This is a genomic window from Amycolatopsis sp. cmx-4-83, assembly GCF_046548815.1.
GTDB lineage: Bacteria > Actinomycetota > Actinomycetes > Mycobacteriales > Pseudonocardiaceae > Amycolatopsis > Amycolatopsis pretoriensis_A.
Genome location: NZ_JAEBEF010000006.1, coordinates 56312 through 111700, shown reverse-complemented (window position 1 = coordinate 111700; position 55389 = coordinate 56312). Strand labels below are relative to the sequence as shown.

At 72.8% G+C, this 55389-nt stretch carries 54 protein-coding genes (2 of these 54 only partly in view); 24 read left to right on the top strand and 30 right to left on the bottom strand.

Translation table 11 applies throughout. From position 1 onward, the window contains the following. On the bottom strand, nt 1-495 hold the 5' portion of the coding sequence (locus ACLJQM_RS19480; protein ID WP_410632265.1) for a TetR/AcrR family transcriptional regulator. The gene continues 150 nt to the left of window position 1, outside the view; only the first 495 of its 645 coding nucleotides appear in the window; it begins with the start codon at nt 493-495; its stop codon lies off the left edge, out of view. Between the two features lie 122 nt (nt 496-617). On the opposite strand from ACLJQM_RS19480, the gene ACLJQM_RS19475 reads away from it, so the two are divergent. From ACLJQM_RS19475 to ACLJQM_RS19465, 3 genes are all read left to right on the top strand, one after another. Further along, nucleotides 618-1025 (top strand): DUF6010 family protein, encoded by a 408-nt coding sequence (locus ACLJQM_RS19475; RefSeq protein ID WP_360780570.1) that lies wholly within the window; start codon nt 618-620, stop codon nt 1023-1025. Continuing rightward, nucleotides 1022-1222 carry a hypothetical protein gene (locus ACLJQM_RS19470; protein ID WP_247023784.1) on the top strand — a complete coding sequence of 67 codons (201 nt, stop codon included), beginning with the start codon at nt 1022-1024 and terminating at the stop codon, nt 1220-1222. The genes ACLJQM_RS19475 and ACLJQM_RS19470 overlap by 4 nt, the downstream gene beginning before the upstream one ends. Nucleotides 1223-1309: 87 nt before the next feature. Further along, nucleotides 1310-2812: a hypothetical protein gene (locus ACLJQM_RS19465; protein WP_410632264.1), complete on the top strand. Its 1503-nt coding sequence runs from the start codon at nt 1310-1312 to the stop codon at nt 2810-2812. Here the strand turns inward: ACLJQM_RS19465 and ACLJQM_RS19460 are convergent. Then, entirely contained in the window at nt 2805-3983 is a 1179-nt protein-coding gene (locus tag ACLJQM_RS19460) for an MFS transporter (RefSeq protein WP_410632263.1), read from the bottom strand. The two genes, ACLJQM_RS19465 and ACLJQM_RS19460, sit on opposite strands and share 8 nt — an antisense overlap. A 66-nt stretch (nt 3984-4049) precedes the next feature. On the opposite strand from ACLJQM_RS19460, the gene ACLJQM_RS19455 reads away from it, so the two are divergent. Next, nucleotides 4050-5021: a DUF5937 family protein gene (locus tag ACLJQM_RS19455; RefSeq protein ID WP_410632262.1), complete on the top strand. Its 972-nt coding sequence runs from the start codon at nt 4050-4052 to the stop codon at nt 5019-5021. A gap of 243 nt (nt 5022-5264) precedes the next feature. On the opposite strand, the gene ACLJQM_RS19450 is transcribed toward ACLJQM_RS19455, so the two are convergent. From ACLJQM_RS19450 to ACLJQM_RS19375, 16 genes are all read right to left on the bottom strand, one after another. Beyond that, nucleotides 5265-6491: a hypothetical protein gene (locus ACLJQM_RS19450; RefSeq protein WP_410632261.1), complete on the bottom strand. Its 1227-nt coding sequence runs from the start codon at nt 6489-6491 to the stop codon at nt 5265-5267. Between the two features lie 49 nt (nt 6492-6540). Beyond that, the gene (locus ACLJQM_RS19445; protein WP_410632260.1) at nt 6541-7350 is read right to left on the bottom strand and encodes an HpcH/HpaI aldolase/citrate lyase family protein; all 810 of its coding nucleotides are present in this window, start codon (nt 7348-7350) and stop codon (nt 6541-6543) included. Further along, nucleotides 7347-8555, bottom strand: a complete 1209-nt coding sequence (locus ACLJQM_RS19440) for a CaiB/BaiF CoA transferase family protein (RefSeq protein WP_360780552.1) — start codon at nt 8553-8555, stop codon at nt 7347-7349. The genes ACLJQM_RS19445 and ACLJQM_RS19440 overlap by 4 nt, the downstream gene beginning before the upstream one ends. Then, the gene (locus tag ACLJQM_RS19435; protein ID WP_410632259.1) at nt 8552-10420 is read right to left on the bottom strand and encodes a formylglycine-generating enzyme family protein; all 1869 of its coding nucleotides are present in this window, start codon (nt 10418-10420) and stop codon (nt 8552-8554) included. Before ACLJQM_RS19435 ends, ACLJQM_RS19440 begins: the two co-directional genes overlap by 4 nt. After that, on the bottom strand, nt 10417-11301 hold the full coding sequence (locus ACLJQM_RS19430; RefSeq protein WP_410632258.1) for a ribokinase: 885 nt from the start codon (nt 11299-11301) through the stop codon (nt 10417-10419). Before ACLJQM_RS19430 ends, ACLJQM_RS19435 begins: the two co-directional genes overlap by 4 nt. Beyond that, on the bottom strand, nt 11298-12587 hold the full coding sequence (locus ACLJQM_RS19425) for an ADP-ribosylglycohydrolase family protein (protein ID WP_410632257.1): 1290 nt from the start codon (nt 12585-12587) through the stop codon (nt 11298-11300). Before ACLJQM_RS19425 ends, ACLJQM_RS19430 begins: the two co-directional genes overlap by 4 nt. Beyond that, nucleotides 12584-13738 carry an ADP-ribosylglycohydrolase family protein gene (locus tag ACLJQM_RS19420; RefSeq protein ID WP_410632256.1) on the bottom strand — a complete coding sequence of 385 codons (1155 nt, stop codon included), beginning with the start codon at nt 13736-13738 and terminating at the stop codon, nt 12584-12586. The genes ACLJQM_RS19425 and ACLJQM_RS19420 overlap by 4 nt, the downstream gene beginning before the upstream one ends. A 13-nt stretch (nt 13739-13751) precedes the next feature. Beyond that, nucleotides 13752-15032, bottom strand: coding sequence for an ABC transporter substrate-binding protein (locus tag ACLJQM_RS19415; RefSeq protein ID WP_360780538.1), 1281 nt, complete (start codon nt 15030-15032; stop codon nt 13752-13754). A 55-nt stretch (nt 15033-15087) separates the two neighbouring features. Further along, nucleotides 15088-15915, bottom strand: coding sequence for a carbohydrate ABC transporter permease (locus tag ACLJQM_RS19410; RefSeq protein WP_360780535.1), 828 nt, complete (start codon nt 15913-15915; stop codon nt 15088-15090). 2 nt (nt 15916-15917) lie between these two features. Continuing rightward, nucleotides 15918-16859: a carbohydrate ABC transporter permease gene (locus ACLJQM_RS19405; protein ID WP_410632255.1), complete on the bottom strand. Its 942-nt coding sequence runs from the start codon at nt 16857-16859 to the stop codon at nt 15918-15920. Then, nucleotides 16856-17860: a LacI family DNA-binding transcriptional regulator gene (locus tag ACLJQM_RS19400; protein WP_410632254.1), complete on the bottom strand. Its 1005-nt coding sequence runs from the start codon at nt 17858-17860 to the stop codon at nt 16856-16858. The genes ACLJQM_RS19405 and ACLJQM_RS19400 overlap by 4 nt, the downstream gene beginning before the upstream one ends. 163 nt (nt 17861-18023) lie before the next feature. Then, nucleotides 18024-18848, bottom strand: coding sequence for a hypothetical protein (locus tag ACLJQM_RS19395; RefSeq protein ID WP_410632253.1), 825 nt, complete (start codon nt 18846-18848; stop codon nt 18024-18026). Nucleotides 18849-19002: 154 nt separating this feature from the next. Then, nucleotides 19003-21201 carry an FtsX-like permease family protein gene (locus tag ACLJQM_RS19390; protein WP_410632252.1) on the bottom strand — a complete coding sequence of 733 codons (2199 nt, stop codon included), beginning with the start codon at nt 21199-21201 and terminating at the stop codon, nt 19003-19005. Nucleotides 21202-21862: 661 nt separating this feature from the next. Beyond that, nucleotides 21863-22543, bottom strand: coding sequence for an ABC transporter ATP-binding protein (locus tag ACLJQM_RS19385; RefSeq protein WP_247023801.1), 681 nt, complete (start codon nt 22541-22543; stop codon nt 21863-21865). Continuing rightward, nucleotides 22540-23061, bottom strand: a complete 522-nt coding sequence (locus ACLJQM_RS19380) for a PadR family transcriptional regulator (protein WP_360780521.1) — start codon at nt 23059-23061, stop codon at nt 22540-22542. Before ACLJQM_RS19380 ends, ACLJQM_RS19385 begins: the two co-directional genes overlap by 4 nt. 47 nt (nt 23062-23108) lie before the next feature. Further along, on the bottom strand, nt 23109-23969 hold the full coding sequence (locus ACLJQM_RS19375; RefSeq protein ID WP_247023803.1) for an NAD(P)H-binding protein: 861 nt from the start codon (nt 23967-23969) through the stop codon (nt 23109-23111). Between the two features lie 75 nt (nt 23970-24044). Here ACLJQM_RS19375 and ACLJQM_RS19370 point away from each other — a divergent pair, with 75 nt between their 5' ends. Then, nucleotides 24045-24674: a TetR/AcrR family transcriptional regulator gene (locus ACLJQM_RS19370; RefSeq protein WP_410632250.1), complete on the top strand. Its 630-nt coding sequence runs from the start codon at nt 24045-24047 to the stop codon at nt 24672-24674. A gap of 130 nt (nt 24675-24804) precedes the next feature. Beyond that, nucleotides 24805-27102 carry a PQQ-dependent sugar dehydrogenase gene (locus tag ACLJQM_RS19365; protein ID WP_410632249.1) on the top strand — a complete coding sequence of 766 codons (2298 nt, stop codon included), beginning with the start codon at nt 24805-24807 and terminating at the stop codon, nt 27100-27102. Between the two features lie 32 nt (nt 27103-27134). Here the strand turns inward: ACLJQM_RS19365 and ACLJQM_RS19360 are convergent, their stop codons facing one another. Continuing rightward, nucleotides 27135-28421, bottom strand: a complete 1287-nt coding sequence (locus ACLJQM_RS19360; RefSeq protein WP_410632248.1) for a sigma-70 family RNA polymerase sigma factor — start codon at nt 28419-28421, stop codon at nt 27135-27137. A 320-nt stretch (nt 28422-28741) separates the two neighbouring features. Here ACLJQM_RS19360 and ACLJQM_RS19355 point away from each other — a divergent pair, with 320 nt between their 5' ends. After that, nucleotides 28742-30127 (top strand): alpha/beta hydrolase domain-containing protein, encoded by a 1386-nt coding sequence (locus ACLJQM_RS19355; RefSeq protein ID WP_410632247.1) that lies wholly within the window; start codon nt 28742-28744, stop codon nt 30125-30127. A gap of 127 nt (nt 30128-30254) precedes the next feature. Then, nucleotides 30255-31859, top strand: a complete 1605-nt coding sequence (fadD8, locus tag ACLJQM_RS19350) for a fatty-acid--CoA ligase FadD8 (protein WP_360780504.1) — start codon at nt 30255-30257, stop codon at nt 31857-31859. A 4-nt stretch (nt 31860-31863) separates the two neighbouring features. On the opposite strand, the gene ACLJQM_RS19345 is transcribed toward fadD8, so the two are convergent. Next, nucleotides 31864-32724, bottom strand: a complete 861-nt coding sequence (locus ACLJQM_RS19345) for an RNA polymerase sigma-70 factor (protein ID WP_410632246.1) — start codon at nt 32722-32724, stop codon at nt 31864-31866. Between the two features lie 99 nt (nt 32725-32823). Between ACLJQM_RS19345 and ACLJQM_RS19340 the strand changes: the two genes are divergently transcribed. The 3 genes from ACLJQM_RS19340 (at nt 32824) to ACLJQM_RS19330 (ending at nt 34767) form a co-directional block, all read left to right on the top strand. Then, nucleotides 32824-33567 (top strand): SDR family oxidoreductase, encoded by a 744-nt coding sequence (locus ACLJQM_RS19340; protein WP_410632245.1) that lies wholly within the window; start codon nt 32824-32826, stop codon nt 33565-33567. Between the two features lie 243 nt (nt 33568-33810). After that, the gene (locus tag ACLJQM_RS19335; RefSeq protein ID WP_360780495.1) at nt 33811-34200 is read left to right on the top strand and encodes a nuclear transport factor 2 family protein; all 390 of its coding nucleotides are present in this window, start codon (nt 33811-33813) and stop codon (nt 34198-34200) included. A gap of 6 nt (nt 34201-34206) precedes the next feature. Next, entirely contained in the window at nt 34207-34767 is a 561-nt protein-coding gene (locus tag ACLJQM_RS19330; RefSeq protein ID WP_360780492.1) for a PadR family transcriptional regulator, read from the top strand. Between the two features lie 4 nt (nt 34768-34771). On the opposite strand, the gene ACLJQM_RS19325 is transcribed toward ACLJQM_RS19330, so the two are convergent. The 5 genes from ACLJQM_RS19325 to ACLJQM_RS19305 all read right to left on the bottom strand — a co-directional run bounded on the left by ACLJQM_RS19325 (nt 34772) and on the right by ACLJQM_RS19305 (nt 38389). Continuing rightward, the gene (locus ACLJQM_RS19325) at nt 34772-35416 is read right to left on the bottom strand and encodes a response regulator (protein WP_247023814.1); all 645 of its coding nucleotides are present in this window, start codon (nt 35414-35416) and stop codon (nt 34772-34774) included. Then, nucleotides 35416-36534: a sensor histidine kinase gene (locus ACLJQM_RS19320; protein WP_410632244.1), complete on the bottom strand. Its 1119-nt coding sequence runs from the start codon at nt 36532-36534 to the stop codon at nt 35416-35418. The genes ACLJQM_RS19325 and ACLJQM_RS19320 overlap by 1 nt, the downstream gene beginning before the upstream one ends. A gap of 25 nt (nt 36535-36559) precedes the next feature. Next, on the bottom strand, nt 36560-37072 hold the full coding sequence (locus ACLJQM_RS19315; RefSeq protein WP_410632243.1) for a hypothetical protein: 513 nt from the start codon (nt 37070-37072) through the stop codon (nt 36560-36562). Nucleotides 37073-37238: 166 nt separating this feature from the next. Next, nucleotides 37239-38144 (bottom strand): ABC transporter ATP-binding protein, encoded by a 906-nt coding sequence (locus ACLJQM_RS19310; RefSeq protein ID WP_410632242.1) that lies wholly within the window; start codon nt 38142-38144, stop codon nt 37239-37241. After that, nucleotides 38141-38389, bottom strand: coding sequence for a PLD nuclease N-terminal domain-containing protein (locus ACLJQM_RS19305; RefSeq protein ID WP_247023818.1), 249 nt, complete (start codon nt 38387-38389; stop codon nt 38141-38143). Before ACLJQM_RS19305 ends, ACLJQM_RS19310 begins: the two co-directional genes overlap by 4 nt. Nucleotides 38390-38569: 180 nt before the next feature. Between ACLJQM_RS19305 and ACLJQM_RS19300 the strand changes: the two genes are divergently transcribed. The 6 genes from ACLJQM_RS19300 to ACLJQM_RS19275 all read left to right on the top strand — a co-directional run bounded on the left by ACLJQM_RS19300 (nt 38570) and on the right by ACLJQM_RS19275 (nt 41853). Next, the gene (locus ACLJQM_RS19300; RefSeq protein WP_410632241.1) at nt 38570-39520 is read left to right on the top strand and encodes a hypothetical protein; all 951 of its coding nucleotides are present in this window, start codon (nt 38570-38572) and stop codon (nt 39518-39520) included. A 90-nt stretch (nt 39521-39610) separates the two neighbouring features. Next, nucleotides 39611-39769: a hypothetical protein gene (locus tag ACLJQM_RS19295; RefSeq protein ID WP_410632240.1), complete on the top strand. Its 159-nt coding sequence runs from the start codon at nt 39611-39613 to the stop codon at nt 39767-39769. Beyond that, a complete protein-coding gene (locus ACLJQM_RS19290) occupies nt 39766-40806 on the top strand; it encodes a hypothetical protein (RefSeq protein WP_410632239.1) in 1041 nt (346 codons plus the stop codon). The genes ACLJQM_RS19295 and ACLJQM_RS19290 overlap by 4 nt, the downstream gene beginning before the upstream one ends. A gap of 143 nt (nt 40807-40949) precedes the next feature. Next, nucleotides 40950-41165, top strand: a complete 216-nt coding sequence (locus tag ACLJQM_RS19285; protein ID WP_410632238.1) for a hypothetical protein — start codon at nt 40950-40952, stop codon at nt 41163-41165. Nucleotides 41166-41222: 57 nt separating this feature from the next. Beyond that, complete coding sequence (locus ACLJQM_RS19280; RefSeq protein WP_247023822.1) at nt 41223-41390, top strand: hypothetical protein; 168 nt, start codon at nt 41223-41225, stop codon at nt 41388-41390. An 88-nt stretch (nt 41391-41478) separates the two neighbouring features. Next, nucleotides 41479-41853 carry a hypothetical protein gene (locus ACLJQM_RS19275; protein WP_410632237.1) on the top strand — a complete coding sequence of 125 codons (375 nt, stop codon included), beginning with the start codon at nt 41479-41481 and terminating at the stop codon, nt 41851-41853. Nucleotides 41854-42086: 233 nt separating this feature from the next. On the opposite strand, the gene ACLJQM_RS19270 is transcribed toward ACLJQM_RS19275, so the two are convergent. The 3 genes from ACLJQM_RS19270 to ACLJQM_RS19260 are packed head-to-tail and all read right to left on the bottom strand — an operon-like array spanning nt 42087 to nt 47584. Beyond that, a complete protein-coding gene (locus ACLJQM_RS19270) occupies nt 42087-43904 on the bottom strand; it encodes a glycoside hydrolase family 35 protein (protein WP_410632236.1) in 1818 nt (605 codons plus the stop codon). A 5-nt stretch (nt 43905-43909) separates the two neighbouring features. After that, entirely contained in the window at nt 43910-45763 is a 1854-nt protein-coding gene (locus ACLJQM_RS19265) for a beta-N-acetylglucosaminidase domain-containing protein (RefSeq protein WP_410632235.1), read from the bottom strand. 9 nt (nt 45764-45772) lie between these two features. Next, on the bottom strand, nt 45773-47584 hold the full coding sequence (locus ACLJQM_RS19260) for an alpha-L-fucosidase (RefSeq protein ID WP_410632234.1): 1812 nt from the start codon (nt 47582-47584) through the stop codon (nt 45773-45775). A gap of 202 nt (nt 47585-47786) precedes the next feature. Between ACLJQM_RS19260 and ACLJQM_RS19255 the strand changes: the two genes are divergently transcribed. Further along, the gene (locus ACLJQM_RS19255) at nt 47787-48578 is read left to right on the top strand and encodes an IclR family transcriptional regulator (protein ID WP_410632233.1); all 792 of its coding nucleotides are present in this window, start codon (nt 47787-47789) and stop codon (nt 48576-48578) included. Here the strand turns inward: ACLJQM_RS19255 and ACLJQM_RS19250 are convergent. Together ACLJQM_RS19250 and ACLJQM_RS19245 are read right to left on the bottom strand one after the other, a co-directional pair. Continuing rightward, nucleotides 48545-49552, bottom strand: a complete 1008-nt coding sequence (locus ACLJQM_RS19250) for a hypothetical protein (RefSeq protein ID WP_410632232.1) — start codon at nt 49550-49552, stop codon at nt 48545-48547. The genes ACLJQM_RS19255 and ACLJQM_RS19250 overlap by 34 nt on opposite strands. Beyond that, a complete protein-coding gene (locus ACLJQM_RS19245; protein ID WP_410632231.1) occupies nt 49553-50914 on the bottom strand; it encodes an MFS transporter in 1362 nt (453 codons plus the stop codon). 148 nt (nt 50915-51062) lie between these two features. Here ACLJQM_RS19245 and ACLJQM_RS19240 point away from each other — a divergent pair, with 148 nt between their 5' ends. The 6 genes in view from ACLJQM_RS19240 to ACLJQM_RS19215 are tightly spaced (at most 12 nt apart) and all read left to right on the top strand, a layout consistent with a single transcriptional unit that may run on beyond the window. After that, nucleotides 51063-51947 (top strand): DUF6282 family protein, encoded by an 885-nt coding sequence (locus ACLJQM_RS19240; protein ID WP_410632230.1) that lies wholly within the window; start codon nt 51063-51065, stop codon nt 51945-51947. A 12-nt stretch (nt 51948-51959) separates the two neighbouring features. Beyond that, nucleotides 51960-52823, top strand: coding sequence for a hypothetical protein (locus ACLJQM_RS19235; RefSeq protein ID WP_410632229.1), 864 nt, complete (start codon nt 51960-51962; stop codon nt 52821-52823). Further along, nucleotides 52820-53590 (top strand): HpcH/HpaI aldolase family protein, encoded by a 771-nt coding sequence (locus ACLJQM_RS19230; RefSeq protein WP_410632228.1) that lies wholly within the window; start codon nt 52820-52822, stop codon nt 53588-53590. Before ACLJQM_RS19235 ends, ACLJQM_RS19230 begins: the two co-directional genes overlap by 4 nt. Continuing rightward, nucleotides 53587-54426: an LLM class flavin-dependent oxidoreductase gene (locus ACLJQM_RS19225; RefSeq protein ID WP_247023833.1), complete on the top strand. Its 840-nt coding sequence runs from the start codon at nt 53587-53589 to the stop codon at nt 54424-54426. Before ACLJQM_RS19230 ends, ACLJQM_RS19225 begins: the two co-directional genes overlap by 4 nt. Further along, nucleotides 54426-55346, top strand: coding sequence for a 3-keto-5-aminohexanoate cleavage protein (locus ACLJQM_RS19220; RefSeq protein WP_410632227.1), 921 nt, complete (start codon nt 54426-54428; stop codon nt 55344-55346). Before ACLJQM_RS19225 ends, ACLJQM_RS19220 begins: the two co-directional genes overlap by 1 nt. Next, nucleotides 55343-55389 carry the start of an SDR family NAD(P)-dependent oxidoreductase gene (locus tag ACLJQM_RS19215; protein ID WP_360780446.1) on the top strand. 694 nt of this gene lie beyond the right edge of the window, so only the first 47 of its 741 coding nucleotides appear in the window; the start codon lies at nt 55343-55345; its stop codon lies beyond the right edge, outside the window. Before ACLJQM_RS19220 ends, ACLJQM_RS19215 begins: the two co-directional genes overlap by 4 nt.

The following is a 55389-nucleotide window of genomic DNA, read 5'->3' as shown; positions in this document are numbered from 1 at the left end:
GCGGGCCATGTCGCCGCGCTCGGCGCGGACCTCCGCGGGCAGGCCGTCCAGGCAGCGGTTCAGGCCCTCGACCGCGCGGGCCAGCGCCGGTGAGGACAGGGATTCCTCGGCGATGATCGCCCGCAGCGCCGGGTCGGTCATCACCTGGGCGCTGAACCGCGCGAACCACGTCGGCGAACCCAGTTCCCGCAGGTGGCTCGTGCTCGGGCGGACCAGGCAGGCCACCCAGTCGCGGAGGTCGCCATCGCCGCCGACGGCCTCGACCAGCTCCTCGCGCAGCCGCTCCATGGGTTCCGCGTGCTTGCGGACGATCGCGCGGACCAGGTCGACCTTCGTGCCGAAGTGGTAGTTCACCGCCGCGTTGTTGCCCTGCCCGGCCGCCTCGCTGATGTGCCGGTTGGACACCACATGCACCCCGTGCTCGGCGAAGAGCCGCTCCGCCGTGACGAGGATGCTTTCCCGCGTCGCACTCGCGCGGTCCGCCTTCACGTTCATCCAGCCCACCCTGATCGTTCCCGGTCCCCACCTTACGGAGCCGCCTCCGCTGGCGAGAACCCGGCGGAGGGTGGCCGGACAGCCACTGGCCCGCGACGACGGCGGTTCCTAGCGTTTCCGGCGTGATCCAGTTCCTCGCGCCGATCGTGATCGGCCTCCTCTACGTCGTGCTCAACTCGTTCGTCCCCGACGCGCACCGGCGGCGGCTCAACGCCGTCGTGGTCGGCGGGGCGGGCGCCGCGTACCTCTCCGGCGGCGCGCTCGGGCCGTGGGAACTGGTGTTCTGCACCGTCATGACCTACGTCGCCTTCCGCGGGCTCGACTCGTGGACGTTCATCGGCGTCGGCTGGCTGCTGCACACCGGCTGGGACGTCGTGCACCACCTCAAGGGGCAGCCGATCCTGCCGTTCGCGCACGATTCGTCGTTCGGCTGCGCGCTCTGCGACCCGGTCATCGCGATCTGGTGCTTCACCGGCGGCCGCGCGGTCCTGGGTTCGCGCACCGCGACCACGGGTACTCCGGTGCCATGAGCACCGACGTCGAACGCGCAGCGCACGCCTTCTGCCCCCGGTGCCACCCGGAGCCCCGGCCCGGGGACGTGCTCACGGCGCTGTGCGGTGCCCGCCACCCCTACTACGGCCGCCGCGACCGGCCGGTGAACACCTGCCCCGCCTGCGTGGCGCTCGCCTCGGCGAACGTCTACGCGTGCGGCCACCCGGGCGCCTGAGCACAGGCACCCGGGGACGGCGGGCGCGAAAGGGGAAATCGGGAGTTCCGGAACCACCGGGCGAACCGACCACCTACGCTGACCGGCATGAAGAGGGTGGGGATCGCCACGGCGACCGCGGCGATCGCCGCGCTCGTGCTGGCGCTCGTCCTCGGTCTGCTGGGCGGTACACCGACCGGCGCCGGGGACAACGGGGACGGTTACCGGTTGTTCTGCGGGCCCGGACTGACGCCGGCCACGCCGGACCACAAGGCGAGCTGGCTCGGCGGCGTGGTGCTCGACTTCGGCCGCGGTACGCCGTGCCCGGATCCGCAGCCCTCGAGCGCCGCGGTGCTCTTCGAGTCCGTCGCCGGCGGGGACGGCGCGTTCAGCCTGGTCAAGCTGGGCTGGCTCTACGTGCTCCTGGTCTTCCTGGTCACGCTGCCGGCGGCCTGGGCGGTGCAGGCCCGCGGCACCCGGCGCCTGCTCTTCCTGCTTCCGCCGTTGCTGCCCCTGCTCGAGCCGTCCTTCGCGCGGCTGTTCATCTCGACCTTCGCCGAGCCCGCCGGGTTGTTCGGCGCGTACACGCTGCTCTGCGGGCTGGCGGTGATCGCCGCGACCAAGGCCGAGGACGGCTTCGCGCGGCTGGCGGCGCTCGGCCTCGTCGCCGTCGGCGGGGTCGTGGGCGGGCTGGCGAAGATCGGCTTCCTGCCGCTGTTCGTGCTGGCCGTGCTGGTGTGCGCGGTGACCGCGGCCCGGCCGGGCCGGGGCCGCTGGTGGTCCGGCCGGATCGTCGGGCCGGTGCTCGCCGTCCTGCTCGTGCTGGAGCTCATCGCCCCGATCCGGGCCAACCTCGCCTGGCAGGACCGCAACTACGCCGACGTCAACGCGGTCAACGTGGTCTACACCCTCGGCCTGGTCGAGTTCCCGGGCTCGGCGGCCGGGCTCGGGCTGCCGGCGGAGGCGCAGCGGAGCGCGGGCCACGCGTACTACCCGGACGGCCCGGAAGCGCTGGCCGGCGCGGACGTGCTGCTGGAGAACCCGGCGCCGGTCAAGCACAAGGTCTGGGACCTGCTGCTGACGCACCCCGGCGCGCTGGCGTCCGCGATCGGCACCGGCCTGCAGGCCACCCTCGGGCGCAGCCTCCCGTACCTACCGGACGAGCCGTGGACGGCGGCGACCCGGCCCCCGGACAACTCGGCCCCGGTCAGCGGCGACATGGGCGGCGACGCGACGACGTTCCAGGCGTGGCTCGACAGCATGGGCCTGTGGTGGTGGCCGGTCCTGCTCGTCCTGCTGGGCCTGGCCGCGACGGTGTTCGCGCTGCTGCGCCGCCGTCCTGCGACGACCCGCTACGGCGTCGTCGCGGGAGTGGCCGTGACGAGCGCGCTCGGCATCGTGACGATGTCGGTGGTCGGCGACGGCTACTTCGAGATCGCCAAGCACGTGTGGCTGGCGGCGTACCTGCTCGACGTCGCGGCGCTCGCGCTGTGCGTCGTGGCGGGGCCGGTGCTGGTCCGGCGAGGGAAGGCGTGGTGGGGGCGCCGCCGGGCCGCGGCCACCCCGCCACCGCCGTCGGCGCACGAACCGGAGCCGGCGCCGGTCAGCTGACGTCGTCCCGGAGTTCGCGCACCAGCACCGGCAGCGCCACCAGCAGCGCGATCCCGCGCACGGCGGCCGCCAGGAGGTAGGGCGCCCGCAGGCCCAGCGCGTGTGCGACCAGCCCGCCGGTCAGCGTGCCGGCGGGGATCAGGCCCCAGCCGAGCAGGCGGTACGCGCCGGTGACGCGGCCGAGCAGCGCGGGCGGCACGAGCCGCTGGCGGAGGCCGACGGCGACGATGTTCCAGAGCGTCGTGGCGAAGCCGTTCACGGCCAGGAACGCCCCCATCGGCACGGCGGCGGGGCTCAGGCCGATGCCGGCGAACGCGCCGACGTTGACGGTCAGCGCCGTCAGCAGCGCCGCCCGGGTTCCGATCGCGGCCACGACCCGCGCGTTGACCAGGCCCCCGGCGACGCTGCCGAGCGCCGCGGCGGCGAGCAGCACGCCGTAGCCGCGCGCGCCGACGTGCACCACCTGCGTGGCGAGCAGCACCAGGACCGCGTTGGCGAGCTGGCCGCCGAAGGTGTTGATCCCCAGCAGGACGGCGAGGGTCCGCAGCAGCCGGTGCCGGCGGAGCCAGGTCAGCCCCTCGTGGAGGCCGGAACCCCGTGCCTCGCCGCGGGCGCGCCGGGGCAGCGTCGCCACGACCGCGGCGGACACCGCGAACGAAACGGCGTCGAGCCCGAACGGCAGGGCCGCCGCGACGCCGAACAACGCGCTGCCCAGCGGTGGCCCGGCGAACTGCTGGGTGACGGTCGTGATCGCCTGCTGGCGGCCGTTCGCCCGCGGCAGCAATGGGCGGGCGATCAGGTCCGGCAGGATCGCCTGCGCGGCGGTGCCGAACACGACGTCGCCGGCGCCGAGGCCGAACGCGAGGACGGCGAGCACCGGGACGCCGACGCGGCCGCCCGCCGCGAGCACGGCGATCGCTGCGGCCAGCGCGGCTTGAACCGCCTGCGCCCGCCACATCAGCGTCGCCCGGTCGCAGCGGTCGGCCAGCACACCCGCGGGCAGGGCCAGCAGCAGCCACGGGAGGTAGGCCGCGGTCGCGACGAGGGACACGAGCCGGGGGTCGCGCGTCACGGTGACGGTCAGGAGGGGCACTGCCGCGGTGAACGCGCCGGTGCCGAGGTTGTCGACGCCGGTCGCCCACCACAGGCGCCGGTGGGGCAGCCGGGTCATCCCGCGATCCTCCGGCCCTCCGGCGGCGCCGGACACCGTTTAGCGCGGTGCTACATACTCGGGACCGTGGCGCTCACGGTGGAACTCGACGTCGCCGAGCTGGCGGCGACCCGCCTCGCCGTCTCCCCGCTGTCGGAAACGGTGGCGTGCCTGCAGCAGCTCGGCGGCCGCGAACGGCAGGCGGAAGCCCTGCCGTGGCTGCGCTGGGCGACCGGCGAGCTGGCCCGCGAGCCCCTCGACCTCGCGTGGACGTGGCCGCTGCTGGTCAACGACCGGCCCAGCTGGCCGGAGTTCCTGGTGCCCGCGCCGCGGGGGTCGGGTCCGTCCATCGAGGACGACCTCGCCGCCCTGCGGCGCACGACCGCCCGCCAGGTCCGGGCCAGCCTCACCCGCGTGTTCGGCGCGGAGCTCCCCGGGCCGGCCGCCGACCTCGCCACCCACCCGGCGGCCGGGCTGAAGGCGATCACCGCGGAGCTGCGTGCGGCGCACGAGCGCCTGGTGGCCCCGCACTGGCCGCGGATCCGGGCCGTCCTCGACACCGACGTCGCCCACCGCGCCCGGGAGCTGGCCACGGGCGGCGCGCAGCGGCTGTTCACCGGCCTGCACCCGGACCTGCGCTGGCACGAGGGGAAGCTGCTCCTCGACGGCGCCCGCCCGGTCAACCGCGGTCCCGGCGGGCTCGTGCTGATCCCGGTCGTGCTCGGCTCACCGCACGTCCTGATCAAGCGGAACACGTCCACGCAGACGACGGTCCGCTACCCGGCCCGCGGCCGCGGCGCCCTGTGGACGGCGGGCACCCGGCCCCCGGCTCAGGGCACGGTCCGCCTCCTCGGCCGCGCGCGGGCCGGGCTCCTCGAAGCCCTCCGCTCCCCCGCGACGACGACCGACCTGGCCCGAGCCCTCGGCGTCACGCCCAGCGCGGTCTCGCAGCACTTGGCTGTCCTGCGCGGAACGGGACTGGTGGACCGGGAACGTTCCGGGCGCCAGGTCCGGTACCTGATCACGGCGCTCGGAACGTCCCTTTTGGACGGCAGGTGACGCGCGGCCGAGGTTCGGTGAGCGTGGCCCGCAATGCGCCCCAATGAGGTTTTCCCAGTAGGGACGGGTGGGGGTGCGTGTTGCCCTGTGGCGCACCCTCACCCGCTTCACCCTCTGCCCCCATCGCATCGGCGCCATCACCCAGGCCACCCTCGTGCTCACCCACCATGAACACCAACACCGCTACTGAGAAAACCACATTGGGGCGCTTGGCCCGAGCGTCAGCCGACTTCTCGCGTGCCGTTAGCCCAGCGACGTCAGCGGCACCGCGAACACCGCACGGCCGCACGTCTGGTTCTGCGCCTTGCAGTCCGCCGTCGACCACTCCGACTGGGACCAGACCAGGCCCGTCGCCCAGTCGTACGTCAGCGCTTCCGGGTGGACCGCCCAGCAAGCCGTCGTCGTGCCGCAGGTCGCCGACGTGCTCGCCGTCGTCGTCTGGGTCCACAGCTGGCCGTTGAGGGTGGCCGAGCTGTGGGCGACGTACCACTTGCCGTTGTGGGACAACACTCCCTGCATGTTCCCGACGGAACTGCGGTACGCCTCGGACGCGGTGCCGGTCAGCAGGTAGTCCGTGCCCATCGGGAAGCGGTAAAGGCGGCCGTGGAGGGTCTGGTCGGAGAAGTACTCCGTCGTCACCACCGAAGCCGGGCTGGTGCTGCGGTCCAGCGACAGCGACGAGAAGCACGGCACGCCCGTGTTCGAGGACATGCTGCACGTGCCGCCCGCGTACGAGTAGTACCCGACCTGCATCATCGCGTACTTGTACGTGTAGGCCGCGTACTCGCCGGAGGTCTTGCCGATCGCGTTCGACGTCGTGTCGCTCAGCTGCAGGATGTGCTTGGTGCTGAAGACGCGGATCGCGGTCGAGGTGTTGCCCACCGCGGTGACGTAGATCTTGTCGCCGTACCAGGCCATCCCGCCCATGTGCGCCTGCGCCGAGGAGAAGCTGCTCCCAGTGCTGTTCGGCACGGCCAGGTACATCATCCGGTGCGCGGCCGCGGCCGGGTCGTCGTAGTTGACAGCCTGGATCCGCGCGTCGTTGTAGCGGCCGAGCTCGGTGGTGCCGTGCCAGCCGGACAGGATGATCTTGTCCGCGCCCCACAAGCCGTCGTCGTCGGCGTCGCCGGAGGTCGTGATGCCCTGGGGCACCCACGTCGTGCTGCCCGCCCGTTCGCTGTCCCAGCACAGCGACTTCGTCGCCACGGGCGCCTTCGGCAGCGCCGCCTTTTCCGCGCTCGTGCAGCCGGTCATCGCGTAGCTGGTGTCGTTGACGACCGTGTTGAGGCTGACGTTCGGCAGCGCGTTGTCCAGCGCGGTCAGCGCCGCCGCCGGGGTCGCGTGCCAGACCAGGTTCTGCTTCGTGGTGGTCGTCAGCGGGTCGCTGTAGGCGGCGCTCGCCGTCCCGGGCAGCGCCAGTGCGCCGGCCACCACGGCCAGCGCGAGGACGATCGCTTTCGAAATTCGCATGGCGCCAGTGCGCCACACGAGGGTCCAAATTCCGTACAACGCGCTTGTACTAGTCGGCCAGGGACAGCACCGTGCGCGCCTGCTCCACCATGGCGACGTCGAGGAACGTCCCGTCCGGCAACGCGATCGCGCCCACGCCGGCGGCCGTCGCGCCCGCCACCCGCGCGATGACCTCACGCGCCCGCGAAACCTCCTCGCGCGTCGGCAGGAACGCGGTCCGGATCGTTTCCAGCTGCACCGGGTGGATCGCCGTCCGGCCGCGGAACCCCAGCGCCCGGCCCGCGCGGCACGACGCCGCGAGCCCATCGAGGTCGCGGACGTTCACGTACGCCGACATCGCCGGCGGGGCGAGCCGCGCGGCCCGCGCCGCGACGATCACCCGGCTGCGTGCCCACGTCAGCCCGGCGTCGTCGGCCACGCCGAGGTCCGAGCGCAGGTCCGCCTCGCCCAGCCCGATCGACGCCACCCCCGGCGACGCAGTCGCGATGTCCAGGGCGCGTTCCACGCCCAGCGCGGACTCGATCAGCGGGTGCAGGTCCCGGCCCGGGAGCACCGCGGCCACGGCCCGGACCTCCTCCGGTGCCTCGACCTTCGGCAGCCGCACCCCCACCGGGAGGTCCTCGACCGCCGCGAGGTCGGCCTCGTGCCACGGCGTGCTCGGGTGGTTGACGCGCACCTGCACCGGCCGGGACACCGAAGCGAGCAGCCGCACGGCGTTTTCCCGGGCCTCGTGCTTGCGGGCCGGGGCGACGGCGTCCTCGAGGTCGACGAGGACGACGTCCGCGCCCGACTCCAGGGCCTTGCGCACCCGGTCCGGCCGGTCCGCCGGCGCGTAGAGGAACGTGAGCGGCGGGCTCACACCGCACCCCGGTCCCGCAGCTCGGCCACCCGCTCCGGGGCGAACCCGAGTTCGTCCAGGACCGCGTCGGTGTCGGCGCCGTGCGGCCGCCCGGTGAACCCGATGACGCCGTCGTGGCCCGAGAGCCGGAACAGCGGGCCCTGCATGAGCATCGGCCCCAGCTCGGCGTCGTCGATCTCGTGGATCGTGCCGAGCGCCCGGAACTGCGGGTCGGCGACGATGTCGGCGGCGTCGTAGATCGGCGCCACCGCCGCCTGGGCCCCTTCGAACGCCGCGACGACCTCGTCGCGCGTGCGCTGCCCGATCCACTTGCCGACGGCTTCGTCGAGTTCGTCGGCGTGCCGGGCGCGCTCGGCACCGCCGGCGAACCACGGCTCGTCGGCCAGGTCCGGCCGGCCGACCAGCCGGACCACGCGCTCGGCGATCGACTGGGCCGAGGTGGACACCGCGACCCACTGGCCGTCGGCGGTGCGGTAGGTGTTGCGCGGCGCGTTGTTGATCGACCGGTTGCCGGTGCGCGGCTGGACGGTGCGCAGCTGGTCCCAGCGCGTGATCTGCGGGCCGAGCATGGCCAGCATCGGCTCGATGATCGCGGTGTCGACGACCTGCCCGCGCCCGGTGGTCGCGCGCGCCGCCAGCGCGACCATGATCGCGTACGCCGTGGCCAGGGACGCGACCCCGTCGGCGAGCCCGAACGGCGGGAGCGTCGGCGGGCCGTCCGGCTCCCCGGTGGTCGCCGCGAACCCGCTCATCGCCTCAGCGAGGGTGCCGAAGCCGGGCCGGCTCCGGTACGGGCCGGTCTGCCCGAAGCCGGTGACCCGGGCGAGGACGAGCTCCGGGTTCCAGCTCGCGAGCTCCTCGTACCCGAGGTTCCAGCGCTCGAGGGTGCCCGGGCGGAAGTTCTCGATCACGACGTCGGCGGTGGTGACGAGGGCGAGGAAGACCTCGCGGCCGCCTTCGCTGCCGAGGTCGGCGGTGATCGTGCGCTTGTTCCGGCCGAGCGTCTTCCACCAGAGGTTGACGCCGTCCTTCGCGGCGCCGTGGGTCCGCGAGGGATCCGGCTTGCGCGGGTGCTCGACCTTGATCACCTCGGCCCCCATGTCGCCGAGGTGCATCGCGGCCATCGGCCCGGCGAAGAGCGTGGACGCGTCGACGACGCGCAGCCCGGCCAGTGCCCCGGCGGCGGGGTCGCGGGAGACGCTCACGACGGCACCTCCCAGGCGCACCGGAAGCCCACCGTCGCGCCGCGCGCGAGACCGAGCCCGGGGAGCAGCAGCTTCACGGCGTACCCGGGGTCTTTGCGGCCGCCTTCGACGTACCACTCGGAGCCCTCGGCCGCGTAGTCGCTGCCGCCCTTGAGCATCACGAACCGCGTGCGGCCGTCGGAGTGCTCGCTCTCGGTCCAGTTCCAGACGGCCGGGGTGCCGCGGCGCAGCTGCTCCCCCGCCAGCTGCCATTCGTCCTCGGTCGGCAGGCGCCCGCCGCGCCAGGCGCAGTACGCGCGGGCGTCGCCGAGGTCGACGTAGGTGACCGGCTCGTCCGGTTTTCCCCGCCGGGCGAGAAAACGGTGCTTCTGCCGGGGTTCGTACCCGGTGGCGGCCACGAACTCCGCGAACTGCGCGACGGTCACCTCCGTGACGCCGACCGCGACGGCCGTGGCCAGCTCGCCCTCGCGCTGCAGCGTCCGGGCGTCGTGCAGGCGCGGCGGGAGCGGCTTCCATTCGTCGACGTAGGGCGCGCCCTGGTACATCCCGGTCTCGCGGGCGCGGTACCGGACGGTGAGCACGTACGGGCCCGCCGGGACGACGACGGCGTCTTCGTCCGGCGTTCCTCCGGTCCGTTGTGGACGGACGCGGGCCGCGACCCGGTGCGGGAACCGGGCGTCCGGGTCGTGCGGCAGGGTGGGCAGCTCCGGGCGCCAGCCCTCCGCCGTCGCGCCGATGCCGCGGGCCGGGACCCCGCCGAGGAGGTCGGTGCCGGGCAGCGGGCCGTGGTAGTCGGTGTCGCCGCGGTTGACGAGGGTCCACAGTGTCCTGCCGCCGAGTTCCCAGCGGGACGCGTAAACGCCGGCGGCTTCGGCTTCGGGCGGCAGCTCGGCCAGCGGGGTCCAGTCCCCGTCGAGGAGGAGGTCCTTCGCCGCGCGCTGGAGCGTGACCATCCGGCGGACGGTCGCGGCGTCGCGCGCCGACCAGCCGACCCAGACGCCGAAGACGACTTCCCAGACCATGACGCCGACGCCGTTGAGCCACGCCGACTGCAGCTCTTCGCTGTGGTCGCGGTGCCAGCGGCGGACGTGGTGCTGCATGTGCCGCCGCTCGTACCAGTGGGCACGCAGGACGCCGGGCACGGGCGAGTCGGCGAAGAACTGGGCCCACGACGCCGCGTGGTCCTCGATCCGCTCGACGGCGAGCTTCGATTCGCCTTCGAGGACGATCCCGGGCCGGGCGGCTTCGAGCCGGTCGACGAAGTCCGGCTCGGCCTTCTTGAGCGTGTCGAGGAAGACGCCGTCGGCCGCGAAATCGGCGACGAGCGCGGCGAGTTCGGTGGGGTCGTCCGCGCCGCGGCGGGTGCCGACGTCCCAGGGGTTGTAGTCGACGAAGACGCGCAGGCCTTCGTCGTGCAGGGTGCCGATCAGATCGGCGAGCCCCGGGACGTCGCGGTAGAAGTCCCACTGGTTGCGGTTGTCGAGGCCGATCACCGGGTAGGCGTGCCAGAGGACGACGGCGTCGAGCCCGCCGAAGCGCGCCCGGGCGTCGGCGAGGAAGCGCCCGGGCGTGAAGCGGTCTTCTTCGAACGAGTACAGCAGTTCGTCCCAGAGCCACACCTGGGCGACCGCGTGGCAGGACGCCGCCCAGGTCGCTTGGGGACGGTCGTAGGCGGCTCCGGTGTAGCCGTGGCGCTCGCGGGCGTCCTCGCGCCATTCACGCAGCTTCGCGCGCCACGCGGGCCGGTCGGCCGGGTCCCGGGGCGCGGCGAAGATCTTCGCTTCGTCCAAACCGGACAACGGGCCGCGTACCTCGGTGGGCCGGTCGATCGGCCGCGGGACGAGCGGGTCGAACGTGGTGGTCATCGTGCCTTTCCTTCGAGCGCCGCCACTTCCGCGGCGGTGGGGACGGCGGCCTGGGCCCCGGGCCGGGTGACCGCCAGCGCCCCGGCCGCGCCCGCCCGCCGGGCGGCTTCGGGCAGGTCGAGGCCCTGGGCCAGCGCGGCCGCGAGGACGCCGCAGAAGGTGTCGCCCGCGCCGGTGGTGTCCACCGCGTCGACCGGGAGGCCGGGTATCCGCACGGGCTCGGCGTTGCGGCGGAGGACCACGCAGCCCTCGCCGCCGAGGGTGAGGACCACCGCCGGCACCCGCGCGAGCAGCTTTTCGGGCTCGCCCGCCAGATCGGCGGCTTCGTGTTCGTTGACGACGAGCAGGTCGACGACGTCCCAGAGCGACTCGGGCAGCTCCCGCGACGGCGCCGCGTTGAGGATCACCAGCGCGCCGGGCCGTTTCGCGGCGGCGGCGGCCGCGACGACGCCGAGCGGGATCTCGAGCTGCGCGAGCACGACGTCGGCCTCGGCGATCCGGTCGGCCTGCGCCGCCCCGATCTCGACGTGGTCGTTGGCGCCCGGGGCGACGACGATGGCGTTCTCGCCGTCCGGGGCCACGGTGATGAAGGCGGTCCCGGTCGGCGCTTCGGCCCGCTCGACGAGGTCGGTGCGGACGCCGGCGCCGCCGAGGGAGACGAGGATCAGGTCGGCGCCTTCGTCTTCGCCGAGCGCGCCGACGAAGGAGGTGTCGGCACCCCCGGCGAGCGCGGCGGCGACGGCCTGGTTCGCCCCCTTGCCCCCGGGGCTGCGGCGAAGGCGGTCGCCGAGGACGGTCTCGCCGGCCTTCGGCGCCCGGGGCACGTCGACGGCGAGATCGACGTTGGCGGACCCCACGACGACAACTCGTCCCCCCGTCATCGGACGGCCTCCGCGAGCGCCGCCGTGCGGGCCGCGAGGTCGGCGATCCGCCGTTCCCCACCCGGCAGCGACGTCGCGATCCGGCCGTCCAGGGGCTTGCTCCAGTACTCGTCCACGCCGCTCAGCGCGCCCACCACTCCCCCGACCGTCGCGGCCGCCGAGTCGGTGTCCCAGCCCGCCGTCACCGCGATCGCGACGCTCGGGCCGAACTCGCCGCCGCCCTTCGCGAGCGCGTACGCGATCACCGCGGCGTTGTTGAGCACGTGCACCCAGTGCAGGTGCCCGTATTCCGCGTGGAGCCGGTCGAGTCCGCTCGCGACATCGCCCGACGCGGCCGCTGAACGTCCGAAGCAGACCGCGGCCGCCAGGTCGCTCGACGCCGGGATCGCGGCCGCCGCCGCGTCGAGGACGTCCTCGACGCGGTCGCACACCATCGCCGCCGAGGCCAGGCCCGCGGCCCACATCGCGCCGTACACGCCGTTGCGCGTGTGGCTCAGCCGGGCGTCCACCGCGGCCAGCCGGGCCGCGGCCCGGACGTCGCCCGGGCTGATCCAGCCGAACACGTCCGCGCGGATCAGCGCGCCGATCCACTCCCGGAACGGGTTGCGGTAGGTGGCGGTCTCCGGGACGGCGCGCGCGTCGAGCAGGTTCCGGTAGGCCGCGCGCTCCGCCGTGAACACCCGCCCGGCGGGCAGGTTGTCCAGCCACAGCTGGGCGACGTCCTCGGTCGTGAACCCGCGGCCGCGCTCCTCCACCAGCGACAGCGCCAGCATCGGGTAGTTGAGGTCGTCGTCCTCGGGCATCCCGCCGATGTTCTCTTCGAGCGAGGTCGGGGCCGACCGGCGGTTCCACGGCCACCGCGTGGCCACCTCCGCGGGCAGGCCCACCGCGGTGAACCACCCGTCGAGGGGCCACCGGCCGGTCGCGCGGAGGATCTCTTCGATCCCTTCGCGCGGGATCTTCTCCACCGGCTTGCCGAGCAGGCAGCCCGCGGCCCGCCCGGTCCACGCGTTCAGCTCCCGGCCGCGGGACCCGCGCGGCAGCGAAGGCGCCACCGGCAGGACCGGCTCCGGCTCCTTCACCGGAGCGTCCAGCGAATCCAGCAGCTCCCGCGCCAACGGCCGCAGCCCGGGGGCCTCGGGACCGGCGCCGCTCACGGCGGGCACCGGGTCACCGCCCGCCGCGAGCCACCGCGCCCGCGCCGCGGAGACGTCCTTTCCCTCCGCTTCGGACTGGACCAGCTCGTGCGGGAGCAGGTCCTCGGGCCGGGCCCAGGTCAGCCTCACGCCGTCTCCCCGAAGAACGCCACCCGGGCCAGCGCCCGCTCGCGGTCGGCCTTCAGGATGTCCGCGGCCGCCGAAGCCAGCAGGTGCCCGGTCTCCCGCAGGTCCATCCGGCTGGCGTCGCCGACCTCGTCGACCCACTCGGCCGGCACCACGGCCGTCCCGCCGAGGCCCGCGCAGATCGCCGCCGCCATCACGGCGATGGAGTCGGCGTCGCGGCCGTAGTTGACGGCCGCCAGCACCGCGCCGCGGAAGTCGCCCCGGTGCGCCAGCACGAACGCCAGCGCGGCGGGCAGTTCCTCGATCGACTTCGTCCGCGAGGGCCGCCGCGCGTCCATCGACATCTCCCGGTAGTGCGGCCCGACCGAGTCGAACGGCGCGACGGTCTCGCGGACGAGAGCCGCCAGCGCGCGTTCTTCCCCGTCGGTGGCCGGGGGGACGGACCGGTCACCGAAGGCCGCCACTACCGCGCGCAGCGCCGCCGCGGTCCCGTCGTGGGCCACGTCCAGCGCGGCCGCGACGACGCCGTCGAGCGTCGCACCGGGCGCGACCGCGGCCGCCACCATCGCGGCCAGCACGCCCGCCGCCTCGCGGCCGTAGCTGGACTGGTGCGCGCCGGTCAGGTCGATCGCCTCGGCGTACGCGGCCCGCGGATCACCCGCGTTGACCACGCCCACCGGGGCGACGTACATCGCCGCGCCGCAGTTGACCACGTTGCCCACGCCCGCTTCCCGCGGGTCGACGTGTCCGTAGTGGAGTCTCGCGACGATCCACTTCTCCGCGAGGAAGACCCGCTGCAGCAGCAGCGCGGTCGACTCCAGCTCCGGTACCCAGCGCGGTTCGCCGATCATCAGCGGCACCAGGTCCTCGGCCATCGCGTACGCGTCGAGGTGCGCCCGGCGCTTCGCGTACACCTCGACGAGCGCCCGCGTCATGAGGGTGTCGTCGGTGATGTGCCCGTCGCCCTTGTGGTATGGCGCGATCGGGCGGGCCGTCCGCCAGTCCGGGTACCACGGCCCGACGACACCGGTCACCCGGCCGCCGTGCCGCTCTTCGATCTGCTCGGGTGTCCACCCTTCGGTGGCGCCGCCGAGGGCGTCCCCGACGGCCGCACCGGTGATCACCGCGACGGCCCGGTCTTCCAGCCAGGTCACGAATCCGCTCCTGTCATTTGCTGACGTTCTTCCAGCCGTCCTCGAGCTGCTTCGCGAGGCCGGCCGCGTCGATCTTCTGGGCGAGGAACTGCTGGTACGCCGGGGTCGCGACGGTGTCCTTCCACTGCGCGTACTTGCCGGCGAACAGGTAGGGCGCCGAGGTCAGGTGCTCGCCCGAGGCGAGGATCGCGTCCCAGCCGTTCTTCCCGGCGAGCTTCGCCGCCAGCGCCTGCCGCGCCGACGTCGTCGGCGGGATCAGCGCGTCGGCCTCGTTGATCGCGGCCAGGTTTTCGGTGCCGGTGAAGAAGTCCACGAACTCCGCGGCCTCCTTGACGTGCGCCGAGTCCTTGTTCACCGACAGCGTCTGCGGGTTCGCGGCCTGCGCGGGCCCGGCCGAGCCGGCCAGCGGCGGCAGGACCACCCAGTCGAAGCCCTTCGGCGCGTCCTTGGCGATGTTGGCCGCCTGGTAGGAACCCTGGACCGTCATCGCGATCTGCCCCGCGTAGAACGGCGCCAGCGCCTTCGTGCCGGACTGCGTCAGCGTGACCGGCAGGATCGAGTGGTCCTGGTGCGCCATCGCGTCGACGAGCTGCGGCAGCGCCTGCTCCCCCGGCCCGGCCGTCAGCTTGGCGTCGTTGCCGGTGCCCTCGAAGTACTTCCCGCCGAACCCCGGGGCGAGCGCGACGAACGCCGCCGTCGGGCTCGACAGGCCCCAGCCGAGACCGAACCTGCCGTCCTTGGTCGTCGCCTTGGCGATCTCGCGCAGCTGGTCCCACGTCATCGAGGCACCGGTCGGGATCGTGACGCCGGCCTGCTGCAGCTGGGTCTTGTTCGCGAAGACCACATAGGACTGCAGCTCGGTCGGCTGGGCGATCACCTTGCCCTCGACCGTCACCGAGTCGAGGACGCCCTTCGGGATGTCCGCGCGCTTCTCCGCCGAGAGGTACGGCGTGAGGTCGGCGAGGAAGCCGTCGGTGGCGAACGGCGCGATCCCGGCCGCCTCGTAGTGCACGATGTCGGGCGCCGAACCGGCGTTGAACTGGGTGATCAGCTTGTCGTAGACGCCGTCCCAGCCCGCCTGCACGATCTTGACCTGCACGCCGGGGTGGGCCTTGTTCCAGTCGCCGACGATCTTCTGCGTCGCGGCGATGGCCGCGGGCTGGTCGGACAGGGACTGGAAGGTGAGGGAGACCGGGCCGTCCCCGCTGTCGCCGTTGCCGCCGCCACCGCAGGCGGTGAGCAGCAGTCCGACGGCGGCCAGTGCGCCGGCAACCAGGGTGCGTCGTGTCTTCATCGACCGACCTTTCGCGCGTTTCTTTTGAGGCGCAGAGCCTCTGAGGGGCAGGGTTTCATCCCTTCACCGCCCCGGCCATCAGGCCGCCGGTGAGCTTCTTCCGCAGGATGCCGAAGAAGACGATGCTGGGGATGGCCGCGAGCACGGCGCCCGCGGCGAGCGGACCGAGGGCGACCTTGCCCTCGCCGCCGATGAACATGGTGAGCGTGATGGGCAGGGTGTAGTTCTCCGGCGACTGCAGCAGCACCAGCGCGAAGAAGAATTCGTTCCACGACGAGACGAAGCTGAACATCGCGGTCGCGACTACGCCGGGGGCGAGCAGCGGGAAGACGATCGTGCGCAGCACCGTCAGCCGGCTCGCGCCGTCCACCGCCCCGGCTTCCTCGAGTTCCACCGGGATCGCGGCGACGTACCCCTGCAGCATCCACAGCGCGAACGGCAGCATGTACGTCGTGTGCACGAGCGTCAGGCCGGCCAGGTTGTCGGCCAGGCCGAGCGTCCGCAGGATCAGGAACAGCGGCAGGATGATCAGCACCACCGGGAACACCTGGCTGACCAGGATCCAGCCGACGCCGGCCGCGCGCACCTTTCCCTTGAGCCGCGCGAGGACGTACGCGGCGGGCACGGCGATGACGACCGACAACGCGGTCGAAGCCAGCGCGACGACCAGGCTGTTGGCCGCGGACCGGACCAGGCCCTGCTTGTTCAGCGCTTCGGTGTAGTTGTCCCAGTGCCACTCGCCCGGCAGCAGGCTCACCGTCAGCGAGTTCAGCTCGCCCGACGACTTCACCGACGCGGAAACGAGCCACAGCAACGGGAAGCCGAGGAACAGGATGTAGAGCGCGAGGGCCGCGTACTGGGCCGGGCGCACGAGGACGCGCATGGTCACCACCCCTTCGCGGCGCGGTCGTCGCGGAACTGCGACCGCAGGTAGACGGCGAGGATCAGCACCACCACGACGACGAGCACCAGGCCCATCGCGGCGGCGTAGCCGATTTCGCGGTTCTTGAAGGCTTCCAGGTAGATGAACAGCACCGGCACCATCGTCTTGCCGCCCGGTCCGCCCGCGGTGAGCACGTAGACCAGCGAGAACGAGTTGAAGTTCCAGATGAAGTTCAGCGACGTGATCGACGTGACGATCGGCCGCAGGCTCGGCCAGGTCACCGCGGTGAACCGGCGCCAGGCACCCGCGCCGTCGACCGACGCGGCCTCGTGCAGTTCGGCCGGGATCTGTTGCAGGCCCGCCAGGAGCGTCACCGTCGTCTGCGGCATGCCGACCCAGACGCCGACGACGATCACCGCGGGCAGCGCGGTGGAGAAGTCGCCGAGCCAGTTGACGTCGTCGGGCAGGCCGACGCCGCCGAGGAAGGCGTTGAGCGGGCCGCCGTTGGCCGAGTAGATCATCTGCCACATGATCGCCACGACGACCGGCGGCATCGCCCACGGGATCAGGGCGAGCACCCGCGTCAGGCCCTGCAGTTTCAGCCCGGAGTTGAGCAGCAGCGCCAATCCCATCGCCGCGGCGAGCTGGAGCAGGGTGACGCCGACGGTCCAGATCATGCCGATCCGCAGCGAGTCCCAGAACAGGTCGTTGCCGGCGAGCCGGGTGAAGTTGCCGACGCCGGCGAAGCCGTAGTCGGGGTGGCGCACCAGGCGCGCGTCGGTGAAGGCGAGGAAGATGCCGACGACGAGCGGGGCGACGCTGAGCACGAGGATCGGGATCAGCGACGGGAGAACGAGGGCGATCGCCTCGCGCCGCCGGGTGCGCGCCAGGACGGGCTTCTTCTTCCCGGGCGCCGGCGCCGGGCGCGTCAGGGTCGCGGTCACGCCGCACCTCCGGTCGACTCGCGGACCATCAGCTCCGGGCCGACGGCGATCTGCTGCGCCCGGTGGTCCGGGTCGTCGGTGAGCTGGAGCATGATCCGCGCCGCCGCGCGCCCGCGTTCGGTCGAACCGAGGGACACGCTGGTCAGGCTCGGCTGGAAGACGCGGCCGAGCTCGGTGTCGTCCATGCCGGTGACGGCGACGTCTTCGGGCACGGACAGCCCCTTCTCGCGGACCGCGCGGATCGCACCGATGGCGAGCAGGTCGTTGGCCGCGACGAGCGCGTCGACCGGACTGCGGGCGAGCAGCGTCCGGGCGGCTTCGAGGCCCGCGGCGACGGTGAAGTCGGCGGCGATCTCCTGGTCCACGCGCTCGAAGGCGGTGGTCTCGGTGGCGCCGTCGAACCCGCGCTGGCGGGACGCGCCGGGCGTCGTGTCGAGCGGCCCGTTGAGGAACCCGATCCGGCGGCGGCCGATGGCGTGCAGGTGCGCCACGGCCGCGCCGATCCCGCCCGCGGAGTCGGTGGAGACCGAGCTGATCCCCCGGTCGTCCAGCGCCCGGCCGATCACGACGACCGGGACGGGCGCCCGCTGGATCTCGGCGATGAGCCGGTCGTCGGTGCGCAGCGGGGTGACGATCATGCCGTCGACGAAGCCGCTGTTGAGGCTGCGGACGAGTTCGGTGGTCGAGGTCGCGGTGTCGCCGGTGGTCATCACGACGACGCGGTAGCCGTGCGGTTCGAGCACCTCGTGGATGGCGCGCATCATCTCGACGTAGACGGGGTTCCCGATGTCGGCGACGGCGAAGGCGACCTGGAAGGTCTTCTTCAGCCGCAGCGACCGCCCGATCGCGTCCGCGCTGTAGCCGAGCTCGGCGGCCGCGGCGCGGACGCGCTCGACCATCGCCGGGCTCGCGCCCGTCCCGTGCAGCGCACGGGAGGTCGAGGCCAGGGAGACCCCGGCGCGCTCGGCCACCTGCAACAGCGTGGCGCGTGGTGACGTCATCGTCGCTTCCACTCTCGAGTCAGGTGCTGGAAACGTTTCCAAGTTCGGAAGCAGTGCTTGGAAACGTTTCCAATCGGATTAATCCTGATACTTGCACCTGCTCGGCGAAGCTGTCAACACACCACGGAGAGCGCCCGCCCGGTCACGAGCGGGCGCCCCGCCCTCAGCCGACGATGTCGATGTCGAAGGGCTCCGCGGCGCTGTACTCGAGGTCCGCCCACAACGCGCCCGGCAGCGTGAAGCGCCGGTGGGAGATGAGGCGGTCGTCGTAGTCCGGGTCGGACTTCGGGTTGTGGCCGACGCCGACCTTGTCCGAGCCCCACGCGAAGATGTTGCCGACCCACATCGGCTTCGCCACGCCGTCGCGGTTGATGCGCGGGCGGACGACGATCGCGGCGCCGGCGCTGCCGGAGAGGGTGAGCCGGACGGTGTTGGAGCCGGCGTTGGGCGGGGTGACCGTGATGCGTTCCATGAACTCCACTCCGGGTTCGGTGGCAAGGGGTGCCGGCGACGGCCCGTCGACGCCGGGCCAGAAGTCGGCCACGACGGAGACGTCGATGCCGGGCGCGACGTCGAGCAGGTACTGCGCCGCGATCGCGCCGGGCGGGATCTCGCGCCGCCCGGTGGCCGTCGCGATCCAGTACAGCGGCGGTTCGACGTCCTGGTCGGCGAACGCGGCCTTCACCTTCGGCCACGTCGACCGGTTGCAGTAGACGACCGGGTGCGCGAACCCCGACCCGCGCCGCATCGCCGCCCAGCCGGGCGCTTCCTCGGGCCGCGCGTCGCCGGGCTCGACGTCGAGGACGTGACCGTCGTCCGTGGACGCCTTCTTGGCGATCCGCACCTTCAGCGCGTCCGGGAACATCGCCCAGTCGGCGTCGGTCCACGGCGCGAGCCTGATCCGGTCGATGTACCCGGCCACCAGCACGGGCCGCCGGTCCTTCTTCAGGATGTTGCGCGCGGTGAGCGCGTCGTACATGGTGCGCATCGGCTGCCTCGAAACTCGGCTCGGCGGACATCTGCCCGTCCACCATCGCCGAGTCCGAGGCGGCCCCGCCACGGCGAAGAGGGCGCCCCTTCGGGCAGCATCGCCGTCCCTACCGAACGGTCGGCGCGGATTCCGGTGCGCCGCACCGGTTCCGTCACTCTTCCCGCAACTGCTCCAGGCTCGCGGTGCGCCACAACGCGGGCAGTGTCACGGCGGTCACGAACAGCACCGAGGCGGCCGCGGTCGCCGTCAGTACGCCGATCGTCGCCAGGTCGACCGCGACCGGGCGGTGCACCACCAGGGTGAGCAGCAGCCAGTCGAGGCCGAGCCCGGCGAGCACGGCGACGACGACCGCCACCGCGACCGGGATCGCCAGCTGCCACACCAGGGACCGGGCGAGCACCCCGCGTCCGACGCCGTTCGCCATCAGCGCGGCGAGACTGCGCCGACGTTCGCGGAGCTGTTCCCACGCCGCGATCAGCAGGCTGCCCGCGGCGAGCAGCAGCACGAGGACCGAGCCGACCGACAGCACCCGCGTGATGAGGGCGTAGGTGCCGTCCCGTTCGGTGCCGAGCGAAGCGACGGCTCCGTTCCAGCCCACGACGTTGCGCACCCGCTCGACGACGTCCGGCCCGGCGTCGGGAATCCGCGCGTTCGAGCTCAGCCCGGCGCTCGTCGTCGTGCCGAGTGCTCCCGGCGTGACGAGCAGCGCCGACCCTTCACCGGCGCGCACGTGGTAGCGGTCCACCGGTACCGTCCACTGTGGATTGCCGCCGGTCGTGAACGAGACCCTTTCGCCCGGGCCGGGCGCCCCGGGACCCTCCGCGTAGACGTCGCCGTCGCGGCAGCCGGCGATCGCGAGTTCGGCGCACGGCGCCACCACGACGGACTTCCGCTCCCCCGCCGCGGTCCGCACCAGCCCGCGGGTTTCCACCGGGACGCCGCCCAGCCCGGGCAGGGCGTGCAGGGCGGTGGTGAACGCCTCGACGTCGGCGAGGTTCGCGGCGAAGGCGGTCGCGAACACCTGGACGTCCCCGGGCGGCGGCCGGTCGCTCTCCGCCCGCGCGTAGACCCCTTGCAGCGCAATGGATCCGGCGAGCACGACGGCGATGCCACCGACCAGCCGGGCCGCCGTCGCGCTGTCGAGCTGGAGCCGGCGCACGGCCAGCAGCCAGGCGGGCGAACCGCCGTGCAGCGCGCCGGCGACGCGCTCGACCAGCCACGGCAGCACGAGCGGCACGGCGGTGAGGACGAGCACGACACCGGCGATCACGGCGGGGTCGAGCGCGTCTCCGGCCCCGGCGCGGACGGCCAGCAGCACCCCGCCGGCGACCGCGGGCAGCAGGCGCCACCAGAGTTTCCGCCGCACCCGCGTCCCGCGCCGCACGACCCCGAGCGGCTCGACGACGACCCGCCGCAGCGCGAAGACGGCCGCCGCGCACGCCAGCAGCGGGAGCGCGAGGAGTGCGGGCACACCGAGGTGCCAGTCGGGCAGGACGTCGGCGGCGAAGATGCCACCGCGGAAGGCGGACACGGTGATCCGCGGGACGAGCGCGCGCACGAGCAGGAACAGCGCCCCGCCGACGACGAGCCCGGCGAAGGACCCGAGCAGCGCCTCCCCGGCGGCGATCCGGCGCACCTGCCCGCGGTCCGCGCCGACCAGCCGCAGCGCGGCCAGCCGCCGATCGCGCGCGGCCGCGGCGAGCCGGGTGCTCGTGACGACGAAGACGAACACCGGCACGAGGCAGGTCGTCGCCCCGACCACGACGAGCAGCAGTTCGAGCGGATCGAGCCCGCGCCGCACGGGCGAACCCCCGAACCCGCTGACGGTGACGGCTTCGGGCTGCGTGGCGACGGTCGCGGAGCCGACGTAGAAGTACAGCTCGTTCGGCCCGGTCAGCCCGGCGTCGCCGATGGTGCCGATCACCCGCTGCGCGAAGCGCGGGCGCAGCAGTTCCCCTTCCGGCGACTGCAGGAGTGCGGCGAGCGCGGGCGAAAGCACGGCCTCACCGGGACCCGGCAGCCGTCCGACCCCGGGAACGGCGGGCGTCCGCGGTCCGGTGGGCTGCACGAGGTAGCCCTGGAGGCCGCTCCCGCGGAACTCGTCGTTGCGAACAACGGCGTAGACGGGATCGACGCCCTCGACGGCCCCGGCCACGGCCGCGCGCCCGGCGGACCGGTCGGCCCGCGCGCCGAGCATGTGGGGAAGCGAGGTGGCGGTGAGGAGCACGACCACACCGAGCCCGACCCCGACGGCGGTCAGTGCGAGCCGCGCCCACGCGGTCCGGACACCCCCGCCGCCGAGGGCGAGCCGCATCCCGAGCCCGAAGTCGGTGGCCCAGCGCCGGATCATCGGACCACCTCCGCCTGACGGACCGGCAGATTGAGGGCAAGGTCGGCCACCCGGCGCGGGTCGGCGCTGAGTTGCCGGGTCCCACGCACCCAGCGCCGGTCGGCCTCGAGCCACCCTTCCCGGCGCACCACCCAACCCCGGTCGGCCTGACGCCACCGAACCCCGCGTGCCGCCCAACGCTGGTCGGCCCCGATCCGCCCGTCCCCGCGCACCACCCAACGCCGGTCAGCCCCGAGCCACCCCAGCCCACGCACCACCCAGCGCTGATCGGCCCCGAGCCACCCCTCCCCGCGCACCACCCAACCCCGGTCGACCTGACGCCACCGGAGCCCGCGCACCACCCAACCCAGGTCAGCCTGACGCCACCGAACCCCGCGCACCACCCAGCGCTGATCGGCCCCGAGCCACCCCTCGCCGCCCATCACCCAACCCCGGTCGACCTGACGCCACCGGAGCCCGCGCACCACCCAACCCCGGTCAGCCTCACGCCACCGAACCCCGCGCACCACCCAACGCCGGCCCACGCCGGCGCCAAGCCGCCGGGGCCCGCCACCGTGCACCGCGCCTACCGGCCGCGGGCCGGGCGTCGGCTCCGATGCCCGCAGCCGCCTCTCCCCCGACCGCTGCCCCAGCGGGGAGTCGGCCGCCGGCCGGAGTTCGGTCATCGGGTCACCTCCAGCTGGCGGGTCCGGCCGTCGCGGACGACGACCTCGCGGTCCGAATACGCCGCCACCCGGGGCTCGTGGGTCACCAGGACCACCGCCGCGTCGCGGTCGCGGGCCGCGGTCGTCAAGAGCTGCATCACCTGCTCCCCGTTGAGGGAGTCCAAGGCTCCCGTCGGCTCGTCCGCGAACACCACGCGCGGGTCCGTCACCAGTGCGCGGGCGACCGCCACCCGCTGGCCCTGCCCGCCCGACACCTCCCCCGGCCGCTTCCCCTCGATGCCGGTCAGGTCCAGCTCCGCCAGCATCGCGCGCCCGCGCTCCGCGGCGACCCGGCCGCGCACGCCGTTCAACCGCAGGGGCAGCGCCACGTTCTCCAGGCACGTCAGCTCCGGCACCAGCTGCCCGAACTGGAACACGAACCCGAAGTCCGTGCGCCGCAACGCCGAACGCGCCCGGTCGGTCAGGCCGGCCAGGTCGGCGCCGTCGTAGCGGACCGTGCCGCCGTCCGGCCGGACGATCCCGGCCAGGCAGTGCAACAGCGTCGACTTGCCCGCCCCCGACGGCCCCATCAGCGCCACGACCTCGCCCGCGCGGACCCGCAGGCTCGCCCCCGCCAGTGCCTCGGTCGGCCCGTAGGCCTTCCGCACCTCCGCCGCCTCCAGCAGCACCTCGCTCACGCGATCTCCTTCGCCAGCTGGTCGAGCCGGGCCGCGGTCAGCTCCAGCCAGCGGAGGTCGGCCTCCAGGTGGAACAGCGCGTGGTCGCAGATCAGCTGGTCGACGAGATCACCCGCGGTCTTGCGGCGGGTCAGCTCGCGCATGGCGTCGAGGTGCGCCGACCGCTGGACGTCGAGGACCTCGGCGGCCGGCCGCCCGGACAGCAGCGCGAGCACCACCTTCGTGTACAGCGTGTTCTGCAGGTACGCCTCGGGCTTCTCCGGCGTCCCGAGCCAGGTCCCGACGTCGGCGACCCCGGCGTCGGTGATCGCGTAGCGCTTCCGCTCGGGGCCGCCGTCCACCTCGACGCCGTCGGCCTCGACGAGCCCCTGCTTCAGCAGCCGCGCGAGGGTCGAATAGACCTGGCCGTAGTGCACGCGTCGGTCGTGCCCGAACCGGTCGTCGTAGGCGCGTTTCAGGTCGTAGCCGTGCCGCGGGCCGCGCTCCAGCAGCCCGAGCAAGGTCAGTCCGATCGACATGCGGGTCACTGTACACAGTGTGTATAGCTAGGGTTTATACACCCTGTTCATAGTGAAATCGCCGAGGCCAGGACCGCCCGGAGCGGCGTCGCCGGACGCCCCAGCAGCTCTTCGAGCGAAGGCCCGGTGACGGCGAATTCGCCCCGGCGAGCCGCGTGGAACATGCCGAGCAGCAGCGTCGCCTGCGCCTCCGGGACACCGTGCCCGGTCAAGCCGGCCACCCACTCGCCGTCCTCGGCCACCACGCGCCGGATCGGGCGGCCGGTGAGCTCGGTGAGCAGGGCGGCGACGTCGCCGAGGTCGAGGGCGGCCGGCGCGGTCAGCGGCGGCGTCGGCCCGTCGAACCGGCCCTCGTCGGCCAGGACGACGGCCGCCGCCTCGGCGAGGTCGGCGTGCGCCGTCCACGACACCGGGCCGTCGGCCGGGGCGACCAATTCGCCGGTCCGCAGCGCCTCCCCGAGCAGCAGCGGGACGGTGGCGGCGTAGAACCCGTTGCGGAGCACGGTGAACGGCGAGCCCGCCGCCGCGAGGTGGCGTTCGGTCGCCGCGTGGTCAGGCATCGGCGCGAAGAGCGAGTCCGCCGCGGCCGCCTGGTGGCTCGTGTAGAGCACGCGCTTCACCCCCGCCTCGCGCGCGGCGTCGATCGCCGCGGCGTGGTGCGCGACGGCCGTGTCGCCGGTCGCGTCCGTCGAGACGACGAGGACCTGCGTCGCGCCCTCGAACGCCTCGGCCAGCGAGGCCGGGTCGGCGAAGTCGCCGCGGCGCACGCGGACGCCCCGCTCGGCGAGCCCGGCCGCGCGGGCGGGCTCGCGGACGCTCACGCCGATTTCGCCGGCCGGAACCCGGTCGAGGAGGTGGGCGACGACCTGCGAGCCGAGCTTGCCGGTGCCCCCGGTGATGACGATCATGGTACTTCCCTTCGTTAACGTCGTTAGTAACTACGTTAGCACCATTGATAGCAGATATGCGTTACCATCGAAACCATGAACCGGACGGAAGCCCGCGAGAAGATCGTCGAAACCGCCGCGCGGCTGCTCCAAGAGCACGGCGCGGCGGCGGTGACCGTCCGCGCGGTCGCCCAGGCGGCCGGCCAGCAGGCACCGGCCCTCTACCGGTTCTTCGAGGACAAGGACGCGCTGCTCGACGCGGTCGCCGAGCACGTCTTCACCACCTACGTCGCCGAGAAGTCCGGCACCGCCGGCACCGGCGACCCGGTCACCGACCTCCGGACGGGCTGGGACGCGCACATCGGCTTCGGCCTCGCCAACGCGGCCCTGTTCGGCCTGCTGGTCGTCCCCGGCCGCGTGTCCCCGGCGGCGGAGGCGGGCCTGGCGGTGTTGCGCGCCCGCATCCGCCGCGTCGCGGAGGCCGGCCGCCTGCGCGTCCCCGAGCCGCGCGCGGTCGACCTGGTCCACGCCGCCGGCACCGGCACGGTGCTCGCCCTGCTGGCCGCGCCGCCGACCGGCCGCGACCCCGGTCTCGCCGACGCGATGTGGGAGGCGGTCGCGCACCGGATCCTGACCGACGTCCCGACCCCGGACGCCGCGCCCGCGCCGCTCACCGACGCCGAACGCGCACTGCTGGCCGAATGGCTGTCCCGGCCGCGGCAGTGAGTTATTCACCCTCCGGGGGTTTGCGCGATTCGTGGACACTTTTGTCTGCGGTGTAACAACTTTCGGACTCCTCGCGCCATAGGGGACAGCGTTCGCGCTTGTCCGGTCCCCGCCACCCCAGGAGTTCGTGATGAGTTCTCGTCGCTCCACGCTTCCGCGAAGATCCCGACGTGCCTTGGCTTTGGGCGTCGTCGTGCCGCTCGCCCTCGGCTTGGCCGTGGCCGCCGCGCCACCGGCCGCCGCGGTGCCGGCCGGGTTCGCCGACACCGTCGCCATCGGCGGCCTGACCTCGCCGACCGCCGCGGCGTTCGCGCCCGACGGGCGGGTGTTCATCGCCGAGAAGAGCGGCCTGGTCAAGGTCTTCGACTCCCTCGCCGACCCGACCCCGACCGTGTTCGCCGACCTGCGCACCCCGACCCAGGACTTCTGGGACCGGGGCCTGCTCGGGCTCGCGATCGACCCGGGCTTCCCCGCCCGGCCGTACGTCTACGTCTCCTACACCCTCGACGCCGAGCCGGGCGGCACCGCGCCGCGCTGGGGCGACACCTGTCCCACGCCGCCGGGCGCGACCGACCAGGGCTGCGTCGTCACCGGCCGCGTCTCCCAGCTGACCATGGGCCCGGCCGGGACCGCGGTCAGCGAGAAGCCGCTGGTCACCGGCTGGTGCCAGCAGTTCCCCAGCCACTCGATCGGCTCGCTCGCCTTCGGCCCGGACGGCGCCCTGTACGCGGGCGGCGGGGACGGCGCCAGCTTCAACTTCGCCGACTACGGCCAGGTCGGGAACCCCTGCGCCGACCCGCCCTCCCCCGCCGGCACGAACCTCTCGCCGCCGTCGGCCGAAGGCGGCGCGCTGCGCTCGCAGTCCCCGCGCCGGGCGGCCGGACAGCCGGTGCTGCTCAACGGCACGATCCTGCGCATCGACCCCGACACCGGCGCCGGGCTGCCCGGCAACCCGTTCGCGGGCAGCGCCGACGCCAACGCTCGCCGCATCATCGCCTACGGCGCGCGCAACCAGTTCCGGTTCGGCTTCCGGCCGGGCACGAGCGAACTGTGGGCCGGCGACGTCGGCTGGAACACGTGGGAAGAGATCAACCGCGTCGCGAACGTCGGCGACGCCGTGGCCGAGAACTTCGGCTGGCCCTGCTTCGAGGGCACCGCCCGGCAGGCAGGCTACGACGGCGCGAACCTCGACCGCTGCGAATCGCTCTACTCGGCGGGCGGCCAGACCGCGCCGTACTACGCCTACAACCACAACGCCAAGGTCGTCGCGAGCGACCCGTGCCCGACCGGCGGCTCCTCGATCAGCGGCATCGCCTTCGAAGCCGGCAGCAACTACCCCGCCGAGTACGCCGGCGCGCTGTTCTTCGCCGATTCCTCCCGCGGCTGCATCTGGGCGATGCAGGCCTCCGGCGGCCAGCCCAGCCCGAGCCGCCTGGTGCCGTTCGTGACCGGAGCCAACGTGCCGGTCCAGGTGCTCACCGGCCCCGGCGGCGACCTGTTCTACGTCGCACTCGGCGCCGGTGAGCTCCGCCGCGTCAGCTACCCCGGCGGCACCAACCGGCCGCCGGTCGCCGCGGCCACGGCGACGCCGTCGAGCGGGCCCGCGCCGCTCACCGTTCAGTTCGACGGCACCGGCTCGGCCGACCCCGACGCCGGGGACACCCTGAGCTACGCCTGGGACCTCGACGCCGACGGCGCGTACGACGACTCCGCGGCGCCGCGGCCCACCTGGACGTACGGCACTGCGGCGGCGGTCGACGCGGGGCTGCGGGTGACCGACTCGCACGGCGCGACGGCGACCACGACCGTCCGCGTCACCATCGGGAACCCGGCCGGGCTCGACCCGGTGCCGGTCATCGACACGCCCGACGCCGCGCTCACCTGGTCGGTCGGCCAGACCGTGCCCTTCGCCGGGCGCGCGATCGACGCCCAGGACGGTCAGCTCCCGCCCTCGGCGCTGTCGTGGCGGCTCGCGATCCGGCACTGCGCGGCCAACGGCACCTGCCACACCCACAACGTCCAGGACTTCCCGGGCGTGGCTTCGGGGTCGTTCGTCGCACCGGACCACGAGTACCCGTCGTACCTGCAGCTGACGCTGACCGCGACGGACTCGACCGGCCGCACCGGGACCAAGACGATCGACCTGCAGCCGAAGACGGTGGCGCTGAACTTCACGTCGAGCCCGAGCCAGGCGATGCTGACCGTCGGCGGGACCCAGCAGCGGACCCCGTTCTCCCGCACGGTGATCGCCGGATCGACGAATTCGATCAGCGCGAACAGCCCGCAGAACCTGCCGCCGCTCAACCTGAAGTACGCCTTCACGAGCTGGGCGCACGGCGGGGCGCGCACGCAGAACGTCGTCGCGCCGCCGGCCGGGGCGACCTACCAGGCGAACTTCCGGCTCTGCTGGCTGCTGCAGCCCTGCTGACCGGGTGGCCCGGCCCCCGCGCGGGGGCCGGGTCAGCCCTTGGGCTCCTTCGTCTTCTCCGCCTTCTTCGACTCCTTCGCCGCCTGCTCGGACTCCTTGGCGGCTTCCTTCGACGCCTGCTTCGACTCCTTCGCGGCTTGCCTGGACTCCTTCGCCGCTTGGTTGCCGTTCGCCGATTGGTTGCCGTCCGCGGCCGTCTCGCCGGCGCCGGTGGTCTCGGCCTGCTCCTCGCCCGCCGCCGCTTCCCCGGACTCCCCCGGTGTCGGCGGCACCGACGTCACCTGAGCTGCCGAGGCCGGTTGCGAACCGCTGCCCGCGGCGGGCACGCCCGCCGCGGGCCGGGTTTCCGCCGGCTGCGAAGCCGCACCGTCGGCGCCCGGCGCCGGCGCGAGGTCGGACGTGCTGGCGCCGATGGTCACGGTCGTGACCAGCGCCGCGCTCGCCGCGGCCACCTTCGCCGCCGTCGCCCACGACAACGCCGACGTGCTCGCCGCGGCACCGGACGAGGCGAGCGATCCCGTGGCGGACAACCACTGCGACACGATCGGGACGCCCAGGATGAGCGGGGCGATCGCGCCGGGCAGTTCTTCGTTGAGCAGCCGGAGGCCGCCGGCGAGTTCCCGGCAGTCGGGGCAGCGGTCGAGGTGGCTGGTGATCCGGTGGGCCTTGTGGTCCCCGATCCCGTCGCGCACGTACCGGGCCAGCTGCCCGGAGACGACCTTGCAGTTCCGCCGCCGCGCGGCCGGGACGTGCTGGTCCAGGTAGGCCTGGCGCAACCCTTCGCGGGCGCGGTAGGCCAGCGCGGCGACGCCGTTGGGCGTCATCCCGATGTCGGCGGCGATCCGCGCGGGCGATTCGCCGTCGATTTCGGTCCGCCACAGGACAGTTCGCCACCGTTCGGGCAGGCTCGCGAACGCATCCGCGGCGACGCTCGCGTGCAGCCGGCTGTCCACCGGCTCGTCGCTCCGTTCGCCCGGCACGACGTCCGGCACCTCGGCGACGAGCGAGACCGCCGAGTCCCGCCGCCGCCAGCTGATCATCGTGTTCCGGATGGTGGTCAGCAAATACGGCCGGAAATCTTCGTCCGGACCGTCGCCGGAGCGCAGAATCCGTAGTACGCGGGTGAATCCTTCCGCGATCAGGTCGTCCCGCTCGGCCTCGTCGGCCGCGATCGCGGCCGCCACCCGGCGCGCGGCCCCGAGGTGCCGGTCGTACAACCGGCCGTACGCGGCGATGTCCCCGCCGCGCACCGCCTCGATCAAAGCCGCGTCGCTCGGGCCGTCCACCGTCCCGGCCACCGCCGGCACCACCTCGGTCACCACACCCCCTCGCCCGTGCGCTTGCACGTGCAGAACGTTCCGCGAATAGTCGCGCAACGAGTGACACCAGCGCAAGGTTGCGGCCCCGGGAGGACTTCCCGGATTTCTCCGGATCCGAGTGACCGGTGCCTTCGATTTGTCACTTCCCTGAGCTTTCCCCGGCGAATCCACCCCCGCCGCCGGGCCCGTCGTTGCCCTCTTCCGTACCGGCGAGTAGAAGACGAAGGCGGTGGCCGGGCCGGCCACCGCGTTCGTGTCCGATGTGGACGGTGGCGGGAGCCGGAGCCGACCCGCCGCGGCCACCACCAGGAAGGATTCCCATGCGCAGAGCCCTGCTCGTCCTGCTGACCGCGCTCCTGCCCTGTCTCGTGCTCACCGCACCCGCGCGCGCCGGCGCGCCCGCCGTGACGGCGATCCCCGCGAACGCCGGCCGGGGCTGGCCGGTCAGCGGCTCCCAAGGCGTCCTCGACCTCGCCGCGCGCGGGTACGTCGAGGAGGAGTACCTTCTTTCCGGCCAGGCCGACACGTACGCCCAGACCGGCCTGTGGACCGAAGACGGGCGGTGGGCCACCCGGATCGTGAGCACCGGCACCCCGTACACCACGCGGCTGGTCGTGGTGCGGCCGGCGGATCCCGCGCGCTTCAACGGCACCGTCGTGGTCGAGTGGCTCAACGTCAGCTTCGGCGTCGACATCCCGGTCGACTTCTCGCAGTCTTACGAGCACTTCACGCGTGAGGGCTACACCTACATCGGCGTGACGACGCAGAAAGCGGGTGCCGACAAGCTCAAGAGCCTCGACCCGGGCCGGTACGCCGGCGTGGACCTGAGCGGGGATGCGCTTTCCTACGACGTGTTTTCCCAGGCCGCGCAGGCCGTCCGGGCCACACCGCGGCTGCTCGGCGGCCGGACGCCGTCGGTCGTGCTGGCCACCGGCCACTCGCAGTCGGCACTGCGCCTGACCACCTACGCCAACGCGATCCAGCCGGTGCGCCACGCCTACGACGGCGTCCTGATCCACGGCCGCGCCGCACTGGCGGCCCCGATCGGCGACGGCGCCCTCGGCCCGCTCTCCGCCCGCATCCGCACCGATCTCGACGTGCCGGTGTTCGTCCTGCAATCCGAAACCGACGTCGTCGCTTCGGCTTCGGTCCGCCAGAACACGGCACGGGTGCGCACCTGGGAGGTGGCCGGCACCGCGCACGCCGACCAGTACGGGCTCGACCTCTACAACGCCGCCAACGCGCGGGACGGCTCCCTCAACGGCGGCGCGCCGACGACGTGCGACAAGCCGGTCAACAGCATGACCTTCCGGTACGCGGAGAACGCGGCGTTCGCGCACCTGGACCGCTGGGCCCGCGGTGGCGGCGCCCCGCCACTCGCGCCGCCGATTTCGCTGCTGCTCAACGTCATCGTCGTGCGCGACGCCGATCAGAACGCCCTCGGCGGCGTCCGGCTGCCGGATTTCGAAGCCCCGCTGGCGGCCTACGCGCCGAACAACAGCGGCGGCAACGTCCCGGGTGCCTGCCTGCTGCTCGGGACGACGACACCGTTGTCACCGGCGCGGATCCGGCAGCTGTACCCGGACCACGCCACGTACGTCGCGAAGTTCACCGCGGCGGCGGACCGGGCGCTGCGGGCGGGCTACCTGCTGGGCGCCGACCGTGACGAGGCCGTGGCCCGCGCCCAGGCGGCCCCGGTGCCGTGACGCTTCAGTGCCCGCCCGGCCACCGCGGGGCGGGCACTGAAACCTGTTCCAGCACGTGAGCAAGCCGCCAAACCTTGCCCCGTCGTCGGATGTTGCCCGAAACAGTAACGTGTTCTAGTCTGACGCCGTGGAAGGGAGCCCGATGGACGAGCAGGCGATGCGGTACCCGAACCACCTCGGACACCTCGTCGTGTCCGCCCTCAAGCGCCACCGGGACAAGCCCGTGATGGTGCTCGGCGACACCACGCTGACCGGGGGCCGGACCGCCGAACAGGTCAGCCAGTACGCCCAGGCCTTCGAGGCGCTCGGGGCCGGCACCGGGGCACCCGTGGCGCTGCTGTCGCTGAACCGGCCCGAAGTCCTGCTCGTCATCGCCTCCGGGCAGGTGCAGGGCTCGCGGCGGACCGCGCTGCACCCGCTGGGCTCGCTCGACGACCACGCCTACATCCTCGCCGACGCCGGCATCACCACGCTGATCATCGACCCGGTGCCCGCCTTCGTCGACCGCGCGCTCGGCCTCCTGGAGAAGGTGCCCGGGCTGACCCGGGTGCTCACCATCGGACCGGTGCCGGACGCCCTGTCCCACGTCGGCAAGGACCTGACCGCCGCCGCCGCCGGGTTCGAGCCGCGGCCGCTCGTGCCGGTCGAGCTGCCGCCGGACCAGGTCGTGTCCATCACCTACACCGGCGGCACCACCGGGAAACCCAAGGGCGTCATGGGTACCGCGCGGGCGATGACCACGATGACCCAGATCCAGCTTTCCGAGTGGGAGTGGCCCGAAGCGCCGAAGTTCCTCATCTGCACCCCGCTTTCCCACGCCGGCGCGGCGTTCTTCGCGCCGACGCTGCTCAAGGGCGGTTCCCTGGTCGTGCTGCCGAAGTTCGACGTCGCCGAAGTGCTGCGCGTCATCGAAGAGCAGCGGATCACCGCCACCATGCTGGTGCCGACCATGCTCTACGCCCTGATGGACCACCCCGACTCGCGCACCCGCGACCTCTCGTCGCTGCAGACGGTCTACTACGGGGCGGCGTCGATCAACCCGGTGCGGCTGCGCGAGGCGATCGACCGGTTCGGGCCGATCTTCGCGCAGTACTACGGCCAGTCCGAAGCCCCGATGGCGATCAGCTACCTCGCCAAGGGCGACCACGACGACGCGCGGCTGGCGTCCTGCGGGCGGCCGTCGGCCTTCCTGCGCACGGCGCTGCTCGGCCCCGACGGTGTCCCGGTGGCCCCCGGCGAGCCCGGCGAGATCTGCGTTGCCGGGCCGCTGCTGGCCGGCGGCTACTGGAACCTGCCGGAAGTCACCGCCGAGACCTTCCGCGACGGCTGGCTGCACACCGGCGACGTCGCCCGCGAGGACGAGGACGGGTTCTGGTTCATCGTCGACCGGGTCAAGGACATGATCGTCACCGGCGGGTTCAACGTGTTCCCCCGCGAGGTGGAGGACGTCGTCGCCGAGCACCCCGCGGTCGCGCAGGTCGGCGTGATCGGCACGCCGGACGAGAAGTGGGGCGAGGCCGTGACGGCGGTCGTCGTCCTGCGCGAAGCCCTGGACGAGGCCGCGATCGAGCGTCTCACCACCGAGATCCAAGCGGCGGTACGAGAGCGCAAGGGCCCGGTGCACGTCCCCAAACAGGTGATCGTCGCCGCTTCCCTGCCGATGACGGGGCTGGGCAAGCCGGACAAGAAGGCGCTCCGCGCTCAGTACGAGCCCCGCAGCGCCGCCGTGTAGGGCGTTATACGGCGGCGAGCTTGCCCGGGTTCATCATCCACAGCACCTGGTCGATGCCTTCGTCGGACGCGGTGACGGTGAGCACGGTGAAGACTTCGCCGTCCCGCGAGAGCAGCATGGCGTGCGCGCCGTTGACGAACGCCGGCGTCACCGAGACGCCGGCCCAGAACCGGGTGGCGAACGCGCGGACGTACTTCGCCACCGTGGTCGCGCCGCGTACCGGGATGCGCGAAGCCCGGGCCGCTCCCCCGCCGTCGGAGTAGCTGATGACGTCGGCGGCGAAGAGCTGCTCCAGCGCCGCCAGGTCGCCGGCCTGGGCCGCGGCGACGAACGCGGTCAGCAGGCGGCGCTGCTCGGGCAGCCCGGCGGGCGTGCGGCGCCCGGCCGCCAGGTGCTTGCGCGCCCGGCTGACCAGCTGGCGGGCCGCGGCTTCCGTCGTCTGCACGATGTCGGCGATCTCGCGGTACGGGTAGTCGAACGCTTCGCGCAGCACGTAGGCCGCGCGCTCGGTCGGGGTGAGCTTTTCCAGCAGGAGGAGCACGGCGAGCTCGAGCACGGCGCCCCGTTCGGCACCCAGCTGCGGGTCGGCGGCCGTGTCGACCGGCTCCGGCAGCCACGGGCCGACGTAGGTTTCGTGGCGCGCGTAGGCGGTCTTGGTGGCGTTGATCGCCAGCCGGGTGGTGGTCGTGGCGAGGTAGGCGGCGGGGTTGAGCACCGCGGCCCGGTCGCTCGCCTGCCAGCGCAGCCAGACATCTTGCAGGAGGTCCTCGGCGTCGACGGCGCTGCCGAGCATGCGGTAGGCGATGCCGAACAGCCGCGGCCGCACCTCGCCGAACACGGCGGCGGCGTCGTCGAGATCCTCCACGGTTCCGAATCCTGTCACAAATCCGCGCGCTGTCTTGTCGTAGCGGGTGTGCGGCGTCCCGGGACCGTCCGGGGCGCGCCGGAACGGAAAGGACGCCCCATGAAGGTCGTCGTCATCGGCGGGACCGGTCTGATCGGCACCGCCCTGGTCGCGAGGCTGGCCGGGCACGGGCACGAGGCGGTGCCCGCCGCGCCGAGCACCGGCGTGAACACGCTCACCGGAGCGGGCCTCAAGGAGGTGCTGCGGGGCGCGGACGTCGTCGTCGACGTGTCGAACTCGCCGTCGTTCGCCGACGACGACGTGATGGCCTTCTTCACCACCTCGACCCGGAACATCGTCGAGGCCGCGAAGGACGCGGGCGCCGGGCACTACGTCGCGCTCTCGGTGGTCGGCACGGACCGCCAGCCCGGCGTCGGGTACTTCCGCGCCAAGCTCGCGCAGGAGGAGCTGATCACCGCGGCCGGCCTGCCGTTCTCGATCGTGCGCGCCACGCAGTTCTTCGAGTTCGCCGGCGGCATCGCGGACACCTCGACCACCGACGGCGTGGTCCGGCTGCCCGGCGCGGGCGTGCAGCCGATGGCGGCCGCGGAGGTCTCGGCCGCCGTCGGGCGGACCGCCGCGGGGACGCCGGTCGGCGGCGTCACCGAGGTGGCGGGCCCCGAGGTGTTCGGCCTCGACGAGTGGGTCCGCCGCGTGCTGACCGCGCGTTCCGACCCGCGCGAGGTGGTCACCGACCCGGCGGCGCCGTACTTCGGAGCCGTCCCGGGGCCGGAAGACCTGCTGCCCGGCCCGGGCGCGCACCTCGCGGAGACGACCCTCGGCACCTGGCTGGCCCGGTCGTGACGCGGTCCCGCGCGGGTGGCGCGGTGCCACCCGTGCGGGATCGGCTTGCACGTCTCGCTGTCCTGCACCCGCAGGGACAGCCGCAGTTTCATCCCCTGCTTGTCGTCGCTGCGGATCTTGTCGGCGTCGAAGTAGTACGGCCCCTGGGTGGTGGCGCGGTGAGGGTGCACGTCCGCGCGCGGGCCTGCACGGATGACCATGCTGCTACGCTTTACTCAACTAATTGACTAGGTGAGGTGGCGCATGAGCAGCTTCCGCAAGGCCGTCGAGGCCCGTGATCCCGAGGCCATGGCCGCGACGCTCGCGGAGAACGTCGTGTTCCGCAGCCCGGTGGCGTTCAAGCCCTACCCCGGCAAGGCGATCACCGCCGCGATCCTGCGGGGTGTCCTGCGCGTCTTCGAAGATTTCCGTTACGTGCGCGAGCTGAGCGGCGACGAGGGCCGGGACCACGCGCTCGTCTTCGAAGCCCGGATCGGGGACGTGCGGGTCGAGGGCTGCGACTTCCTGCACCTCGACGCCGACGGTCTGATCGACGAGTTCACGGTGATGGTCCGCCCACTGTCGGCGGCGCAGGCACTGGCCGAGGCGATGGCGGCGCAGTTCGAGCAGATTCAGCGCGAAGCACTCAACTAAGTGAGTATGGCACTGCGTCACGCCCTGATGGCGGCGCTGCTCGAAGGCGAGGCGTCGGGCTACGACCTGGCGAAGGGTTTCGACGCCTCGGTGGCGAACTTCTGGGCGGCGACCCCACAGCAGCTCTACCGCGAACTCGACCGGATGGCGACCGGCGGCCTGGTCGCGGCCCGGCTCGTGCACCAGGAACGCCGTCCGGACAAGCGCCTGTTCTCGCTGACCGAGGCCGGGCGCCGGGCGTTGCGCGAGTTCACCGCGCGCCCGCCCCGCCCGGGCGTGATCCGCGACGAACTCATGGTCCAGGTGCAGGCGGTGGACGAGGGCGACGAGGCGGCGGTGCAGGCCGCGCTCGAGGAGCGGATGGCCCGCGCGGAAGCCAAGATCGCCCGCTACGAGCGGCTCCGCGCGCGGCTGCTGGACGGCCGCTTCGAAGACGACTACCTCGCCGAGGCGGAGCGGATCGGGCCGTACCTGACGCTGATGCGCGGGCTGGCGTTCGAGCGCGAGAACCTGCGGTGGTGCGAGCAGTCCCTGAAGATCCTGCGGCGCCGCGCGGCCGGCACCTAGCGCGTCAGCTCAAGCCGGCGTCGTGGACCAGGATCGCCACCTGGGTGCGGTTCGCCGCCGCGAGCTTGGCCATGATGCGTCCGATGTGGACTTTGATCGTCGACTCGCTCACCACGAGCGCCTTCGCGATCTCCGCGTTGCTCTGGCCGCGTCCGATGTGGACGGCGACGTCGTGCTCCCGCGGTGTCAGCACCGACAGCCGGGCCCTGGCCTGGACGCTCCCGCCGCCCGAGGCGAAGTCCGCGAGCAGGCGCTTGGTGATCTTCGGGGACAGCATCGCCTCGCCGCGGGCCGCCACCCGGACCGCCGTCACCAGCTCGCGGGGCGGGGTGTCCTTGAGCAGGAAGCCCGCCGCGCCGTGGCGCAGCGCCGTGTAAACGTACTCGTCGACGTCGAACGTCGTCAGCACGACCACCGCGGGCGCCGCCGGGTGGCCGGCCAGCCGCTTGACCACCTCGAGGCCGTCGACCTTCGGCATCTGGACGTCGGTGAGCACGACGTCCGGCCGGTGGCGGTCGGTCAGCTCGACCGCGCGCGAGCCGTCGGTGTCCTCGGCGACCACTTCGACGTCGTCGGCCGACTCGAGGATCATCCGGATGCCGCTGCGGACGAGTTCCTCGTCCTCCAGCAGCACGACCTTCACCGTCATCATGCTTCCCTTCCCACCGGGAACCGGGCCAGCACCCGGAACCGGCCGTCGCCCGCCGGGCCCGTCCGCAGGTCGCCGCCCGCCAGTTCCACCCGTTCCCGCATGCCGACCAGCCCGTAGCCGGACCCCGGGACGGCGCTGCCGTGCGGGGTGAGCCGGTTGGTCACCTCCACCGCGAGCCGGTCACCGGTGACGTCCAGCCGGACGTCGACCGCCGCGTGCGGCGCGTGCTTGCCCGCGTTGGTCAGCGCTTCCTGCACGACCCGGTAGACGGCGCGGCCGACCTGGTCCGGCACCACGGGCAGCGGGTCGGGCAGCGCCAGCTCGACCCGCGCACCGGTCGCGGTGACCTCTTCCACCAGGTCTTCCAGCGACGCGAGCACCCCGGCGCCCGGCACCTCGACGGCGTCGTCGCGCAGCACGCGCAGGATGTCCCGCAGCTCGTCGAGCGCGGACGCGCTGGTGGCCCGGATCGTCTCGGCGGCCTGCTCGGTCTTCTCGTCCGGCGCCCGCAGCGACAGCGCGCCGGCCTGCAGCGCGACGGCCGTCACGCGGTGGGCGACGACGTCGTGCATCTCCCGCGCGATCCGCCGCCGCTCGGCGAAGACCGCCTGGTCGGCCAGCAGTGTGCGGGTGCGCTCGGCTTCGTCGGCCCGCTCCCGCAGCACGGCCAGCAGGGCGGCGCGCTGGTGCATCCACAGGCCGGCCAGCGCCGGGCCGAGCACGAAGAAGCCCAGCACGAGCACCAGCAGAGTGAAGTTCGCCGGCGCCCGCAGCACCGGCACGACGTTCCCGGCGATCCCGGCGATGACGACCGCCAGCCCGGTCACGACGCTCACGCCGTACCGGACGGCGACCGAGTACTGCGCCACCATCAGCGGCAGCAGCGTCACCCCGGCCGGCATGCAGGCGACCGCGACCAGCAGCACCAGGAACGGCCAGCGCCGCCGCACGAGCAGCGCGAGCCCCGAGACGACCACCGCCGGCACGTAGAGCGCCGGGTGCGGGTCACGCGGGTCACCGCCGGCGAGGGTGACCGCGATGATGGCGGCGGCCACGGCGACGTCGAGCGCGAGCAGGAGGGCGCGCCCGTCCCACCACACCAGCGCTCGCCTCATCGTGCCCAGGTTAGGGCGCACGCGGTCAGCCGTCACGGCGAGGCAGGGTGAAGGTCACGACCGCGAGCCCCGCGGCCACCAGCCCCGCGAACACCCCGGTGCCCGAGGAAGCGGACAACGCGGTGCCGCTGAACGGCAAGGCGGTCATGGGCACGCCGCCGAGCGCGGCCAGCGCCGTCTCCGCGACGAACACCCACACCGCGAAGACCCCGATCGCCGGCCCGGTGTGCCGCAGCAGCCCGCCGAGCGCGACCCCGGCGAGTCCGGAAAGGACGGTCAGCAGCAGCACGCCCGCGACCGCCCTGCCTGCCGCCCCCGCGCCGGCAGGCAGGGCACCCCCACCGGTGAGCACCCCGGCGGCGGTCAGCACCGCCATCAGCACCCCGCCGCCCAACCCGAGCCCGGCGGTCACGAGCGCCCGCGCCCCGACGATCCGGGCCGGCGAGCGCAGCACGAGCTTGGTGGTGGCGAGGGTCCCGTGCTGGTGGTCGAGCCCGAACGCGGCCACCCCCACGGCGGCGACAAGCAAGGCGCCCACGCGGTCGGTGAGGCCGAACGCGGAGGTGAACGCGTCCAGCTGCCGAGGTCGCGTTCGAGCCCCCAGTAGAGCCCGGAGGCGAACTGAACGGCCCCGGCGCCGGCGAGCAGCAGCCACGTGGAGCGCAGGGACCGGACGCGGAACCATTCGTAGGCGAGGGCGTGCTTCACGACCCCACCCCCCGGTACCGCACGGCCGCCGCGGTCGCGGCCAGGAAGGCGTCCTCCAGGCCGCTGCGCCGCACGAACAGCTCGTGCACGGCCACCCCGGCACGCGCGGCGACCGCGGCCACCCGGCCGGTGTCCGCCGTCTCCACGACCAGTTCGCCCGCCGTCTCCTGCCTCACGCGCAGGCCGTCGCGGGCCAGCGCCACCAGCAGCGCGCTGGGCTGCGAGGCGCGCACCACGACATCGGCCCGCGCGTGTGCCCGCACGAACTCCTCCAGCGGCCCGGCCGAGACGAGCCGCCCCGCGCCGATCACGATCAGGTCCTCCGCGAGCAGGGACACCTCGGCGAGCAGGTGCGAAGACGCGAGGATCGTGCGGCCCTCCCCCGCCAACCCGCGCAGCAGATCCCGGATCCACCGCACTCCCTCCGGGTCCAGCCCGGTGGCCGGCTCGTCCAGGATCAGGTACTCCGGGTCGCCGAGCAGCGCCGTGGCCAGGCCGAGCCGCTGCTTCATGCCGAGGCTGAAGCGGCCGGCGGGCCGGTTCGCGGCCGACTCCAGCCCGACGGCCGCCAGCACCTCCCGGACCCGCCGGGCGGGCAGGCCGCCGCCCGCGGCGACCATCCGCAGGTGCGCGGCGGCCGTCCGCGCCGGGTGCACCGCGGCGGCGTCGGTGAGCACGCCGACCGTCCGCAGTGGACCGGGGACGTCCGCGTAAGCCCGCCCACCGAACGTGGTCCGGCCCGCGCCGCGGGTCAGGCCGAGCATCAGGCGGATGGTCGTCGACTTGCCGGCGCCGTTGGGGCCGAGGAAGCCGGTGACGACGCCGGGCCGCACGGTGAACGAAAGCCCGGAGACGCCGGTGCCGCCGCGGTAGGTCTTGGTCAGCCCCTCCGCGACGATCATCGGCGGGCCGGCAGGTAGGCGTCGCGCCGGCCGACCGCGAACCACAGCAGGCTGCCCAGGAACGGCGCGCAGAAGGCGAAGATCACCCAGACGAGCTTCATGCCGCCGGTCAGCCGCGAGCCGAGGATGCTGACGAGCGCGGACAGGAACAGCACGACGAAGGCCAGCACGACGGCGCCGGTCAGGCCGAGCAGGAGCCACGACCAGGTTTGTTCGTGGCCTTGGACCAAGTCGGCCGGGTGCATCGGTTCTCCTTGTGACGACGGGAAAGGCGACACGTCCATGATCGCTCTTCCCCGAGGCGCGCACATCGGGAGTCCGGAGGACCCGGGGTCATCAGAAAGTACTACTCCGGACCGGGCGCTTGTACGGCTCTTGTACGGCCACCCCCGACCATCGGCCGCACAAAGCGTTCTGGAGGACTCGTGAGAACTTCACTCAAGGCCGCGGTCGCCACCATCGGCCTGGCCACCGCACTCACCGGGCTGGCCGCCCCCGCCGCGCAGGCCGCGTCGGCCTACCCGGTTTCGACCACAGTGGACGGCCGGACCGTCAAGGACCCCGGCGTCGCCGTCGGTGCGCAGCGCATCGCGAACATGTACCCGGCGGGCACCTCGGTCACCCTGGCCTGCCAGGACACCGGCCCGGCCTACGGCGGCAGCAGCGTCTGGGACCTGACCACCGACGGCCTGTGGGTGCCCGACGCCTACGTCAAGACCGGCTCGACGTCGATGGTCGCGCCCCGGTGCACGACCCCGCACGCCTTCCCGGCCAAGGCCGACCTCGACGGCCGCGCGCACAAGGGTGACGCGGCCGGCGCGACGGGCAGCGTCGCCGACAAGTACCTCACCGGCGCTGCGGTGCCCGTGGTCTGCCAGGCCACCGCGTCGGACGAGATCTGGGACTTCACCGCCGACAACCTGTGGGTGCCCGACGCCTACGTCAAGACCGGCACCGACGGCTTCGTCGGCGGCGTCCCGCGCTGCGACACCGACGGCCTCAAGCCGGGCGGCTCGACGTCCGCCGCGGACCCGCGAGCCGACAGCGCGATCGCGTTCGCCAAGGCGCGGCTGGGCCACACCGACTGGAACAACCAGTGCGAGCTGTTTGTCGAACGCGCCTTCGGCACGAGCGGCCGGTTCGCCAGCGCCACGACGCACTACCAGTGGCAGAAGAGCAACGGCCGGATCCACACCGGCTCGGTCGCCCCGGCCGGCGCGGCGGTCTTCTTCACCAGCACCACCAGCAACGGGCACATCATGCTCGCGCTCGGCGGCGGGGTCGCGATCAGCACCGGCCCGTCGGTCTACCAGACGAGCACCTACGCGCAGCGCTCCGACTACCTCGGCTGGGCCTACGTCCCGTCGAGCTGGTGAACGGATACCGCCCATCCGGCGAAGGCTGTTGCTCTTCCACCTGTCCGGCACGACGATGAGCCGGGCACCGATCGGACTCTTGGGGGTCAGATGAAACTGCGCCATCGATGGACCAGGGCCGCGCTCGCCGCCGGCGTGCTCGCGGGCCTGCTCGCCGCTCCCCCCGCCGCGCTCGCCGCCGCGGGACCGACCACCCTCACCGCGAGCCAGTACACCTCGCGGCGAACTACAACCAGTTCGACACCGTGAACAACGCGCTGGTCTCGACGCTGGGCACGGCGGCCGTGCACACCGTGATGGAGAACGCGAACCACGACCGCACCGCCCTGCCGTCGTCGTTCTCCGTGTCCGGTCTGTCCGGCGGTTTCCGCTTCGACAGCGGCGACAACTCCGACTGCGCGAACTACCCGCAGGGCATCACCACCAGCCGGGACGCGGTCGGCACGGCCAACAGCGGCAACTACGACGGCCACCAGCTCGTGCTGGTCAGCTGGTACACCAAGGACGGCTGCGACGGCGCCCAGCAGCGCAGCCGCATCACGCTGGTCGACTGGGACGCCACCTACCCGAACGCCTACCGCAAGGTCCTGCTGGTCGAGCCGACCGGGACCGCGGCGGCGCCGGACTTCAAGGACATCCCGATCCACGCGGGCGGCGTCTCCTGGTACGGCGACTACCTCTACGTCGCCGACACCGGGAAGGGCATGCGCGTGTTCGACATGCGCAAGATCCTCAAGACGAACACCGGCGGGACCGCCGACCAGATCGGGCACCAGAGCGGCAGCACGTACTACGCGCACAACTACGCCTACGTCCTGCCGCAGGTGGGGTCGATCACGTCGAAGACGACGTCGGGCACGAACCTCGCGTGGTCGTCGATCTCGCTCGACCGGGTCAGCAAGTCGATCGTGATGACCGAGTACACCTGCCCGTCGGGCTGCACGGACTACCCGAACCGGGCGCCGCGGGCGATCCGCTACCCGTTCGCCTCCTCCGGCGTGTTCGCCGCCACGACGACGGCGAGCCAGGCGCTGCAGCTGCCCTGGTACAAGCTCAACGGCGTCGCGTCGCACAACGGCCGCTGGTGGTTCAACTCCTCCGGCCAGAAGCAGCTCTACTACTGGAAGCCGGGCGCGAGCTCCTCGACGTTCGCGTGGGTGGGCAGCGGCGAGAGCATCTCCTACTGGGAGGACGACACCGCCGCGGACCTGCTGTGGTCGCTGCAGGAGGGCGCGGGCAACCGCAACGTCTTCGCGGTCACCCAGGCCACCTACGGCGGTGGCTGAGGTAGCCTGACCACATCGGACGATTCGGACAGCACAGCGACCCGAGGCGGTACCGCCGCCTCGGGTCGCTGCTTGCCGTCCTGTTGTTCCTCGGCGGCGCCCCGGCGGTCCAGCCGTGGGCACCGGCCCCGCACGGCCCGGCGGTGGCCACCGCGCCTTCGCACGACCTGATCTCGGTCCGCCCGGCCGTCCCGCGCGGGCCGGCCACCACCCCGGTCCCGTCGGCGATCGCCCCGGCCCCGGCCGGCGTCGCGCCCGCCCCGAAGTGGTGGCGCGCCGAACTCCCCGGCGAGGCACTCCGGGCGACCGCGCTCCCGACCTCGCGCACCACCCGCGCCCCGCCGTCCTTCGCGAGCTGAACCCCTCACACGACGCCCCGTTCGGCGTCGTGCTCACTGCTGCGCGAAGGAAACCCCATGTCCGTTGTCGTGTTGACCCTGCTCGCCGCCACCGCCGCGGCCGCCGCCGGCCTGCTGTGGAAGATGTACCGGGCCGACGAGCCCCTACTCGGCGGGCTCGCCATCTGCCTGCTGGTCGGCCCCGGAACGGTGCTCGCGTTCCTGCACGTGGGCCTGGCCGCCTAGCGTCGCGTCCACGTCCGGTAAGGCACCCCAATGTGGCGTTGGGTGCGTTGAACGCACCGAACGCCACATTGGGGTTGTTTCATCGTGGTTGTGGCTGGTCGCGGTGGTGAACACGCGGTGTTTCGGTGACCTGGCAAGAAGTGCCGACCGGACCGGGGTGGCCTTGCCGCGACAGACCCTGACCATGGTCGCCGAGTTGATCCGCCTTCACCGAGGTCGGCTGCGCTCACGCTGGCGCAAAGCCACCCCCGCCGGACAGGCGCTGGTCGTGGTGGCCGTGCTGCGTCACGACCCGCGCCTGGCCGACCTCGGCGGCGGGACGGGTGTGTCGGCCTCCACGATGCGGCGCTGGGTCCTGAAAGTCATCGCCCTGCTCGCCGCCCGGTGCGGCCAGGCCGCACTGCCGACATCACCGCCGCCCGCCGGCTGCGGATCCGGGAACGTCTCCACACCCGAGGCCTGACCCCGGCCGGCAAAAAGACATCCGCACCACCCGCAATTGCGGTATCTGCGCTGGAGCCTGTGAGCAGATCGTGCTCACTCCCTATGAAGCCGAAGCCCGCCGGCCGCTGACGAAGGCCCAGCAGCAGGCGAAGGCGGCGTTTGTCCCGGACAACCTCCGGATGGCACCGGGGCAGGCCAACCCGGCCTGACCAGTGTTCGACCCGGCCGTCGGACAAGCAGCGACGCGCGAACCTAGCCCAGGTCCGGCGCCGGGCGGAGCTCGATCGTCGTTCCGGGCTCGTGCAGCTCGAGGACGACGATCGAGTTCGTACCCTTCCGCCACAACGGCTTCGGTGCGTACAAGGTCCGCTGCGGCCCGATCTTCCAATAGCGGCCGAGGTTGAAGCCGTTGAGCCACACCACGCCCTTCTCCCAGCCGGGCAGGGCGACGAAGCCGTCTTCGGGGGCCGTGATGTCGGTCGTGAAGCGGTGGAACGCCGGACCCGCGGCGCTGCCGGAGCCGAAGCGCAAGCCCGACAGGTCGTCGAGCGGGAGCGGGCGGATCTCCCAGCCGAACAGCTTCTGCTGGGTGCTCATCGCGACCCAGCCGTCGATGCCCTTCCGGTCGGCGAGGTAGGGGCCGTAGTTCACCCGGCCCATCGCGTCGACCAGGATGTCCAGCCTGGTCGACGGCTTCGTCAGCTTCAGGTCCAGCGTGCCCGCCGGCCGGTTGCGGTCCAGCACGCCCAGCGGCGAGCCGTCGGCGAAGACCAGTGCCCGGTCGGCCAGGCCGTGGATGCTCAGCGGGCCGGAATGCGGGCCCTGGACCGTGGTGCGGTAGTGGATCAGGCCGGTCGCCTGCCCGAGGCGTTCCATCGGCACCGGCTGCGCGAACCGCACCGGTTTCGCCAGCGCGTCCAGGGAGTCCAGCAGCGGCACCGCGCCCGACGCCGTCAGGGTCCGCGCCGCCAGCCGGGCGGACGGTCCGGGCGCCGACGCGACGACGCCGGTGTACTTCGTCAGCACGGGCCGCAGCGCGGTGAACTTGGCGCCGAGGTCGCCCGCTTCGCCGACCGGTGAGTCGTAGTCGTAGCTGGTCACGGTCGGCTGGTAGGTGGTGCCCGAGGTGTTGGCCCCGGCGGTGAACCCGAAGTTCGTGCCGCCGCAGGCCATGTAGAGGTTCACCGACGCGCCGGTGGCCAGCAGGGCGTCCACAGAGGACGCCATCCGCGCGGCGTCGCGCGTGTTGTGCTGCTCGCCCCAGTGGTCGAACCAGCCGTCCCAGTACTCCGCCATCAGTGCCGGCTTACCCGGCTGGAACGCCTTGAGCGCGGCCAGGCCGGACACGGGATCGCCGTCGCCGGTGCCGGCCTCGAAGGTGCCCGGCAGGGAACCGAAGCGCAGGAAGAAGTCCGACGCGCCGTCCGCGGCGAACAGCAGGCTCGTCATCCCCCGGCTCCGCAAGCCGTCGCGCAGGTGGGCGAGGTAGCTCGTGTCGTTGCCGTAGCTGCCGTACTCGTTCTCGATCTGGACGGCGACGATCGGGCCGCCGTGCTGGGCTTCCAGGGGCGCGAGCCGCGGGATCAGCTGGTCGTACCAGGCGTCGACGGCCTCGAGGTACGCCGGATCCGCGCAGCGCAGCTCCAGGTCCCGGTCGGCCAGCAGCCACGCCGGGAGCCCGCCGAACTCCCACTCCGCGCAGATATACGGGCTCGGCCGCACGATCACCGGGAACCCGAGCTCCCGCGCGAGCCGGAGGAACGCGGGCAGGTCGCGCCACCCGCCGAAGTCGGCGCGACCCGGCTTCGGCTGGTGGAAGTTCCACGGCACGTACGTCTCGACGGTGTTGAGCCCCAGCGCCTTCAGCCGCAGGAGCCGGTCGCGCCACTGGTCCGGGTGGATCCGGAAGTAGTGGATCGCCCCCGACACGATCTGGAACGGCTTCCCGTCCAGCAGGAACTCTTCGCCGGACACGCTCAGGCCGCGCCGTCCCGCCGCGGCCGCCGGACCGGCCAGCACCGCGCCTGCCGTGATCGCCGCCGCGCCGCCGAGGAAGCTCCGCCTGCTCACCGCGTTCACGCCTGCCCCCGCAGCTTGACCAGAAGAGCATCGAGGACACCGTCGCCGACGAGGGCCTGCCGCACGCCCCACCGGTTGGTGTCGCCGGTCTTGACCGCCGTGGCTCGTGTGACGAGGTCGTCGGCGGCCGCCGTCAGCCGGTCGGCCGCCGCCTGGTCGCCGCGGGTGGCGGCGGCCAGCGCGTCGAGCCGGGTGACCAGCGCGCCGCCCCACAGCGCGGTCGCGTCCAGCCACGGTCCGGCCTCGGCGACGAACGCGCTCCGCACCCGGCCGCCGCGGATCACCCCGGCGGCGTCGCGGACGCGGACCGCGTACGCCCGGAGTTCGGCCAGGGCCCGGTGGTCCCCCGCGTTCCAGTGCCGCCAGAAGTCCGCGGCCTTCGCGGCCAGAACCGGCGCCTGCGGCTGCCACGGCGTCGGGCCGAACGTCGGGGCCAGGTGTTCGAGGTCGGCGAACACGGTCAACGCCGCCGTGGCCCGCGGGTCACCCCCGGCGAGCCGGGCCAGTGCCTGCGGCCACGACCGTTGCGGCGAGTAGCCGGCGTCGTTCCACGCGAAGTCCGCGGCACCGAATTCGGCGACCTCGCTGGCGGCCTCCTGGTTCATCGGGTTGGCGACGATCCCGTTGAGGTAGGCCGAGAGCCCGGCTTCCCGTTGCGCGTAGGGCGCGAGCAGCAGCCGTCCGGCCGACTGCTCGTAGTCGTTGACCGGGTAATTGTCCCAGAGGAACACCTTGCGACCGTACACAGTGGACACCTGCGCGGCTTCGGCCGTGGTGACGCTCGGCGGCACGACGTCGGTCCCGGTCCACTGCACGACGACCGAAGGATCGAGGTGCTCGCGCAGTTCGGTCTTGTACGGCGAATCCTTCAGGTCGCTGTACTCGGTCGGCACGGTCTGCAGCGGCCGGACGCCCTGGTGGGTCTGGCCGAACTCCTCGGTGATCGCGTTGAGCAGCGAGACCTGCGCCGCGCCCGCGGCGGCCTGGCCGGGCGCTCCGAACGCCGTCTGGTCGGCGGCGCAGTTCCACTTCGTGTACGAGATGTCGTCGAACGGCAGCGAAAACGAGCGCACGCCGAGGTCGTAGACCGCCTGGAACTTCGCTTCGACCGCGGCGACGTCGGCCGCCGAGGAGAAGCAGATCGAGACGCCGGGCGAGAGCGCGTAGGTGAATTCGACGTGGTGGGCGCCGGCCGAGCGCACCAGCTGCCCGAGCGTGGCCAGCTCGTCGGCCGGGTACGGGTCGCGCCACCGCGCGCGCAGGTAGGTGTCGTCCTTGGCACTGTAGATGTAGGTGTTCGCCTTGACCTCGCCGAGGAAGGCGAGCCGGCGCAGCCGGTCCGCGGTCGTCCACGGCGGACCGTAGAAGCCCTCGATCGACCCGCGCAGCGCCATGTCCGGCCAATCGCGCACGGCCGCGCCGGCGATCGCCCAGCCGTGTCCGCTCCGGACGAACAGCTGCCGCAGCGTCTGCACGCCGTAGTACTGCCCGGCGCCGTCACGGCCGCCGATCGTGATCCCGGTGCGGGACACGCTGAGCGCGTACCCCTCGGCCTGCCCGGGAACGTCGCGACCGGTGCTGCCGAGCCGGACGACCAGGCCGCGGCTTCCGGTCTTGACGCCGTGGTCGCGCAGCAGCGAGGTCAGCAGGTCTTTCGCTGCCGGGTCGGTGGTGGCGTCGGTGACGAGCGCGACCGACGACGGCAGCGGCACGTCCGCGGCGGTCCGCTCGATCTGCTGCGGGGCCGGGGAAACGACCGGAAGCGCACCCCCGGCGGCGGCGGGTCCCGCCGCGGTGAGGGTGGCGGCCACCGTGACGACGGCGGCGAACAGGGCTCGGTGGCGGATCATGGCTCCCTTTCAGGCGGCGGTGCGGTACAACGCGAAGGTGGCCAGGTACGGCGTGGCGCGGGACTGCGTGACGACGACGCGCAGGTGCGCGGCGGTCACCGGCGCGGGCAGGGTGATCAGCCGGGTGAAGCCGATGGTCGACACGGTGGCGAGGGTCCGCCAGGCGCCGTCGACCTCGGCCTGCACCTGCGCGCCTTCCACGTGCTGGCCGCGCGTGATGTCCTCGCCGAGGCGGATCTGGTCGAACGTGACCGGCCGGGGCAGCCGGACGTCGAGCGGGCGGTCCAGCCGTTCCGCTGTCGTCAGCGCCGAGTCCGTGACCGCTGCCGGGCCGCCCGCGGCGAGGTTGCGGGCCTGCGTCCGGGCGATCGCCTGCCCGAAGCCGGCCAGCGCGGCGGTGTCGGCGGGCGCGATCCGGCCGTCCGGGCCGGGCGGGACGTTGAGCAGCAGCGACGAGTTCCGCCCGACGGTCCGGCGGTAGAGCTCGACCAGCTGTGCGGCGGTCTTCGCCTGTTCACCGGAGTGGAAGAACCAGCCCGGCCGGAGGGAGACGTCGGATTCGGCGGGCGCCCACTGCAGGTACCGCACCGACGGGTCGGCCAGCTTCTGCCGCGAGCCGAGGTCTTCGGCGGTCGCGCCGCCGAGGAACAGCTCTTCGTTGTGCGCGGTCGCCGGGTCGCCGGTGGTGGGCAGCGGGCTCCACTCGGTTTCGCGCGCCTGCCCGGCCTCGTTGCCGACCCAGCGCACCCCCGCGGGCCCGGCGAAGGTGACGGTGTCCGGGGACAGCGCGTGGACCAGCCGGAACCACGTCGTGAAGTCGTAGGTCTCGCTGACGCCGTGGTCGCGCCACGGGTTCGCGCCGTCCAGCCACAGTTCGTCGATGGGGCCGTACTGGGTGAACAGCTCGTAGATCTGGTTGAGGTAGTAGGCGTTGTAGTCGTCCTCGTCGACGGTGAACCGCGGCAGCTTCCCGGCGGCGAGCGCGGCGGCGCGGTCGTCGTGCGGGACGAGCGCCGGGATGGTCCGGCGGGTGACCGCGCTGCCCGTCCCGTACCGGCTCTGGCCCTGCGGCGCGCTCGCCCGGTCCTCGTAGGTCGCCTGCTCCTCGATGCTCAACGGCTGCCCGGCGGCGACCTTCGCTTCGATCCGCGTCACCTCGTCGGCGAAGAACCGCTTCGGCAGTTCGGCTCCATCGGCGGGCGACAGGTAGACGCCCACCTCGAGACCGGCCGCACGGGCCGAATCGACGTAGTCGCGCAGGACGTCACCACGCGGGTTGGCGCAGGCCGTGTTCCGCGTCTGCCAGTACGCGGACGGGTCCTGGGCACGGTTCGCTTCGGCCGTGTCCCGGGCCGGGTCGGCGCAGCCGGGCGTCAGCCACCACGGGCTCGCGACGACGGAGTGGTTCGTGTAGCGCGTCGGGTAGAGCACGAAACCGTCGTGGTGCTTCGCCGTGAGCATCACCTGCGTGACGCCGGCGGCCTTGAGCGAGCGCATCCACTGCGCGGTGTCGACGGCCGTCGGCGCGAAGGTGGACTCCCGCTCCGCGCCGGAACCCCATTCGCGGTCGGTGAAGGTGTTCATCCCGAAGTGGGTGAACGCGGTGACCGGCCGCTGCTGCCAGGCGAGCTGACCTTTCCGCGGCACGACGGCGGCGGCCTTGGCGAGGATCCGGGCCGGGCTGTCGCAGGATTGCACGCTCATGATGGCCGCGGGCCGGATCGGCCCGGTGCACCCCTCGGCCGCGGAGGCCGAAGAAAACGCTGGTAGCGCGGCCGAAACGGTGATGACGGCGGCGAAGACGAGACCGCGGAGCGGCATGGTGCTCCCTCGTGACGGACCGCGGCCACGAACCCGGCGGCGGCGAGACGGGGTGGACGTCCGCCAGACTAGGTCGGCCAGCCATCGGATGTCTAGACCTGACGAAGTGACAACGAATGTCGTGGAACGGCAACCGGGCGGCGGTCCGGTAGCCTGTGTTCACTATTCGAACAGCGGTACCAGACTTTCGGCGGAGGCCCCCGTGACCAAACCGACGCGGTCCCCCGACACCCGCGCCGACCAGGCGGACATCCAGGCCGTGAGCCGGGTCAGCCAGATCCTGTCCCTGTTCGACCCGGCGACCCCGGAAGTCACCGCGGGCGAAGTCGCCGAGCGGCTCGGCCTCAACCGCACCACGGCGTACCGCTACTGCACGTCCCTGGTCGCGGCCGGTCTCCTCGAGCGCAGCAACGAAGGCGGCTACGCGCCGGGTGGGCTCCTGCTGCAGCTGGGCGCGTTCGCCATCGGCCACCGGCGGGTGGTCAACCTGGCCCCGCGGCACATGCAAGCGCTGTCGCGGGCGACGCAGACGAGCGTGGTGCTGAGCCTGTGGGGCCTCACCGGGCCGGTGGTGTCGCGGGTCGAGGAGAACGTCTCGACGATCGTGGTGGTGTCGGTGCGCGTCGGCAGCCACCTGCCGCTGGACACCGCGCAGAGCAAGGTGTTCCTGGCCTACCACGCCGACCAGCTGTCGATGGAACGGCTGATCGGCACCCTTTCCGGCACGGCGCGGGACGAGCTGCGCGCCGACGTCGACCGGGTCCGGGCGGTCGGCCACTGCTCGGCGATGAGCACGCCGGGGATAGTGGCCGTGGCCGCGCCGGTCTTCGACGAATACGGCATCTGCGCGACGATCGCGATCGTGGGGCCGGACAACACGTTGTCGATGAACGACGACACCCCCGAGCTGCGCGTGGTGGTCGACGCCGCGCGGGACCTCACCCACGAGCTGGGCGGGCACTACCGGCCGGACGACATCCAGCCCGCGGTGTAGGGCAGCCACGCCGGCGTGGGCGGCGGCGCCACGTCGGCGTACTCCCGCGTCCCGGCCAGCGCGCTGCCGACGAAGTCTTCGCCGACCCCGGCCACGCCGTCGACCAGCTCCCGGAGCACGGCGGGACCGCCGATCCACAACGCCGTGACGACTTCGACGGCGCGGGCACCGGCGGCGAGGAAGCGCAGCACGTCCTTCGAAGTACGGGCGCCGTTGGTGCCGATCAGGGGTACGTCGAGCCGCTGGAAAGCCTTGCCCACCCAGTAAAGGCTCATCGGCAGGCAGCCCGGTGAGCTCCACGCGCCCCACGAGCCCAGCACCGCACCGCCGTCGAGGTCGGGCAGGAAACCCGGGTAGCGGCCGACCAGCCCGACCGCGTCCGCGCCCGCCGAACGAGCGGCGCCGGCCAAAGCGACGACGTCCGACGCCTGGCCCGGCAGCTTCACGAACAGCGGGACGTCGACGGCGGCCCGCACGATCCGGACGGCCTCGGCGACCCCGTCCGCTTCGGTCAGTTGCCGCACCGCCCGGGCCTCGCGACCGTGCGGGGCACCGATGTTCAGCTCGACCGCCGGGACGACCGAAGCCAGCGCCCGCCCGATCCGCGCGGCCGCGGCCGTCTCGCCCAGGGTGATGCTCCCGAGCACCGGGCAGCCCCTCTGAGCGCCGTGGGCGACCGCGGCGGCGAGCACGGAAAGCCAGTCGTCCAGTTCCACCTGCGCGAGCCCGGAGCGGTTGAGCAGGCCGTCACCGAGCCGGACCTTCGCCGGCGGTCGCACCTCGCCGTCCGCGGAAACGAAGGCGTAGCCGGCGATGTCGAGCTGCCGCCGGGCGGCGGCGCTTTCGTTCACCGACTTGGCCACCACCGCCCCGGCGCCCGCGTCGACGCACGCGGTGATCCCTTCGAGGGTCATGGTCAGCTCGGAAGAGCCGACCCACACCGGGTTGGCGGCGGCCAGGCCCGCGACGTCCATTCAGGACAGTTTCGGGATCGTGCTGTCGTCGGCCATGTCGACGTCCTTCGTCTCCGGGCCGAGGAAGCCGCCGAGGCTGATCAGCAGGCCGGCCAAGACGATGAGGACGCCCGGGGCGAGGTGCGCGGGCATGAACCCGTCGAAGCGCTGCAGGTAGAACTGGTAGAACGCCGGGGCGATGAGCGCCAGGCTATAACCGACGCCGTAGCCGGTCGACCGGATGCTCGCCGGGAACCGCTCGGTCAGGTACGCCGCGATCGGGCCGAAGGTGCCGACGGTGAACACGCCGATCAGCACGCCGAAGCCGAGCGCCGCGCCGAAGCCGCCGTTCGACGCCATCAGGGTCGTGTACGAACCCGCGCCGAGCACGACCATCGAGAAGCCGTAGCCGATGTAGAACCGGCGGCGGCCGATGCGCTGCGACAGCATCCCGAACAGCGGGTAGGACAACGCGGCGGCGGCGTTGATGACGAGCATCGTCAGCGTGACCTCCTTGCTCGAGAGGTCCAGGTGCGCCTTCAGCTGCGCGGGTGTCACCGCGGCTTCCATGTTGGTCGCGAGCCACGTGCCGGTCATCAGGACGAACACCTGCCCCAGCGCCCGCGGGTACTTCCGCAACAGCCGGACGAACGGCAGCTTGTGCTTCTCGCCGGTCAGCTCGGACGGCGGCTCGTGCACCTGCTTCTGGTAGTAGCGGAACAGCACCGCCGCCAGCAGCGCACCGACGAAGAACGGGATCCGCCAGCCCCACTGGACGTACGCGCTGTGCAGGCCGGCCGACGGCAGCAGCTGCAGCATCAGCAGCGTGATCGCGGCGATCACCGCGTACGCGGCGGGCGAGGTCGAGGTGATGATCGAGGCGTAGAGCCCGCGTTTGTGCTTCGGGCTCCACTCCATCGCCAGCGGCACCGCGGTCGTGTATTCGCCGCCGAGGAAGATCCCGTCGACGAACCGCAGCGCGATGAGGGTGCCGACCGACCACATCCCGATCGTCTCGTGCCCGGGCAGGCACGCGGTCACCAGCGTGATGACGCCGAACCCGCCCACCGCGACCAGCGTCGTGCGCTTGCGCCCGACCGTGTCGGCGAAGTGGCCGAAGATGATCGCGCCGAGCGGGCGGCCGATCAGCGTCGAGGCGAACACCAGCGACGCCAGCAGCGCCGTCGTGCTCGCGCTGAGGTTCGCCGCCTGGAAGTACGCGGCCGCCGGCGCCAGCACGACGATCGGCAGGTAGATGTCGAACTGGTCGACGAAGTAGGCGAGCGTCCCGCCGCGCACCGCTGCGCGCACCTTGGCGGGGTCCGGGCCGTGCGGGGTACCGGGACGCGCGGCCGTCTCCGCGGGGCTGGGCGGTGTGGACATCATCGTCCTCCGTTTTCGAACCTAGTGTTCACGAAGCGAACGTGAGTCACTCTAAATACCGCCAACGGTGAACACAAGAGCGGTCACAGGGTTGACAGACGGTCTTATAGTGAACTTTGACTTCATAATGCGAACGAGAGGCACGCTGATGAGTCCCGCCATCGCCGCCGTCCTGGACGGTCTGGTCGACATGCACGTCCACTCCGGTCCCAGCCCGTTCCCGCGGCGCTTCGACCACGTCGAGGCCGCGCAGGACGGCGCCCGGATCGGGATGCGCGCCATGGTCGCGAAGTCCCACCACCACAACACCCAGATGGACGTCCTCGCGATGAAGGGCCGCCTCGAAGGCGTCAAGGCGCAGGCCTTCGGCGGGATCGCGCTGAACAGCACCGTCGGCGGCCTCAACGTCCACGCCGTGCGGATGACCCTGCGGATGGGCGGCAAGGTCGTCTGGTTCCCGACCATCTCCTCCGGCCGGCACATCGACTGCCACCCCGAGGACGGCGCCTTCCCGACCACCACCGTCCCGCTGACGCTGGAGCGCATCGACATCGTCGACGGCGAAGGCGCCCTCAAGCCCGAGGCGCTCGAGATCCTCGACGAGATCAAGGAGCAGCAGGCCGTCCTCAACGGCGGCCACATGTACCCCGAGTACATCAAGACCCTGTTCCAGGAGGCGCACGAGCGCGGCATGAAGCGGATGGTCGTCAGCCACCCCGACTTCGTCATCGGCGCCGACCCCGCCCTGTGCCGCGAGCTGATCGAGCTCGGCGCGTTCATCGAGCACGAGGTCGGCATGTACGACCCCGAGGGCACCCAGAAGTGGGACCCGAAGAACCTGCTGACCTGGATCGAGGCGCTCGGCCCGGAGCACACCGTGCTCGCGTCGGACTTCGGCCAGAAGGCCAACCCGAAGCCGGTCGACGCGTGGCTGCGCGTCGGCGCGGCGCTGCTCGACCTCGGCCTGCCGGAGAAGGACCTGCGGCGGATGGTCCGCGACAACCCTGCGTACCTGCTGAACCTCGACGCCTGAAAGGACGCGCTCGTGTACGAAAAGGACGATCCCCGCTCGGCCCTGGCCACCGCGGCCCCGCCCGACAACGGCACCAGGATCACCGCCGCGCAGTACCTCGACCTGCGCGAAACGCCGGTAGTGCGGGCCCAGAACGTGATCCTGATCCACACCGACGCCCGCGACGGCGACGACCTCGACAACGGCACCCTCGACGGCGAGCTGGCGATCGTCGTCACGAGCGCCTCCCCCGCGTTCACCGTGCTCACCGCGGACGGCGCGACCAAAGTGGACTCACCGGGTCTCGTCGTCGTCCCGCCCGGCGCGTCGCGGATCGGCGTGCACGGCGACGGCCCGCTGGTCCGGCTGGTCGAGGCCACCGAAACGGCGTGGCGGGACCGCGTCGCCAACGCCGGCGCGTACGCCGAGGACCACCCGCGCGTCACGCTGCTGGAGCGCTGGCCGGCGCCCGCCGAAGAACGCGTTCGCGTCTACCCGCTGTCCGAGGTGCCGGACGACCCGAAGCGGTTCGGGCGGATCTTCCGGACCCGGTCGTTCATGGTGAACTTCCTGCCGCCGCAGGAGGGCCCGCGCGACCCGCGCAAGCTCTCCCCGCACCACCACGACGACTTCGAGCAGCTTTCCCTGGCCGTGCAAGGGGAATACGTGCACCACATCCGCACGCCGTGGCTGCCCGACAGCACCACCTGGCGCGAGGACGAGCACGTGCGGATCGGCAGCCCGTCGGTGACGGTCATCCCGCCGCCGACCGTGCACACGTCCGCGGCGAGCGACCCCGGCGTGAACCAGCTGATCGACATCTTCAGCCCGCCGCGGGTCGACTTCTCGGAAAAACCGGGCTGGGTGCTGAACGCCGACGACTACCCGACGCCGTGAGCGCGCGCACCGGCGGCGGGCTGTTCACCCGCCCGGCCACGCCCGTGGGCACCTGGCTGAAGATCGCCTCGACCGAGCCGGCCGAGATCATGGCGTTCGCCGGGTTCGACTTCGTGGTCGTCGACCTGGAACACGCCCCGCTCGACCTCGTCACGGCGTACCGGCTGATCAACACCGCGGCCGCGCTCGGCCTGACGCCGATCGTGCGGGTGCCGGACAAGACGCCCTCGACGATCCAGAAGATCCTCGACGCCGGGGCGATGGGCATCCTCGTCCCGCACGTCGACACGGTCGAAGAGGCGGCGGCGGTCGGGCGGGCGTGCCGGTTCCCGCCGCACGGCGTCCGCGGCGCCGGGGGCACCAGCCGCGCCGGGGCGTGGGGGCTGAAGCCGACCGCGGACTACCTGGCCACCGGCAACGACGACGTCCTCTGCATCCCGCAGCTGGAGAGCGTCGAGGCGATCAAGGCGGCGCCGGAGATGCTGGCGCTGGACACGGTGGACGCCGTGTTCGTCGGCGCGGCGGACCTGTCGATGTCGATGGGCTCGACGCCGGCGTCGCCGGACGTGCTCGACCTGATCGCCTCGGCCGTCGCGGCCGCGCACGACGCCGGGAAGAAGTGCGGGCTGGCGTTCGGCGGGGTCCCGGACAGGGCCGCCGCGGCGGTGCGGGAGGGCTGCGACTTCGTGCTGCTGAGCAACGACACGACGATGCTGGCCGAGGCCGCGCGCGGGCTGGTCACCGCGTTCCGGGACGCGACCGCATGACGTTGTCCTTGCCGCGCACGGCGTTGTCGATCGCCGAGCTGGACGACCTCGACCACGCCGGGGTCATCCGGTTCGTGCGCGCGCTCGAGGAGTACGGGCACCGGATGGTGTGGCTCCCCGAGGTCGCCGGCCGGGAGGCGTTCACGACGGCGGCACTCGTGCTGGCGTCGACGTCGTCCTTGATCGTCGGCAACGGCGTGGCGCGGGCGCTCGAACGCGTCCCGAAGTCGGCGGGCTCGGCGGCGCGGGAGCTCGCCGCCGGGTACCCCGGGCGGTACGTGCTGGGGCTCGGGGTGAGCGGGGCGGTCCGCGAACGCGGGGCCGGGCCGCTGCCGTTCCTGCGCTCGTACCTCGACGGCGTCGACGAGGTGGCGCCCGGCGTGCCGCGGGTGCTCGGCGCGTACTCGGCGGGGATCACGAAGCTGGCCGCCGAGCGGGCGGACGGGCTGATCACGTTCCTCGTCACGCCGGAGCACACCCGCTGGGCGCGCGAAACGATCGGGGACCTGTTCCTGTCCGTCGTCCAGTGGGCGGTGGTCGGCCGTTCGCGGGCCGAGGCCCGGGAGGTCGCCCGGGAGCGGCTCGCGTACTACCTGACGCTCCCCCACCAGATCGCGAAACTGACCCGGCTCGGGTTCACCGACGCCGACCTCGCGCCGCCGGGGTCCGACCGGCTGCTCGACGCGCTCGTCGCCTACGGCACGCCGTCCCAGGTGCGCGAAGCGGTGCGGGCGCAGTACGAAGCGGGTGCCACCCAGGTCGCGCTGTCGCTGGTCGGCCCGCTCGACGAAGCGAAGCTCGACGCCTACCGGGCGCTCGCACCACAGGAGGATTGATGCGCACGGCCGAGAAAGTCATCATCACCACCGCCATCACGGGCTCGGTGAACATCCCGTCGCAGAGCCCGCACCTGCCGTTGTCCGCCGACGAAGTCGCCGACGCGGCCCTGGAAGCCATCGAGGCCGGGTCGGCCATCGTGCACCTGCACGCCCGCGAGCCGGACGGGCGGCCCACGCCCGATCCCGACGTGTTCGAGAAGATCGTCGGGCGGATCACCGCGGAGACCGACGCCGTCGTCAACATCACCACCGGCGGCGCGTCGTCGATGACGATGGACGAGCGGCTCGCGGCGGCGCGGCGGCTGAAGCCGGAACTCGCGTCGATGAACATGGGGTCGATGAACTTCGTCTATTCCGGCATCGCGGACAAGGTGACGGAGTGGAAGCATGACTGGGAAAAGCCGTACGTGCTCAACACGTATTCCCACCCGTTCGTGAACACCTTCGACCGGATCGAGGACACGCTGCGCACGCTCGGTGCGGCCGGCACGAGGTTCGAGTACGAGTGCTACGACATCGGGCACCTGTACTCGCTGGCGTACTTCGTGGAGCTGGGGCTGGCGAAGCCGCCGTTGCTGATCCAGGGCGTGTTCGGGGTGCTCGGCGGGATCGGCGCGGACCACGCGAACCTGGAGCACATGGTCCGCATCGCCGACAAGCTCTTCGGCGACGACTACGCGTTTTCGGCGTTCGCGGCCGGGCGCGACCAGCTGGCGTTCGGCACGCACAGCGCGTGGCTCGGCGGGCACGTGCGGGTCGGGCTGGAGGACAGCCTGTGGATCGGCAAGGGGAAGCTCGCCGCGAGCAACGCCGAGCAGGTCCGCAAGATCCGCGCGGTGGTGGCGGATCTCGGCAAACCGATCGCGACCCCGGCCGACGCCCGGGCGATGCTGGCACTGCGAGGAGGACGGGCATGAGCCTGCTGACCGGAAAAGTGATCCTGGTCGTCGGAGCCAGTTC

Bases quoted from the DNA above. Each gene is read 5' to 3' on its own strand.
- ACLJQM_RS19470 (WP_247023784.1), top strand. From the start codon at position 1,022: ATGAGCACCGACGTCGAACGCGCAGCGCACGCCTTCTGCCCCCGGTGC.
- ACLJQM_RS19465 (WP_410632264.1), top strand. From the start codon at position 1,310: ATGAAGAGGGTGGGGATCGCCACGGCGACCGCGGCGATCGCCGCGCTC.
- ACLJQM_RS19460 (WP_410632263.1), bottom strand. From the start codon at position 3,983: ATGACCCGGCTGCCCCACCGGCGCCTGTGGTGGGCGACCGGCGTCGAC.
- ACLJQM_RS19450 (WP_410632261.1), bottom strand. From the start codon at position 6,491: ATGCGAATTTCGAAAGCGATCGTCCTCGCGCTGGCCGTGGTGGCCGGC.
- ACLJQM_RS19435 (WP_410632259.1), bottom strand. From the start codon at position 10,420: ATGACCACCACGTTCGACCCGCTCGTCCCGCGGCCGATCGACCGGCCC.
- ACLJQM_RS19430 (WP_410632258.1), bottom strand. From the start codon at position 11,301: ATGACGGGGGGACGAGTTGTCGTCGTGGGGTCCGCCAACGTCGATCTC.
- ACLJQM_RS19415 (WP_360780538.1), bottom strand. From the start codon at position 15,032: ATGAAGACACGACGCACCCTGGTTGCCGGCGCACTGGCCGCCGTCGGA.
- ACLJQM_RS19410 (WP_360780535.1), bottom strand. From the start codon at position 15,915: ATGCGCGTCCTCGTGCGCCCGGCCCAGTACGCGGCCCTCGCGCTCTAC.
- ACLJQM_RS19400 (WP_410632254.1), bottom strand. From the start codon at position 17,860: ATGACGTCACCACGCGCCACGCTGTTGCAGGTGGCCGAGCGCGCCGGG.
- ACLJQM_RS19395 (WP_410632253.1), bottom strand. From the start codon at position 18,848: ATGCGCACCATGTACGACGCGCTCACCGCGCGCAACATCCTGAAGAAG.
- ACLJQM_RS19390 (WP_410632252.1), bottom strand. From the start codon at position 21,201: ATGATCCGGCGCTGGGCCACCGACTTCGGGCTCGGGATGCGGCTCGCC.
- ACLJQM_RS19380 (WP_360780521.1), bottom strand. From the start codon at position 23,061: ATGTCGATCGGACTGACCTTGCTCGGGCTGCTGGAGCGCGGCCCGCGG.
- ACLJQM_RS19375 (WP_247023803.1), bottom strand. From the start codon at position 23,969: ATGATCGTCATCACCGGGGGCACCGGCAAGCTCGGCTCGCAGGTCGTC.
- ACLJQM_RS19370 (WP_410632250.1), top strand. From the start codon at position 24,045: ATGAACCGGACGGAAGCCCGCGAGAAGATCGTCGAAACCGCCGCGCGG.
- ACLJQM_RS19365 (WP_410632249.1), top strand. From the start codon at position 24,805: ATGAGTTCTCGTCGCTCCACGCTTCCGCGAAGATCCCGACGTGCCTTG.
- ACLJQM_RS19355 (WP_410632247.1), top strand. From the start codon at position 28,742: ATGCGCAGAGCCCTGCTCGTCCTGCTGACCGCGCTCCTGCCCTGTCTC.
- ACLJQM_RS19340 (WP_410632245.1), top strand. From the start codon at position 32,824: ATGAAGGTCGTCGTCATCGGCGGGACCGGTCTGATCGGCACCGCCCTG.
- ACLJQM_RS19335 (WP_360780495.1), top strand. From the start codon at position 33,811: ATGAGCAGCTTCCGCAAGGCCGTCGAGGCCCGTGATCCCGAGGCCATG.
- ACLJQM_RS19330 (WP_360780492.1), top strand. From the start codon at position 34,207: ATGGCACTGCGTCACGCCCTGATGGCGGCGCTGCTCGAAGGCGAGGCG.
- ACLJQM_RS19325 (WP_247023814.1), bottom strand. From the start codon at position 35,416: ATGACGGTGAAGGTCGTGCTGCTGGAGGACGAGGAACTCGTCCGCAGC.
- ACLJQM_RS19320 (WP_410632244.1), bottom strand. From the start codon at position 36,534: ATGAGGCGAGCGCTGGTGTGGTGGGACGGGCGCGCCCTCCTGCTCGCG.
- ACLJQM_RS19310 (WP_410632242.1), bottom strand. From the start codon at position 38,144: ATGATCGTCGCGGAGGGGCTGACCAAGACCTACCGCGGCGGCACCGGC.
- ACLJQM_RS19305 (WP_247023818.1), bottom strand. From the start codon at position 38,389: ATGCACCCGGCCGACTTGGTCCAAGGCCACGAACAAACCTGGTCGTGG.
- ACLJQM_RS19295 (WP_410632240.1), top strand. From the start codon at position 39,611: ATGAAACTGCGCCATCGATGGACCAGGGCCGCGCTCGCCGCCGGCGTG.
- ACLJQM_RS19280 (WP_247023822.1), top strand. From the start codon at position 41,223: ATGTCCGTTGTCGTGTTGACCCTGCTCGCCGCCACCGCCGCGGCCGCC.
- ACLJQM_RS19265 (WP_410632235.1), bottom strand. From the start codon at position 45,763: ATGATCCGCCACCGAGCCCTGTTCGCCGCCGTCGTCACGGTGGCCGCC.
- ACLJQM_RS19260 (WP_410632234.1), bottom strand. From the start codon at position 47,584: ATGCCGCTCCGCGGTCTCGTCTTCGCCGCCGTCATCACCGTTTCGGCC.
- ACLJQM_RS19250 (WP_410632232.1), bottom strand. From the start codon at position 49,552: ATGGACGTCGCGGGCCTGGCCGCCGCCAACCCGGTGTGGGTCGGCTCT.
- ACLJQM_RS19245 (WP_410632231.1), bottom strand. From the start codon at position 50,914: ATGTCCACACCGCCCAGCCCCGCGGAGACGGCCGCGCGTCCCGGTACC.
- ACLJQM_RS19240 (WP_410632230.1), top strand. From the start codon at position 51,063: ATGAGTCCCGCCATCGCCGCCGTCCTGGACGGTCTGGTCGACATGCAC.
- ACLJQM_RS19225 (WP_247023833.1), top strand. From the start codon at position 53,587: ATGACGTTGTCCTTGCCGCGCACGGCGTTGTCGATCGCCGAGCTGGAC.
- ACLJQM_RS19220 (WP_410632227.1), top strand. From the start codon at position 54,426: ATGCGCACGGCCGAGAAAGTCATCATCACCACCGCCATCACGGGCTCG.